We start from the raw sequence: 55,268 nt of genomic DNA, 5'->3' as shown, positions 1-55,268 counted from the left end.
CCGTACCAGCCCGCAAACCGCCCCGATCAGCGTTGTCTTGCCGGCGCCATTCGGGCCGAGCAGCGCGAAAATCTCGCCCGGCCTGATCGAAAGGCTGACATCGTCGAGCGCCTTGAGCCCGCCGGGATAAACCTTGGTCAGGCGCTCGAGTTCGAGGATCGGCGGGCTTTCCAGCTTACTTGCCCAGTTCTGCCAGATCGGCCGGATCGATGTGCTTCACATATGCCAGCAGCGCCGCCATCGCAGCCGGGTCCATCATCAGTTCCTGCATGGCGATTTCGCCCAGTCGACCGCCCGCAGCCTGCATGCCCTGCTGGTCGCGCGCCTGCATGACCACTTTCGCTTCCGCAAGGCAGTCCTTCGCCATGAGGCGCGTAAACAGATCGGCCATAAAGCGGTCCACGCGTTCCTTTTCAGCCTGGTCCACCGATACCAGCCCCTGCATCATCGGTGACGATGCCATGCTGGCCGCCATCCACCGCGCCACGAGAACGCGGTCATTGCCCGTCGTATTGCCGACGAGGCACTGGCCAAGCCTTGCTGAAGCCGGGTTCGGCGATGCGACCATGGTCTGGGCCGATGCGGGACTGGCCACGGCCAGCGATGCACAGGCAAGGCTGCCGGCAGCAGCGAGATATGCGGTGAATTTCATTGCGCCCCTCTTGAAACGACGGCTGCGATTCGCCGCCGGATAAGCCACAATACCGCCTCGGCAAGGCGCGCCAACCGCTATCAGCTTCGCTTCGGCTTTTCGGGCAGCAGAAGCGAGGAATCGCCATAGGAATAGAAGCGGTATTCATTGGCGATCGCATGGGCATAGGCGGCCATCATGCGCTCGCGCCCCATCAGCGCGCTCACCAGCATCATCAGCGTGGATTTCGGCAGGTGGAAATTGGTCATCAGGCCATCGACCGCGCGGAAGGTGTAGCCGGGCGTGATGAAGATATCCGTGTCGCCGGCAAAGGGACGGATCACACCGTCCTCGCCGGTCGCGCTTTCGAGCAGGCGCAGGCTGGTCGTGCCAACAGCGATAATTCTCCCGCCTGCCCCGCGCGCTGCATTGAGGCGTTCCGCGACCTCGGGTTCGATACGGCCCCATTCGGAATGCATGGCGTGGTCGTCGGTGTCGTCCGCCTTGACCGGCAGGAAAGTGCCCGCACCCACATGGAGGGTCAGCATCTCTCGCCCGACACCGGCGTCGTCCAGCGCGGCGACGAGACGCGGCGTGAAGTGAAGCGACGCGGTGGGCGCGGCCACTGCGCCGTCCTCTGCGGCGAACATCGTCTGGTAATCCTCGCGGTCCTGCGCGTCGGTTTCACGCTTGCCCGCGATATAGGGCGGCAGCGGCATGCGCCCTGCCCGCTCCAGCAGGACCTCGACCGGTTCTTCGCCGGCAAAGACGAGGACGAAACTGCCGTCGGGCAGGCGCTCTTCCGCGACCGCCTCGACACCGCCGCCGAATTCGACGCGGTCGCCCGGCTTAAGGCGCTTGGCATTGCGGATGAAGGCCTGCCAGCGGCGCAGGTCCACGCGCTTGTGGAGCGTCGCGCCGATGCGCGCTTCACCGCGGCGCCCCTCCAGCTGTGCGGGAATGACGCGCGTGTCGTTGAACACGAGCACGTCCCCGCGGCGCAGCAGCTTCGGCAGGTCGCGCACCCCGCAATCGCGAAAAGGTGCGGTGTCGCCTTCGACCAGCAGCATGCGCGCGGCATCGCGCGGACGTACCGGACGCAGCGCGATACGTTCGTTGGGAAGTTCGAAATCGAAGAGGTCAACTTTCATCGCCCGCGCATCTAGACGCAGGGCGATGACAGTTAAAGCGCTTAGCTGATCGGCGAGTTCAGATCGTCGGCGGTCACTTCCGCCTCGGTCATGATGCGCGGCGCGGCAGGGGTCGGCTTGTTATCGGCCGCGATCGAGGCCTGCATGATACGCGTCGGGTTCTGCGGCGGTTCGCCACGGTTGATCCGGTCCACGGCATCCATATTGGAGATCACGCGGCCGAAATTGGTGTAGCGCTTGTCGAGGCTGAAGCGCGGATAGAACACGATGAAGAACTGGCTGTTCGCGCTGTCTTCGCTCGCGGCGCGAGCCATCGAGACAGTGCCGCGCACATGCGGCATGAAATTGAATTCTTCCTCGAGATCGGGATACGTCGAACCGCCCTGACCGGTGCCGGTCGGATCGCCGGTCTGTGCCATGAAGCCGTCGATCACGCGGTGGAAGATGACGCCGTCGTAGAAACCCTCGCGGGCCAGCGTCTTGATACGCTCCACATGGTTGGGCGCCCAGCTCGGCATGAGGCGGATGGCAACGCGTTCGCCGTTCGACAGGTCGAGCAGGAGGATGTTCTCCGGATCTTCCTGCTGGCTGTAGTTGATCGGCTGGAGAACCTTGCGCGGCGCGGCGGCTTCCGCGTCCTGCGCGGTTGCAGCGACGGGAGCGATTACCGTCAGGGCTGCGGCAGCAATGGCAAGCGTGGTCTTGAACATCGTGTATCCGTCGAAATGTCTGATGTGGCGCTTGCCCTAGCGAGCGGGCGCTGTCGGTTCAATGAATAGCTTGGACAGCGTCAATAGTCGCCCAGCCGGCCCTTTTCTTCCACACGCGCGATCACGTCCTCGCAAACGGCCTTGCTTACGAAGGGCGTAATGTCGCCGCCGAAAAGGGCGATTTCCTTGACCAGCTTGGAGGCAATCGGCTGCAGCGAGACGTCGGCCATCAGGAAGACCGTCTCGATTTCGCTGTCGAGCTGCTGGTTCATCCCGGCCATCTGGTACTCGTATTCGAAGTCGGCGACGGCGCGCAGCCCGCGAATGAGGACGTTGGCGCCCATCTTCTGCGCGAATTTGACGAGCAGCGCGTTGAACCCGACCACCTCGACATTATCGAGCCCGAGCCGCTCGATCTCGCGCTCCACCATGGCGAAGCGTTCCTCGTTCGAGAACATAGGGTTCTTCGAAGGGTTGGTCGTCACCCCGATGATCAGCTTGTCGACCAGCTTGGACCCGCGGCGGATAATGTCCGCATGACCCAGCGTGATGGGATCGAAGGTTCCGGGGTAGATGCCGATACGGGTGCTCATCAATGGTCCCTCTTCACGATGAAGCGCGCCAATTCTGCCAGCAGCCTTGCGTCCGCGCCGTGGCTGGCGAGGTGCTGGCCGGCCTGCTCTACCAGCATTTCGGCCTGCGCGCGCGCCTGTTCGCGCCCCATGATCGTGACGAAGGTCTGTTTGCCCTGCCGTTCGTCCTTGCGCAGCGCCTTGCCGGCTTTTTCCTCGTCACCTTCCACGTCGAGCAGGTCGTCGGCGATCTGGAAGGCGAGGCCGATGTCGCGTGCATAGGCGCGCAAATGCGTGCGGCCTTCCGGCGGAACGCGGCCGAGAATTGCACCCATCTCCACGCTGGCAGCCAGGAGTGCCCCGGTCTTGAGTTGCTGGAGGCGGGTAATCTGCCTGAGGTCGTATTCCTGCTCTTCGGACATGATGTCCATCATCTGCCCGCCCGCCATGCCGTCGTGCCCGCTGGCCTTGGCGAGTGCCGCCACGAGTTCGGCCCTTACAAACGGATCGCTGCTGGTGTCGGGCATGGTGAGGATATCGAAGGCCAGCGCGTGAAGGCAGTCGCCCGCCAGCACGGCGGTCGCCTCGTCGAAGGCTTTGTGCAGCGTCGGCTTGCCATGCCGCAAATCGTCGTCGTCCATGCAGGGCAAGTCGTCATGGATCAGCGAGTAGGCATGGATCGCCTCGACCGCGCATCCGGCGTTGACGGCGGCCTGCCGCGAGACACCGAAAAGCTGCGCCGTTGCGCAGACGAGCAGCGGGCGGACCCGCTTGCCCCCGCCGATGACGGAATAGCGCATGGCTTCCACCAGCCTGGCGCGGGTGTCCTGCGGCACGGGCAGGAAGGCGTCGAACGCCCCGTCGACTTCGGCCTGGACCCGTTCGAAGGCTTCGGCGAGCAGGTCGGGCATGCCGGACATCGCGTTCACGCCTCAGCTTTCCGCATCGAACGGGACAGTTCCCGAAGGCGAGCCGTCGCCGCCTTGCACGATCTTTTCGATCCGCGCCTGCGCCGCGTCGAGCCGCGCCTGGCACGCCTTGCGAAGCGCTTCGCCCCGTTCGTAAAGCGCGATGCTTTCATCGAGCGGAACCTCGCCGCTTTCCAGGCTGCGCACGACCCCCTCGAGCGCGCGTAGCGCTTCCTCGAAGCTCATTTCGCCAATCGGCTTGTCTTGACCCTCTGTCATATGCGGCGGAGCATTGACGGGGCACGGGCGCGCGGTCAAGAAGATGGCAAAACAGGGGAGCAGATATGACGTGGATTGTCGCCTTCATCGCTGCGGCGCTGGCCTTTGGCGCGCTTGATGCCATCTGGCTGGGCTGGGCCGGCGACAATTTCTATCGCCCCCGCCTCGGCGACATACTGGCCGACAGCTTCCGCATGGGGCCGGCGCTGGTGTTCTACACCGCCTATATCGCTGCAATCGTCTGGTTCGCCGTGCGGCCGGGCCTTGCAGGCGGCATCGGACAGGCCGCGCTCAACGGGGCGCTGCTCGGGGCGATCTGCTATGCGACCTATGACCTCACCAATCAGGCAACGCTGCGCCAGTGGTCGACAACGGTCACGGTCGCGGACATCATCTGGGGCGCTTTCGCCACCTGCGTCGCTGCATCGGTCGCGACCTTCGCCGCCCAGCGGCTCGCCTGACCGGAACCGCAAAGACATGTTCATCGCCCACTTCGCCCCGGCCTTTGCCGCGCGCGCCATCACCGACGAGGCGCCCAAGCTGGGCACACTGTTCATCGCCGCGCAGCTGACCGACTGGGCCTTTTTCCTGTTCGCGATGGGCGGGCTGGAGCATTTGCGCCTGACGCCCGGTATCACGGCGATGAACCCGCTCGATTTCTACGATTACCCGATAACCCATTCGCTGGTCGGCACGGCGGGATTCGCGCTCGGCTTTGCGATCGTGGTCGGCGTCGTGCTGCGAAACGCCATTGCGGCGACCTGGGCGGCCATCGTCGTCATGTCGCACTGGGTGCTCGACTGGGTCTCGCACCGCCCCGACCTGACGCTTGCCGGCGGCCCCGACCGTCACGGCCTCGGCCTGTGGAACTATCCGCTGGCTGCGATGCTGGTGGAACTGGCGCTCGTGGGCCTGTGCTTCTGGTGGTACGTGCGCCGGACCAAGGGGCCGGTGGTTCCCCCGCTGATCCTGCTGGGCACCTTGCTGCTGTTCCAGGCCGTCAACTGGTTCGGGCCGGAGCCGGAAACCGTGGGCTTCCCCTTCCTCGTCACGGGCCTCGTCGCCTTCGGGATACTGACCCTCGTCGCATCATGGGTCGGCAGCACGCGCTGGCACCGCAACGAGGTCGGATTGAACCGCGCCAGCCCGCCGCTGTAGGGAAAAGCGCAGCACCGCATATTGCGCCCGCGCGCGCGTGCCCGTAAGGCGCGCGCCATGAGCGAAATCACCCCCGACATCGTCGCCCAGCACGGCCTCTCCGAAGAAGAATACGACCGCGTCCTGCACGCGCTCGGCCGCGAGCCCAATCTCGTAGAACTCGGCATCTTCTCGGTGATGTGGAGCGAGCACTGTTCCTACAAGTCCAGCCGCCTGCACCTCAAGAAGCTGCCGACCGAGGCGCCCTGGGTGATTTGCGGTCCGGGCGAGAACGCGGGCGTTATCGATATCGGCGACGGCCAGGCCGCCATCTTCAAGATGGAGAGCCACAACCACCCCTCCTACATCGAACCCTACCAGGGCGCGGCGACGGGCGTGGGCGGCATCCTGCGCGACGTGTTCACCATGGGCGCGCGTCCGGTAGCCAACGCCAATGCGCTGCGCTTCGGACGGCCCGACCACCCCAAGATGCAGCACCTCGTCAAGGGCGTGGTGTCGGGCATCGGCGGCTACGGCAATTGCGTGGGTGTCCCGACCGTGTGCGGCGAGACCAATTTCCACCCCGCCTATGACGGCAACATCCTCGTCAACGCGATGACGGTGGGCGTGGCCGATGCGGACAAGATCTTCTATTCGGCGGCGACCGGCGTCGGGAACCCGATCGTCTATGTGGGCTCCAAGACCGGGCGCGACGGTATCCACGGCGCGACCATGGCCAGCGCCGATTTCGAGGAAGACGCCGATGCCAAGCGCCCCACGGTGCAGGTCGGCGACCCCTTCACCGAAAAGCTGCTGATCGAAGCCTGCCTCGAGCTGATGGCAACCGACGCCATCGTCGCGATCCAGGACATGGGTGCAGCGGGCCTCACCTCCTCGTCGGTCGAAATGGCGACCAACGGCAAGGCGGGCATCCGCCTCGACATGAACAAGGTGCCGTGCCGCGAGGAAGGCATGACCCCTTACGAAATGATGCTGAGCGAAAGCCAGGAGCGCATGCTCATGGTGCTGAAGCCCGGCAAGGAGGCCATGGCAGAAGCGATCTTCCGCAAGTGGGAGCTCGATTTCGCGGTCATCGGCGAAGTCACCGACACGCAGCACATGGTGCTCGAATTCGACGGCGAAGTGGTCTGCGACATCCCGCTCGGCCCGCTCGCTGCCGATGCGCCCGAATACGATCGCCCGTATCTCTCCAAGGACGAATACACCGCCTGGGCGGGCATCAAGCCGATGACCGACCGTCCGGACACGCAGGACGTGGGTGCAGACCTGCTGAAGCTGCTGGCCTCCCCCAACCTGTCCTCGCGGAAGTGGATTTCGGAACAGTACGATAGCCAGGTCGGCGCCGATACGCTGCAGACCGGCGGCGATGCCGGTGTCGTGCGCGTTCACGGCACCAAGAAGGCGCTGGCGATCAGCACCGACTGTACGCCGCGCTATGTCCATGCCGACCCCTACGAAGGCGGCAAGCAGGCGATCGCGGAAGCCTATCGCAATCTCAGCGCAGTGGGCGCGCGCCCGCTGGCCGTGACCAATTGCCTCAACTTCGCCAATCCGCAGCGTCCGGAGATCATGGCGCAGTTCGTCCACGCCCTCGAAGGCATGGGCGCTGCCTGCCGTGCGCTCGATTTCCCGATCGTGTCGGGCAACGTCAGCCTCTACAACGAGAGCAAGGCGACCGGCGGCGGCTCGGCCATCCTGCCCACCCCGGCCATCGGCGGCGTCGGCCTGATCGACGACTACGATAAGATGATGACGATGCCCTTCAAGGCTGCGGGCGAGGCGATCTACCTCATCCACGCCGAGGAATGGGCTACGCCCGATCCGCAGCGTTCGCACATCGGCAAGTCGCTGTGGCTCGCGGAAATCCACGGCCGCGACGAAGGCCGCGCTCCGCCCGTCGACCTGACGCTGGAAAAGAACGCCGGCGAAGGCGTGCGCGAACTGATCGAGGCCGGCCTCGTCAGCGCGGTGCACGATGTGTCCGACGGCGGCCTTGCCGTCGCACTGGCCGAAATGGCCATGGCCAGCGGGCTCGGCGCGGAAGTGGTCGGCAATGACGACTACACGCAGGCCCAGTGGTGGTTCGGCGAGGACCAGGGCCGCTATGTGATCACCGTTCCCGATGCAGAAGCGTTCAACGCCTATCTCGCCAAGGGCACCGAAAACGAGGACACCGCGCGCGTCGGTTTCCGCCGTCTCGGTACGGTCGGCGGCGACAGCCTGTTCGGCGTCCCCGTGAGCAAGCTGCGCGAAGCGCACCAGAGCTTCTTCCACGACTGGATGGAAGCCTGAGGACTGGGCCATGGCTGGGCTGCAGTTCGTGCTGCATTATGCCGGCCACTGGCTTGCTCCCTTCCTGATCGCGCGACTGGTCTTCGCAAGGGACTGGCTGCGTGCGGGCGCGGTCATGGCCGCGGCGAACCTGATCGACCTCGACCATTTGCTGGCCGATCCGATATTCGATCCGGACAGGTGCAGTATCGGCTTCCACCCGCTGCACGGCTGGTTGGCTGCCGGGGTTTATGTGGTCCTGCTCGCAGTGCCGAAATGGTGGATGCGGGCGTTTGCACTTGGTGCGCTGTGGCACCTGGCAGTCGACCTGGGCGATTGCGGCATGCAGGGATGGAGCCGGTAATATGAATTCAGCCTATTCCGGAACGCCGCTGGCAAAGAAGCTCAACTTGCGTGACGGCCAGCGGGTCTGGTTCGACAACATGCCCGAACACGTGATCGACGAAATCGACGAATATGCGCTCGAACTGAGTTTCGCGGCTGGCCCTGAGGATAATCCCGACGCGGCGCACATTTTCGTGACCGAATGCGCGGCAATGGAAGAGAAGCTCACGGTGCTGCGCGACACTATCGCCAGCGACGGTCACATCTGGGTGAGCTGGCCCAAGAAGGCGTCCGGAGTGGCGACCGACATCACCGAGGACACCATTCGCGAGGTGTGCCTGCCGATGGGCCTCGTCGATACCAAGGTGTGCGCGGTGGACGAGACCTGGTCGGGCCTCAAATTGGTGATCCGCAAGGAACTGCGCTGAAGGTCAGGCGGCCTGCGCCTGCGGAGGCATATAGTCCTCTTCCGTGAGCCCTTCGGACCGCATGATCTCGAGACAACGGAAATAGGTTTCCGGCTTGCCGACATTGAGGCGGCGACGGGCTTCGGCAATGTCTTCGCGCATCACGCTGGCGACATCCATGTGCGCCAGCTTGGCGGCATTTCGCCCGAGTTCGCGTCCTTCGCGAATGGCGTCGAACAACGGTGCAGCCGTGCCGGTCGATTTCTTGATCTCGCGCGCGCCGGCATAGGCGATGAAGAGGATGCCGCGGTTGTGGTTCTGTTCGTAGCTGAAGCCTAGCAGCGCCGCCTCGCCCAGCGCATCGCGTCCGTATCCGGTCAGGACGTGGAACAGGTCGTGCGTGTCGCGAAGTCGGCTGAAATACCATTCCGTCAGGTCGTCGTAGCGCTTTTCGGGCGGTAGGAACTTGTGCGATTCGGCAACCAGTCCGGCGGCCGAGAGGCCTTCGCGCTTCATGAAGGCGATATAATGCGCCGCCACGGTTTCTGGGCCGCAATCGGCCCAGCGCGAATGGTCGTCCAGCATGGCAGGAATGTCGGTTTCGTCCGCGAGGAAACGCTGGCCCTCTTCCGAGGCGATGAAGTCCCACGCCTGCCGGTGGCTGCGCTTGCCCTTCAGCGATTCGATGATGTGGAACACCTGCGCAGTGTCTTCCTTGTCCGCGACCAACTTGCGGAAATGGCGCCAGGCCTTGAGCGGCCGGATGCGGCTGGTCTTGCGGTCGGGATGGACAAGCGGACGTTCGATAAGTGCCATGCGAAGCTCCATTGCAGCGCGCAACTTACAACAGTGTAAATTGTCTGTCCATGTAACGGGTTCCCTCCGCCCCGCGAATTGCCGATAGGAGGGGACATGCAAGACCACGAGAGCATCGCTTACGACCTGCCGGACCTCGCTGACGAGGACCGCATCTCCCGCGCACGGGCCATGCGGGACAGGCTGAAGGAGCGGCGAACCTGCCGCTATTTCTCCGACCGGCCGGTCCCGCGCGAAGTGATCGAGGCTGCGATCGAGACTGCAGGCACCGCGCCCAATGGCGCGAACCACCAGCCGTGGCATTTTGCCGTCGTGTCCTCGCCCGACAAGAAACGCGCCATTCGCGAAGCAGCAGAGGCGGAAGAGCGCGCATTCTACGCCGGCAAGGCCAGCGCCGAATGGCTCGATGCGCTGGCCCCGCTGGGTACCGATGCGGACAAGCCTTTCCTGGAGACCGCCCCTTGGCTCATCGTGGTATTCGCCCAGCGCAAGGGCGGTATCGCGGAAGACGGGAAGACGCAGAACTATTACGTCACCGAAAGCGTGGGCATTGCCTGCGGCATGCTGATCGCGACGCTGCACGAGGCAGGGCTCGCCACGCTGACCCACACGCCCTCGCCCATGGGGTTCCTGCGCGAAATCTGCGGCCGGCCCGAACATGAAAAGCCGCTGATGGTGGTGGTCGCCGGCCTGCCCGCAGAAGGCGCAACCGTACCGCGCCACGCACTGGACAAGAAGCCGCTGGCGCAGATCGCCAGCTGGCTGTGAGCTAGGCTGCCCGCAGCATTTCGCGCGAGTCGTGCCCCTCGCGGTGCCAGACCTCATGGCAGCGGTGATAGGCATCGGGGCGCTGGAAGCCGAAACGCTCCCGCGCTTTTTCAAGGTCCATCATCAGGACCTCGCTCACCGGGTGGGCAATCAGGCCGTCGCAATCCTTGCCGATCCTGTGTGCTTCACGAACCGCGTCGAAAACCGGGGCTGACGTCTTCACCTTGCGCCTGATCCTGAACCCGCCGCTATAGCCCAGCAGCAGGTTGGCGTGGTTGGGCGCGTGCCCATGCGTGAACAATAGCACGCAGGCTTCGCCCAGCGCATCGCGCCCATAACCGGTAAGGACATGGAGCAAATCATGCGTGTCGCGCTGACGCCAGCCGAACCATTCGAGCAAGTCGCCATAGCGTGGCCTGCCCATCCTCTTCTGTTGGTCCGCCAGACCTTGCGCCGACAGCTTCTGCCCCTGCATGAAATCGCAATAGGCATGAGCCACGCTGCCCTTGGGCAGGCGCCGCAGCGCATCATGGTCGTCGAGGATTTCTGGGAGATAGGGCTCCTTGCGGCGCAGCATCTCCCCGTGGTCGCTCAGCGTCAGCTTGCGAGCCAGCCGCTCCGTATGGCGTGACGGCAGGGCATCGAAGATATGGAAGACGTGGGAGGTCTCCTCCTTGTCCCGCAATAATTCGCGATAGTGCCTGAAAGCGCGGCGCAGGCTGCGTTTCTGCTCTGGGCGTTCGGGATGCCGGAACGGGGTTCCATCGGGCGCGTAATCGGCCATCGGCGTGATGGAAGTCATCGGTTCCTGCTGCTTCGTATTCGGCAAATGTCGAAGCAGGAGGATAGTGCAAATGGGCTATGTCCGATTGGACGTTACCGTCATTCCACGGACACTTAGCCCTGCGTCCAGTCCTCGCGGCCGATGCCGAGGAGCGACAGGATGACCGTCAGGTCCTCGCTCGAGACCCGGCCGTTTGCAGCAGCGCGGGCCTTGGGCTTGGCGCGATAGGCGAAACCGTAATCGGCCGCGCCGATCATCGGGATATCGTTCGCCCCGTCGCCCGAGGCGAGGACGCGGGCTCCATCGCCCAGGGCAGCGCGCTCCTCCTCCAGCGTCGCCAGCTTGGTCGAGGCATCGCTGACCGGACCGGCAAGACCGCCGGTCAGCCTGCCCTCGCCCACGGCGAGCCGGTTGCCGACGACCCGCTCGAAGCCGAGCTGCTCTGCAACCGGATCGGCAAAATGGTGGAAGCCGCCGGTGACGAGGACCGTGCGGCAGCCATGCGCCTTCAGCGTCTGGACGAGCGTGCGCGCACCCGGAACCGGGCGGATGCGCTCATCGAGGCACTGTTCGATGGCCGCTTCGGCCAGCCCTTCGAGCAGGCCCACGCGCTCGCGCAGCGCAGCCTCGAAATCGAGTTCGCCGCGCATTGCACGCTCGGTAATGTCGGCGACGCGGTCCTTGATCCCCGCGTAGTCAGCCAGTTCGTCGATGCATTCCTGCCCGATCATGGTCGAATCCATGTCGGAGACGAACAGGCGGGGCACGGCAATCTCGTCCCTTGCGACCAGCATGTCGCAATCTCCGAAATGCTCGCCAAGGATGTCGGCCACCTCGAGCGCATCGCCGCGCGGCATGGTCAGTTCGAGGACGTTGCCGCAGAATTCCAGCATGCCCGCCGCGGCGATCGGCGTGCCGGCGGATTCGAGTGCGGCGCCTGCGGAATCGAGGCGGGTTTCCAGTCCCTCTTCCTCTGCTATCAGCCGGGCGATGAGCACTGCGCAATCTCCTGCAACAAACGGGGCCGGACGGCCGGTCGCGCTCATTGCAGGGTCGACCGCCAGCGGCAAGAGCGATCTCGCGGTTCGACTCGCACGGCTGCTGGAAACAGGCGGGCGGCGCGGCGTGGTGATCAATGCCGACAGTGCGCAGGTCTATGCCGACCTGCGCGTCCTCTCGGCCCGGCCCGACGAGGCGGAGATGGGCGGTATCGAGCATCGCCTGTTCGGCGCTTGGGACGGCGCACAGGCCTGCTCCGCAGCCGATTGGGCTGAGGCGGCGAAGCGCGAAATCGCGGCGCTTCATGCCGAAGGTGCGGTGCCGATCCTGTGCGGCGGCACCGGCCTTTACATGCGAACCCTGCTGGAAGGGATCGCACCGATCCCGCAGATCGATCAGGCCGTGCGCGAAGAGGTGCGTGCGCTGTCGCAGGCGGATGCCCGCGCCGCTCTGGAACTCGAGGATCCCGAGGCCGCAGCCCGCCTGGCCCCGGCCGATACGGCGCGCACCGCAAGAGCGCTCGAAGTTGTCCGCTCCTCCGGATACCCGCTGAGCTATTGGCAGGAGCACAAGGAAGGCGGGATCGGCGCAGATATCGACCTGCACCCGCTCATCCTCCTGCCGGACCGCGACTGGCTGTACGAGCGCTGCGACCGCCGGTTCGAAATCATGCTGGACCAAGGGGCCATCGAGGAAGTCGAGGCGCTGCTGGCGCGCCATCTCGACCCGGCCCTGCCGGTCATGAGAGCAATCGGCGTGCGCGAAATCGCGGCCACCCTCAAAGGCGATCTATCGCTGGCTCAAGCCATCGTCGCTGGCCAGACGGCCACGCGCCAGTACGCAAAGCGGCAATATACGTGGTTCCGGCACCAACCGCCGGGGAACTGGCCGCGCAGTGATTGCAAAAATATCTCGGTTGAAGATATTTTTGTATCTTTATTGCGCAAATCGAGTTGACAGCACGCTTTTCGTTTCTCATACGGAAGGTCCAGTCGGCCCGGTGCTAAGACCCCAGCACCGGGCCGATTTGTCACTTTGAGACGGAGGAAAACGTGTCGGAAGAGCGCAGCGGTGCTGCCATATTGATCGAATGCCTGAAGCGGCAGGGTGTCGAATTCGTATTCGGCTATCCCGGCGGCGCGGTGCTACCGATCTACGACGAACTCTTCGCCGATGACGACATTCGCCATATCCTCGTCCGTCACGAAGCGGGCGCGGCCCATGCGGCGGAAGGCTATGCGCGGTCGACCGGCAAGCCCGGCGTTGTGCTCGTCACCAGCGGCCCGGGTGCGACCAATGCCGTTACCGGTATCGCCGACGCCTATCTCGATTCCATTCCCATGGTGGTCATCACGGGCCAGGTGCCGACCGCGCTGATCGGGACCGACGCGTTCCAGGAAGCCGACACGATCGGCCTGACGCGCCACTGCACGAAGCACAATTACCTCGTGAAGGACCCGGAGCGCCTGCGCGCCACGATCGACGAAGCCTTCCGCATCGCGACGACTGGGCGCCCCGGCCCCGTGGTGGTCGATATTCCCAAGGACGTGCAGATCGCGCTGGCATCCTGGGGCGATCAGGACGAGGCGCCCCTGCCCTCGCATCGCTACCAGCCGCAGATCGAAGGCTCGCAGGACGAAATCGCGCAGGCGGTCGCCATGCTGGCCGAAGCGCAGCGGCCCGTCTTCTATACCGGCGGCGGCGTGATCAATGCAGGTCCCCGCGCGACCGAGCTGCTGCGCAAGCTGCAGCGCGCGACCGGCGCGCCGGTGACCAGCACGCTTATGGGCCTCGGGGCTTTTCCCGCCGACCATCCCGACTGGCTGGGCATGCTCGGCATGCACGGCACCTATGAAGCCAACATGGCGATGAACCGGGCCGACCTTATCATCGCCGTCGGCGCGCGGTTCGACGACCGCGTCACGGGCCGCCTCGACGCCTTCGCCCCACAGGCTAAGAAGGTGCACATCGACATCGACCGGGCGCAGATCAACAAGATCGTTCGCGTCGACCTCGGCATCGTGGGCGACTGCGCTCATGTGCTCGACCAGATGCTGCAGGCATGGGGCGGCCGCAAGCCGAACGATTTGTCCGAGTGGCAGGCTCGCATCCTCGGCTGGAAGGCGCGCGACTGCCTCGCTTATCCCGATCGAAGCGACGCGATCATGCCGCAGAAGAGCATCGAGCGCCTGTTCGCCCTGACGAAGGACCGCGACCCGATCATCACCACCGAGGTCGGCCAGCACCAGATGTGGGCGGCGCAGTATTTCGGTTTCCGCGGTCCCAACAAGTGGCTCACCAGCGGCGGGCTCGGCACGATGGGTTATGGCCTGCCTGCCGCAATCGGCGCACAGCTGGGCAATCCCCACAGCCTCGTCATCGACATCGCGGGCGAGGCGAGCATCCAGATGAACATTCAGGAGCTCGGCACGGCGAGCCAGTTCCGCCTGCCCGTCAAGGTCTTCATCCTCAACAACGAATACATGGGCATGGTCCGCCAGTGGCAGGAACTGACCTATGAGAGCCGCTACTCGAACAGCTATTCTGACAGCCTTCCCGATTTCGTGAAGCTGGCCGAGGCCTATGGCTGGAAGGGTATCCGCATCGAGGATGAAGGCCAACTCGACGCGGGGATCGAGGCCATGCTCGCACATGACGGGCCGGTAATAGTCGACTGCCAGGTCGCGAAGGAAGCGAACTGCTTCCCGATGATCCCGAGCGGAGCTGCGCACACAGACATGCTGCTCTACGGCGACCAGGTGGGCGGCACGATGGACGACGAAGCGAAGGCACTTGTCTGATGGGTATGCATTCGAAAATCCCGACCGAGTTCGCCGCGCGCGCCGAACGGCGGCGCTGGTTCAATCGCGCCGATGCCGAACGGCTGCTCGACTGGCTGGAAGAGGACGGTCACCGTTTCATCGGCATGGACGTGGCGGAAAAGCACGGCGACGAGAACTGGACGCTCTTGCCCGACCAGCTCGACCTCTCGCGCCAGACCGACAATTTCGAAGCGGTGCGGCGCGGACGCGATTTCCTGCGCGAATACGACGGCGAAGGCCGCATGTTCGAGCCGGTGTGGCAGGAGCGCGCGCAGTGAAGATCGCCGAACAGGCCAGCGAACGCCACGTGCTCAACGTGATCGTCGACAACGAGGCCGGTATCCTTGCCAAGATTTCGGGCATGTTCACCGCACGCGGCTACAACATCGACAGCCTGACCGTGGCCGACATTTCCGAAGACCATGCCATCAGCCGCATCACCATCGTGACGCGCGGGCCGGAACCGGTGATCGACCAGATCCGCGCCCAGCTGGAACGGCTCGTGCCCGTGCACAAGGTCATCGACCTCACCGAACAGGGCGCGCATGTCGAACGCGAACTGGCGCTGGTGAAGGTCGCTGGCAAGGGTGACAACCGTGTTGAGGCGCTTCGCATCGCTGAGCTCTTCCGCGCCAACGTGGTCGACACCACCACCAGCAGTTTCGTCTTCGAATTGACCGGCGCGCCGGACAAGATCGACAGTTTCATCGCCCTGATGCGCGAACTCGGCCTCGTCGAGGTCGGCCGCTCGGGGATCGTGGGTATGATGCGCGGCGCAGCCGGCGCGTAAAACGAGGAATCCAATGCAAGTCTATTACGATACCGATTGCGACCAGCAGCTCATCAAGGACAAGAAGGTCGCTATCGTCGGCTATGGCAGCCAGGGCCATGCCCATGCGCAGAACCTTCGCGACAGCGGCGTCGGCGAAGTCGTCATCGCGCTGCGCGAAGGTTCGGCGACGGCGAAGAAGGCAGAAGGCGCAGGCTTCACGGTCAAGACGGTGGCCGAAGCCGCCGCATGGGCCGATGTCCTGATGATCCTCGCGCCCGACGAGCACCAGGCCTCGATCTATGCGAACGAGATCGCCGGCAAGATGCGTCCGGGCACCGCCCTCGCCTTCGCGCATGGCCTCAACATCCACTTCGGCCTGATCGACCCGCCGGCAGACGTCGACGTCATCATGATCGCACCCAAGGGCCCCGGCCACACGGTGCGGGGCGAATACCTCAAGGGCGGCGGCGTGCCCTGCCTCATCGCGGTCCACCAGGAATCGAGCCAGTCGGGCGGCAACGGTTTCGCCAAGCAGCTCGCGCTCTCCTACGCCAGCGCGGTCGGCGGCGGCCGGTCGGGCATCATCGAGACCGATTTCAAGGAAGAGTGCGAAACCGACCTCTTCGGGGAGCAGGCGGTGCTGTGCGGCGGCATCACCCACCTCATCCAGGCCGGGTTCGAAACACTGGTCGAGGCGGGATACGCACCCGAAATGGCCTATTTCGAGTGCCTCCACGAAACCAAGCTGATCGTCGACCTGCTCTATGAAGGCGGTATCGCCAACATGCGCTATTCGATCTCGAACACTGCCGAATACGGTGACATCAAGACCGGCCCGCGCATCATCACCGAAGAGACCAAGGCCGAGATGAAGCGCGTCCTCAAGGACATCCAGTCGGGCCGCTTCGTGAAGGACTTCGTGCTCGACAACCAGGCCGGCCAGCCCGAACTGAAGGCCAGCCGCAAGGCCGCGGCCGCACACCCGATCGAGCAGACCGGCGCACAGCTGCGCGCGATGATGCCCTGGATCGGCGCGAACAAGCTGGTCGACAAGGACAAGAACTGAGGGCTTGCGCATTACGGGATTAGGGGCAGGATAAGCTCATGAGCGACCTGCCCTTTTCCTGTTCCTGCGGCGCGATTGCCGGGACGCTGGTGGACGTCGGCCCGAAGGCCGGCGACCGCTATGTCTGCTATTGCAACGACTGCCGCGATTTCGCGCGCTATCTGGGCAAGGATGCGGAGGTGCTGGATGCGGCAGGCGGGTCCTCGGTCTACCAGACCCGCGTGGGTCACCTGCGCATCGAACGCGGGCTCGATCACCTTGCCTGCGTGAACATGGCTGGCAAGCAGACCCTGCGCTGGTTCTGCCGCGACTGCCGTACCCCGCTGTTCAACACGATGGACAATGGCCGCTGGCCCTTCCTCAGTATGATCACGGCAGGCTGCGACAAGGCGCAGTGCGATGCCGTGCTCGGCCCGCCGAGGGGCAGCGTCTTTGCCGAACACGCAACCGGCCAAGACCTGGTGACGCCGCCCGTCACTGCATTCGCGATGATCCGCCGCGTGATCGTGCGGCTGTTCGCCGACAAGTTCTCCGGCTCGAACAAACGATATGCCCTGTTCGATCCCGTCACGAAGGCTCCGGTTGCACAGCCGCTATCGCTTTCCGACGCTGAAAAAGCCGCCCTGGGAAGAAGCTGACCATGCGCCTGTCCGATTGCCACAATATCGAGGATTTCCGCAGGCTTGCGAAAGCTCGCCTGCCCTGGCCGGTGTTCGACTATATCGACGGAGCCGCCGACGACGAGATCACCAAGGCGCGCAACACCGCCGCCTTCGACAGCGTCGACCTGGTGCCCGACGTGCTGGCCGGCGTGGCGGACATCGACACGTCCTGCACGATCATGGGCCGCAAGAGCGCCCTGCCCCTCATGCTCAGCCCGACCGCGCTGCAGCGCGCCTTCCACCGCGACGGGGAACGCGCCGTGGCGAAGGCAGCGGAGAAATTCGGCGTGTGGTTCGGCATCTCCAGCCTTGCCACGCATTCCATCGAGGAAGTGGCTGCTCTCACCAGCGGGCCGAAGCTGTTCCAGCTCTACGTCCACAAGGACAAGGGACTGAACGCCAGCATGATCGAACGCTGCCAGGCGTCGCGGTTCGATGCGCTGGCGCTGACGGTCGACACCATCGTTTCCGGCAAGCGGGAGCGGTGCCTGCGCTCCGGTTTCACCACGCCGCCGCGCTTTTCCGCTTCCTCGCTGTGGAGCTATGCGACACGGCCGTACTGGACGCTCAATTACGTTTTCTCGCCCAAATTCCGGCTACCCAATCTCGACGGTCATGTGCAGGAAGGGACGGGCAAGGCGGTCAGCATCCAGGACTATTTCAACACCATGCTCGATACCGGCATGGACTGGGATACGGCTGCGAAAATCAGACAGGACTGGGGCGGCACCTTCTGCCTCAAAGGCGTGATGAGCGCAGCCGACGCCCGCCGCGCGGTCGAGATCGGCGCCAATGCGATCATGATTTCCAACCATGGCGGCAGGCAGCTGGACGGCAGCCGCTCACCCTTCGACCAACTGTCCGAGATCGTGGATGCGGTCGGCGGCGAAATCGAGATCATCTGCGATGGCGGGGTCAGGCGCGGCACTCATGTCCTGAAGAGCCTTTGCACGGGGGCCACTGCGGCCTCGGGCGGCAGGCTCTATCTCTATGCCCTCGCCGCCGCGGGGCAGGAGGGCGTGGAACGCGCGCTTGCCATCCTGCGCGACGAAATCGAGCGCGGAATGCGGCTGATGGGCGTCACCTCGGTGGAACAATTGACCAGCGAGTGCCTACGCTGGCGATAATTTTACGAAACTTCGGCTTGAACTCGGGGTAATATTGCGCAATGCAGCATGTCATGAACCGCATCGGACTAATTCTGCGACTTACCCGCCCTTGGGCGTGACCTAGGCGTGCCGAAAGGGTGCGCCGCGCACCCAAGGGCCGAACCGACCTTCGCAGTTACCGATACGAGTTTTCCCAATGTCCATGCTTCGCGATCCGAGCACCAAGTACAGCGCATTCCCCCAGGTGAACCTGCCCGACCGGCAATGGCCGACGCGCACGATCATCGCCCCGCCCCGCTGGCTCTCCACCGATCTTCGCGACGGGAACCAGGCGATCGTCGACCCGATGGATGCGCACAAGAAGAACCGGTTCTTCGACCTGCTGGTCGAGATTGGCGTGAAGGAGATCGAGGTCGGTTTTCCCAGCGCCGGTGCGACGGAGTTCGATTTCATCTCCGGCCTCGTCCGGTCCGGCCGCATTCCGCAGGACGTGCTGGTGCAGGTCCTCACGCAAAGCCGCGAAGACCTGATCCGCACCAGCTTTGCCAGCCTCGAAGGCGCGCACGCGGCCATCGTCCATCTCTACAACGCGGTCAGCCCCGCATGGCGCGAAGTCGTGTTCGGCATGACCCGCGACCAGGTGCGCGAGATCGCGGTCCACGGCGCCAAGGTGATGCGCGACGAGGCGGGCAAGCAGCCCGGTACCGACTGGCATTTCCAGTACAGCCCGGAAACCTTCTCCACCGCCGAACTCGATTTCAGCCTCGAGGTTTGCGAGGCGGTGATGGAGGTGCTCGCCCCCACGCCGGACCACCCGATCATCCTCAACCTGCCGGCCACGGTCGAGGCGGCGACGCCCAATATCTATGCCGACCAGGTCGAATATTTCATCCGCAACCTGCCGAACCGCGACAGCGCGGTGATCAGCCTCCACACGCACAATGACCGCGGCACCGGCGTCGCGGCGGCCGAACTGGCGCTGATGGCAGGGGCGGACCGCGTCGAGGGCTGCCTGTTCGGCAATGGCGAGCGCACGGGCAATTGCTGTCTCGTTACGATGGCGCTCAACATGTATACGCAAGGCGTCGATCCGGGGATCGATTTCTCCGACATCGACCGCGTCATCGAGACGGTAGAGTACTGCAACCAGATCCCCGTCCACCAGCGTCACCCCTATGGCGGCGAGCTGGTCTACACGGCCTTTTCCGGCAGCCACCAGGACGCCATCAAGAAGGGCTTTATGGCGCTGGAAACGCAGAACGACCCGCACTGGCGCGTGCCTTACCTGCCGATCGACCCGGCCGATCTCGGCCGCAGCTACGAGGCGGTAATCCGCGTCAATTCGCAATCCGGCAAGGGCGGCTTTGCCTGGGTGCTGGAACAGGACCAGGGCCTGAAACTGCCGAAGAAGATGCAGGCCGATTTCAGCCCCCATGTCCAGCGCATGGCGGACCAACTCGGCCGCGAACTCAACGCTGCCGACATCTGGGAGGCCTTCCGCAAGGCCTATCACGTCAAGACCACCGACAAGCATTTCCAGCTGGTCGATTACGAGGAAAGCCGTGCCAGCGACGGCACGCGCATCTTCACGGGCCGGATCGAGGTCGGTGGGACCGCGCAAAGCGTGTCGGGCCGCGGCAATGGCCTCATTTCCAGCGTGATGGGAACACTGCGCGATGCCTTCGGCGTCGAGCTGGAAGTGGTCGATTATTCGGAACATGCCTTGGGCGCAGGGACCGACGCCAACGCCGCAGCCTACCTCGAATGCCGGACACCCGACGGGCACACGATCTGGGGATGCGGGATCGACGAGGACGTCGCGACTGCCAGTGTCCGGGCAGTACTCAGCGCTGCCAACTCGGCACGACCCGCAAAGTAATTCGCACGCGGAGTGCCCCGCATCGGGACTATGGCCCTTCTATACAATCTAAGCAGGTATACTATGGTATGAGGCTGCCGAGTTTCTCCGATTATCAGGCCTTTATGGTCGCAATATGAGGGCATTCATTGGTCGAGGAGCCGTTCTACGTAGTCCGGGCTGACCAGCTACCGGCGCTCTATTACCTGGACCGCGAACACCCGCGGCCCCGTCGCGTCGAATGGATCAATCGCGGCACGGATTCCAAGCTGCGCCCCTCCACCGTCGACATGCTCTTGCGCACCCTGTTTCGCGAGCCCGGTTCGCCGAGCGTCAAGAAATTGCACCAATCCTCGGGCCTTCGCGCCGTGTTCGGCAACGAAAGCGACCGGGACCGGTTTGCCCGCGCCTTCGTGGAAGCGCGCCGCCACCTGCATTCCAGCACAGCGAATGTCGTCACAGCCGTGTTTGATAATGTGGAATCTGCTGAGAAGGCAGTCGAGCTGCTGTGCGGCAGCGACATTTCGGAGGACGCAATCTCCTTGGCCTGGCGCACCAGCCAGTATCTCGACCCCGACTACACCGCGGGCGAAGGCCACGCGATCGTCGATGTGGCCACAGTAATTGCCGGCGGCGGTATCGCCGGCGCGTTGCTGGGAACCGCGATCCTGTTCATCCCCGGCGTGGGCCCTGTTGCCGTGGCCGGGGCGCTCACCTCCTCGGCGCTTTCGTCGGTGGCGACGGTGACGGGCATCATCGGCGCTACCGGCAGCGGCATCGCCAAGATGCTTACCGACCACGATGTCGACGGCGTATCCGCCACGCTCTACGAACAGGAAATCCGCAAGGGAAAGGTTTTCCTGTCGGTGGATTGTTTGCGCGGGAAATGCGATCCCGACATGGTCCACACTTTGCTGGACAGGGCGGGTGGTAAGACGGCAGGAATGAACCCGGGAGGGTTTTCCTGACCGGCCAAAGGGGAGAGGCAAGAATGAGCGAAGCGATAATCGAACCCGAACTTCCGATCATCGATCCGCACCATCACTTGTGGGACCTGCGCCCGCTGATGGCCGCCTTCCCCGAACCGCGGCACGATTTTATCGAGGCGATTGCCGGCGCGCCCTATTACACCTTTGACGAATTGCTCGCCGACACGCAGAGCGGGCACAATGTCGTCGGCACCGTCTTCATGGAATGCGGCGCCTTCTATGACGCGTCGCGCGGCGATGCGATGAAGCCTGTCGGCGAAGTCGAATTCGTCAACGGCGTCGCTGCACAGGGGGCGAGCGGGCTCTACGGCGATTACCGTCCCTGCGCAGGCATCGTCGGCCATGTAGACCTGACGCTGGGCGACGGGGTCAAACCGGTCATCGAGGCGCTCATCGCCGCCGGCAATGGCCGTTTCCGCGGAATCCGGCACGCTTCGGCCTGGGATCCCGATCCCGAGGTGCTCGGCCCCCCTTTCCATGCACCCGAAGGGCTCTACGGCAGCGATGCCTTTCGCGCCGGGTTCGCAGCATATTCGCAATTCGGCCTGACTTTCGACGCCTGGTTGCTCGAGCCGCAGCTCGGCGATGTCCTCGAACTTGCCCGTGCGTTTCCGGACCAGCAGATCATCCTCGACCACTGCGGCACCCCGCTCAATATCGCGAGCCACAGGGGCAAGTTGCACGAGAATTTCGACCGCTGGCGCCGGTCCATCCACGCCATCGCCGAATGCCCCAACGTCGCGGTCAAGCTGGGCGGCCTCGCCATGGCATTTTGCGGCATGCCCGAGGACGGCCCCGCCAAAGGCCACGGGTCCGAACACCTCGCCGCGCTCTGGCGCCCCTATATCGAGACCTGTATCGAAAGCTTCGGCCCCGAGCGGGCCATGTTCGAAAGCAATTACCCCGTCGACCGCTGGGGCGCGAGCTACCCGGTGCTGTGGAACGCTTTCAAGCGTCTCGCCCGCAGCCATTCCGAGGACGAGAAGCGCGCGCTGTTCGCAGGGACTGCCGCCCGCATCTACGGGATCGAGCACGTCCTGCCGGCCTCCTGACGTTTACGTAACGTCACTCTCGACAAGCGCGCCTGCGCGCCATAGGCGTTCGCGCATATTCGAGAGAGGAGCCTTTCTGCATGAGCCTGCCCGCCCCCTTCGACAAGCTGCGCCTGCCGGTCATCGGATCGCCGCTCTTCATCGTCTCCGGACCGGAACTGGTGATTGCCCAGTGCAAGGCCGGCATCGTCGGCAGCTTTCCCGCGCTCAACGCCCGCCCGCAGAGCGAACTCGACGAATGGCTCCACCGGATTACCGAGGAACTGGCAGCCTATAACCGCGACAATCCCGACCGTCCGGCTGCGCCTTTCGCCGTCAACCAGATCGTCCACCGTTCGAACGACCGGATCGAGGCAGACATGGCGACCTGCGCGAAATGGCAGGTGCCGCTGGTCATCACCTCGCTCGGCGCGCGTGAGGAAATCTTCGACGCAGTGCGCGGCTGGGGCGGCATCACCATGCACGATGTCATCAACAACCGCTTCGCCCACAAGGCGATCGAAAAGGGTGCCGACGGCCTCATCCCGGTAGCGGCAGGCGCTGGCGGCCATGCCGGCACGCTCAGCCCGTTCGCGCTGATGCAGGAAATCCGCGAATGGTTCGACGGGCTGGTCGCCCTGTCCGGCTCGATCGCGCACGGAAGGTCGATCCTTGCTGCGCAGGCGCTGGGTGCCGACTTCGCCTATATCGGATCGCCCTGGATCGCGACCGAGGAAGCCAATGCGGTCGACGGTTACAAGCAGGGCATCGTCGAAGGCAGCGCGGACGGCATCGTCTATTCGAACCTGTTTACCGGCGTGCACGGCAACTACCTGCGCTCCAGCATCGAGAATGCGGGCCTCGATCCCGACAACCTGCCCGAAAGCGATCCTTCCAAGATGAATTTCGGCAGCGGCGGCAATACCAAGGCCAAGGCGTGGAAGGATATCTGGGGTTCGGGCCAGGGCATCGGCACTGTCAAGTCGGTCGGCCCGGTCGAGGACATGGTCGCCCGTTTCGAGCGCGAATATCGCGATGCGAAGGAATCGCTCGACAAGCGGACGGTCTAGGCAGCCGCGCTCCACAGCGCTTCGGCCATCGCGTCGAGATCGGAAAAGTCGAGATCCGCGGCCACCGGGTCGCGGCGGTTAAGCAGCAGCGGGCGCGCTTCGTCGAGAAGCCTTCGCCGCAGGGCCTTCTGCAGCAATTGCAGGCGGTGCAAGGCATCCCGGGCAGCGGTTTCGGGGTCGAGCCGGCGCTTCTCGGCCCATACCTTCTCCACGCAGCCGACCCGTTCGATCACCATCGCATTGTAGTCCCGGTGCGGCCCGCGGTGCAGCGGCAAAGCCGTGCGCCGCGCCGCATGCTCGCTGGCCGGAAGCAGCAGGCCGTTGATGCGGAAATCGTCGAACCCGATCCGCTTGCGCCCGAGCGCGGCGAACATAGAGCCGAAGCAGTCGCGGTTGAGCAATTGGCGCGGCAGCAAGTGATGCCGCTGCAGCGCAGGGTCGTGACCCGGCTGCCCGCGCCGGTTGACCGCGCGGAAAGGCAGGCGGGAACGCCCGCCTGAAAATGAGTTGCGACCCGTCACGCCCCCCCTCTTTCGTCTTACATCGGTGTCACTCTCACCGTCCCGTCCCCCTTGGGATCGAGCATGACCATTGCCCCGTCCTCGAACCGGGCTTCCGACTTTTCCTGAAGAGGCCCTTCCCCCACCAGCTCGTGCACGAGGCGCGCGGCCATGCGGGTTGCCCCGATGCGATCCTGCGCGATTTCCGGTGCAATGAGGATTTCCTGGCCGATGAACCAGGCGAGCCCGTCGCTCCCCAAGGCGCCGTCGCCGTCGACTGCGAAGCCGACCAGCCCGAGCGCAGGGAACGGACCGCCGTCGATCCAGGCATTGACCGTTCGGAGGAAGAAATCAGGTTCGATAGCGCTGCAGGACGGGCCCCAGGACACCGCCTTCACGCCCGGCAGATGTTCCGCCAGCCCGGCGCCCATATCCAGCATGGAGCGCACGATCGGGAGGCTGTTGGCAGCGTCGGCAAGGTGCGGGCCGGGAACCAGTGCGATGGCCTCGTTAGCACTGTCACCAAACCCGGCGGGCACGTTGAAGCGGTGAACGAAGGGCGGAACCGCGACTCCCGGTCCGGGTGCAAGCCCGAGGCAGTCGAACGTCATTCCCCATTGCAGCAGTTCGAGCCAGTCTCCGCCGCGCGTACTTTCGCGCCTTTCCGGCGCAGCAACCTCGTCATGCAGTAGAGGATCGTGGCTGACGGAAGCCTGCGGCACGGCCGCAAGCGCGTCGATCAGCGTCGAACGGTCGGGGCGCTGCCCGGGCTCGAACAGGAAATAGAGCCCGTCGGGGCATCGACGTGCCTCATCCGGCTTTCCCGATCCCCGCTGCATTTCCGATGCGTCCCCCGTCCCTTCGCCATAAAGCCCTAAGCGCCCTGAAAAATTACGTCGAGGCCATTAAGGTAGATTCTGTCCGTTTCGGAGATAGTTGGCCTAAAAGATGCCGCTGCAAAGTCCTTCAGCCATCGCCGCGCCAAGTTGGCGGGCGTCTTCCAGAATATCGTGCGACAACGACTTTCGGGCCATTATCTGTTCGGGAGTCTGTGCGGACGTGTTGACGATCACTGGCTCGGCCACGCGGCGCAGGCGCCAGCCGGTGGCAATCCGGTCGATCTGCCGCTGCGCGCCTTCCCCGTCGGAGCCGGCGGCGATCATCGTCGCATAGGCGCGGCCCTCGATCCGCCCCAGCACCGGGTAATAGCAGCGGTCGAACATCTCCTTCATCTCCCCGCTCATCGTGGCGAGGTTTTCGGGGCAGACGAACAGATAGCCGCCTGCTGCAAGAAAGTGCTCCGGCGTAACCGCGTTCGCCCCCAGCAAGAGGGCCGCATCGCCTGCACCCTCGGAAGCAGCCTGGGCCAGCGCCTCGCTTGCGCCGGTGCGGCTGTGCCAGGCGATCAGGAGTTGTGTGGACGTCATGACGCCGCCGAGCATCGCGCAGCCTTGTCGATTGTCAATGCCGCCGCGCTTGCTGCGATGGGGTTCGCCGCGATAGGAGGGAGGCATGGCAACTTCGGCCCTCCCCCATGTTTTCGGCGTTTCGCAATCCCTGACCGGCAAGGCCTGGCGCTGGCGCGGCGGGAACATGGACCTCGGCCAGGGCAATTTCGCAGCCGGCGACGATATCGTGCGCCAGATCCTGCTCGCGCGCGGGGTGGCCCCGGACGATCTCGACCGGCACCTCACCCCAACCCTGCGCGATTTCCTGCCCGACCCGTCGGAGTTCAACGACATGGACGCGGCAGCGGACCGGCTCGCCCAGGCCGTGCTCGGGGGCGAGAAAATCACTGTCTACGGCGATTACGACGTGGATGGCGCGACCAGCTCGGCGCTCCTCATCCGCCTGCTGCGCGATCTTGGCGTGGAGGCGGACTATTACATCCCCGACCGCCTGCTCGAAGGCTATGGCCCGTCCGGCGAGGCGTTGGTCCAGCTTGGCGAAAGCGGTTCCAGCCTGATCGTCACCGTCGACTGCGGGGCCATGGCGCACGAGGCGCTGGCCATGGCGAGCGATGCGGGCATCGACGTGATCGTGGTCGACCACCACAAGTGCGCGCCCGAATTGCCGCGAGCAGCCGCGCTGGTGAACCCCAACCGGCTCGACGAGAACGACCTCGCCGCAGCGCATGGACACCTTGCTGCGGTTGGCGTGGCCTTCCTGCTTGCGATTGCGCTGGTCCGCACGCTGCGCGCCAGCGGCTATTTCGAGAGCCGCAAGGAGCCTGACCTCTTCTCCCTGCTCGACCTCGTCGCACTGGGCACGGTAGCCGACGTCGCTGCCTTGCACGGCCTCAATCGCGCCTTCGTCGCACAAGGCCTGAAGGTGATGGGCAAGCGGGCCAATACCGGGATGGCGGCTCTCATCGATGCGAGCCGCCTGAAGCGGGCCCCGGCCTGCTCCGACCTCGGCTTCGCGCTGGGGCCGCGGATCAACGCAGGCGGCCGGGTGGGCGAATCCACCCTCGGCGTGCGCCTGCTGACGACCGAGGATCCCGAAGAGGCCGCGCGGATCGCAGCGCAGCTTTCCGCGCTAAACGAGGAACGCCGCGCGATCGAGGCCGAAGTCCAGCAGGCGGCCGAGGACCAGCTGGCCGGACAGCACAACCGCGCGGTGCACGTGCTCGCCGGCGATGGCTGGCACCCCGGCGTCATCGGCATCGTGGCCGGGCGCATCAAGGAAAAGACGGGCAAGCCCTCGCTCGTGGTGGCGCTCGACAGCGCAGCCGGAGAAGGCAAGGGTTCGGGGCGCTCGATCCCCGGCGTCGACCTTGGCGCGGCGATCATCCGGGCGCGCGAGGAAGGCCTGCTGGTCAAGGGCGGCGGCCATGCCATGGCGGCGGGCCTGACAGTTGCCAGCGACAGGCTCGACGCCTTCGCCGAATGGCTCGACGCGCATCTCGAAAGCGTGGTCGCCCGCGCAAGCGAGAACCGCGAGATGCTGCTCGATATCGCGGTCGCGCCGGGCGGGTTGACGCCGGCACTGGTCGAATCGCTCGAGTGCGGCGGGCCCTACGGCGTCGGCTGGCCCGGCCCGAGAATCGCGGTCGGTCCGGTCCGGCTGGTGAAATGCGATATCGTCGGTACGGATCACGTGCGCCTGATTGCCAGCGGAGACGACGGACGCAGCTTCAAGGGCATCGCCTTCCGCGCTGCCGACAGCGAGATGGGACAGGCGCTGCTGCACGGCTCGCGCGGGCGCCGCCTGTGGCTGGCAGGCCGGGCGAAAATCGACGATTGGGGAAGCCGCCCGCAGGCCGAATTGCACCTCGAGGACGCAGCTTTCGCTGACTGATCCGCAGCTTGCGCATTTGGAGGGTTGACGCCCCGAGCGCCCCCGCCTAAGTGCGCCGCCACGCCACCGACCCGGCAACGGGTGTGGCCCGTTCGTCTAGCGGTTAGGACGCGGCCCTTTCACGGCTGAAACACGGGTTCGATTCCCGTACGGGTCACCACGGTGGCGTTATTGCATCTGCAATCCGCGCAAAGCGCCACACATGTGGCCCGTTCGTCTAGCGGTTAGGACGCGGCCCTTTCACGGCTGAAACACGGGTTCGATTCCCGTACGGGTCACCATCTCCCACAGGCTTGCGGACATTGGCTCTGGCGCTGGCCAGCAGGCCTCGCTAAGCGCGCCTGCATGAGCGAGCGCTCCTTTCCCTGGTCCGCCTTCGCCCTCGCCGCGGCGACCGCCATCGCACTTCTCGTGCTGGGTGACGACCTGCTTACCGTTGCACTCGTGCTGCTGGTCTGGGCCGGTTCGCTTTGGCTCGTCGGCGCAACCCCGCCGCCTGCGGTCGAGCAGAACAGCAATGGCGCGATCTCGCGCGATTCGATGGGCGACCTGTTCGAGCATTCGGAAACACCGGTACTCCTGACCGACCGCGGACGCGTGATCGTCGCCAATCTCGCCGCACGCCGCCTGCTCGGCGCGCACGTGCTGGGTCAGGATGTCAGGATGGCGCTGCGCCAGCCGGAAGCCGTCAGCCTGCTCGACAGCGACCAGGACGGCGCAGCCATCGTGCGCGGCCTTGCGCGGCGGAGCGATATCTGGCGGGTGAACCGCAAGCTGCTCGACACCAACCTCTCGGTTATCGAACTGGTCAACAAGACCGCCGAGGCCGACATCAGCCGCGCCCACACCGATTTCGTCGCCAACGCCAGCCACGAGCTGCGCACTCCGCTCGCCTCAATCCTCGGCTATGTCGAGACACTGCGCGAGGAAGACCGGCCCGAGCCGGAAATGGCGGACAAGTTCCTCGCCACGATCCAGCGGGAAGCCAGGCGCCTGCAGGACCTCGTCAGCGATCTCATGTCACTCTCGCGCATCGAAGCCGAAAAGCACGACCTTCCTGCAAATACCGTCTCCCTTGCCGCCGTCGCCAAGCGCGCGGCGCAGGACGGGGCCGGCGCAGAGCGCATGGAGCGGCTCGATTTCGAGGCGCATGGCGATTTCATCGTGCGCGGGGACGAACAGCAGCTCGAACAGCTGGTGCGCAACCTCGTCGATAACGCGATGAAGTACGGCGCGCCCGACAGCATGGTGACGGTTCGCCTTTCGCCGCAGGGCGAGACGCGCGTGCTGCTGACCGTGACCGATCGCGGCGACGGCATCGCGCCCGAACATATCCCGCACCTCACGCGCCGTTTCTACCGCACCGATCCGGGCCGCAGCCGTGCCTCAGGCGGGACAGGCCTTGGCCTCGCCATCGTGAAGCACATTGTCGAGCGGCACCGCGGAAAGCTGTCCATCGACAGCAAGCTGGGCGAAGGGACGCGGGTCAAGGTCTCGCTCCCGCTAGCGGACTAAGCCGCGATTTCGGCACAGTCGGGCGCTTTTCACAGCTTTTCCACAGCCATTCCACAGGGTGCGCAAGCCCGCGTGGAATGTGTCACATGGCTGTAATCATCGGGTCATAGAGGCGACGCCGGATCGTAACCTTGTAAAGGATTCGTCATAATGAAACCGGCATTCCGGCTCTCCGTGATTGCGGCGGCACTGAGCTGCACCATCGCCACTCCCGTCGGCGCGCAGGATGCGGCTGCACCCACTGCAGAGCAGAGCCTCGCCGAAATGCGCGCGCAGCTCGCTGCCCTGGCCGCCCGTATCGACCAGCTCGAAGGCGAACTGGCGCAGGAAAAGGCTGCCAACGCTGCTCAGGATGCATCGATCGCCGCCAACACCGAAGCGGTCGCCAAACCAACACCCGCACCGACGCCCGCCGTGGCTCAGCTCGAAAAGAAGGATGGCTGGAGCTTCAAGCCCCGCGGCCGCCTGATGTACGATGCAGGCTTCACCAGCGTGCCCGAATCGACCGGCCGTGAAGACGGCTTCGCCAGCGAAGTTCGCCGTGCGCGCCTCGGCGCCTCGGGCGGCCTTGGCGGCGGCTTCGAATACAAGTTCGAGCTCGATTTCGCCGGTAACGAGGTCGAGGCTGCCGATGCCTACCTCAGCTATGGCAACGGCCCGCTCGAAGTGATCGTCGGCCACCACAACAACTTCCAGTCGCTTGAAGAGCTGACCAGCTCGCTGCACACCAGCTTCATCGAACGCGCCGCCTTTACCGATGCCTTCGGTTTCGAGCGCCGCATCGGTGCCTCGGTCAGCTATTCGCAGGGTATCGTGCTGGCTCAGGCCGGTGTGTTTACCGACAATTTCGACGATACCGGCACCAACAACCGCGGCATCGACGGACGCCTCGTCGTCATGCCGAAGATGGGCGACACCCAGCTCCACTTCGGCGGTTCGCTGCACTTCAACGAACTGGGCGAAGACGCCGGCAGCGTGCGCTATCGCCAGCGCCCGCTGGTTCACTTCACCTCCGAACGCTTCGTCAACACCGGCAATCTTGCTGCCGACAGCGAATTCGGCGCAGGCCTCGAAGCAGCCATGATTTCCGGCCCGTTCCACGCGGCTGTCGAAGGTTTCTGGCAGAACGTGGACATGCCCGCCATGCCGGACAGCCCGACCTTCTTTGGTGGCTATGCCGAGGTCGGCTACTTCCTCACCAAGGGTGACACGCGTGGTTACAAGGACGGCAAGTTCGACCGCACCAAGCCGGCCAGCGCGGTGGGCGAAGGCGGGATCGGCTCGATCCAGCTGAACCTGCGTTACGACTACCTCGACCTGAACGATGCCGGGATCATCGGCGGCGTGCAGAACGGCTACCTCGCCTCGCTGGTGTGGAAGCCGACCGACTACACGCTCTTCAGCCTGAACTACGGCAAGATGGACTATGACGATGCCGCCTATGCGACGGCAACCGGCGACACGTCCTACACCGTCGATGCCTTCGGTGTACGCGCACAGGTCGATTTCTGATCCAGATAGCGCTAGGGGCTGCGACAACGATTCGGCACCCCCTAGCGGAAGTCACACTTTTGTCGTCAGCATGTAACAAATCCGCGCTCTTGCGCGGCTAGTTGGACAACATAGGGGTTCCCAATGACCAAGACTTTCAAATTCGCTCTCGCCGCCGCTTCGGCCCTGGCCCTGACCGCTTGCGGTGACAATTCGGGTGGCGGTGCGACCCGCGACCAGATCAAGGCCGTCGGCTCGTCGACCGTCTTCCCGTTCGCCAAGGCCGTTTCGGAAGCGTTCGCACGCGACACGCAGTTCGCTTCGCCGATCATCGAATCGACCGGTACCGGCGGCGGCATGAAGCTGTTCTGCGCCGGCGTCGGCGCCCAGACGCCCGACATCGCGCACGCATCGCGCCGCATGAAGGCCGGTGAGTTTGCCGACTGCCAGGCCAATGGCGTGACCGACATCATTGAAGTCCAGGTCGGCCTCGACGGAATCGCCCTCGCCTCGTCGAAGGGCGGTATCATGATGAACCTGACGCCGAAGATGGTCTACGAAGCGCTCGCCGCCTCGCCCTACGGCAAGGAACAGACCGCCAAGAACTGGTCGGACATCGATCCCTCGCTGCCGAACCAGCCGATCCTCGTCTACGGTCCGCCGAGCACCTCGGGCACGCGCGACGCGCTCAAGGAACTTATCCTCGAAGCAGGCTGCAAGACCGACGCTGCAACCGCAGCGCTCAAGGAAACCGACGAAGACCGTTACGACCAGGTCTGCACCGAAGTCCGCAGCGACGGCGCCTATGTCGACCAGGGCGAGCAGGACAACCTCATCGTCCAGAAGATCGAAGGCAACCCGAACGCAGTGGGTATCTTCGGCTACTCCTACCTTGAAGAGAATCTCGACAAGGTGCAGGGCCTGCCCATGAACGGCGTCGATCCGACCTACGAGAACATCGCCAGCTTCGCCTATCCGGGCGCGCGCCCCCTCTTCATGTACGTGAAGAAGGCGCACCTCGACGCGATCCCGGGCCTGAAGGAATTCCTCACCCAGTGGTCGACCATGTGGGCCAAGGACGGGGCGCTCGCCAAGATCGGTCTCGTATCCAATCCGGATGATGCGATGGCCAAGGCCACCGCAGCCGTCACCGAATACACCACGCTCGACGGTTCCGAGCTGAAGTAAGGGTATCAACGCACGCAATGTCGCCGACCATTCTGCTCCTCCTGGCCCTCGGGCTCGGGCTCGCCGGATGGTTGGCGGCTCGTGCGCGTGCGTGGACCTTCCGCAAGGCGAGCCCTGACGGGCGGCTCGCCAGCCTGCCCAGCTACCACGCATGGTACGTGGCGCTGTGGATCATCCTGCCCGTCCTGGTTTTCGTCGGGGTCTGGAGCGCGATCGCGCCCGGCCTCGTCACCCAGTCGGTGCTGGCATCGCCTGCCGCCGACCAGCTTCCTGCCTTCGGCTTCCAGCGCCAGACGATCCTGAACGAAGCGCGCGCAGTCGCGACCGGCGCATCGCAGGCGGTGTTCAACCCGCTGGCTAAGGAATTCGTCGAGCCGTACCGGCAGGCCCTGTCGTTCTACAACTGGATCGGCATCGCCGCGACGCTGGTCATCGCCTTCCTCGGCGGCGCGTGGTCGTTCCTGCGCCTGAAGCCCGATTTCGCCGCCCGCACACGGGTGGAGCGGATCGTCATGGCGATCCTGCTGGGTGCCTCGCTGGTCGCGATCCTGACGACCATCGGCATCTTCGTCAGCCTCATTTTCGAGACCATGCGCTTCTTCGGCATGGTCAACCCGCTCGACTTCCTATTCGGCACCCACTGGGGCCCGGACCCGATGAGCAATCCGGACAATCCCGACAGCAGCCGCTACGGCGCGATCCCGCTGTTCTGGGGCACGCTGTTCATCGGTGCGATCATCGCCATGATCGTGGCGATCCCGCTCGGCCTGATGAGTGCGGTATACCTGACGCAGTATGCGAACCCGCGCCTGCGCGCATGGATCAAGCCGACGCTCGAAATCCTCGCCGGTGTGCCGACCGTGGTCTACGGCTACTTCGCCGCGCTGACGATCGCGCCCGCCATCCGCGATTTCGCGATCAGCCTCGGCGCGTCCAATCCGTCGAGCGAAAGCGCGCTGGCAGCCGGCCTCGTCATGGGCGTGATGATCATTCCGTTCGTGTCCTCGATGGCCGACGATTCCATCGCCGCGGTACCGCAGGCCATGCGTGACGGCAGCCTGGCGATGGGCGCGACCACCAACGAGACAATCCGCCGCGTGCTGGTGCCCGCTGCCCTGCCCGGTATCGTGGCCGGCGTGATGCTCGCCATCAGCCGCGCGATCGGCGAGACGATGATCGTCGTCATGGCCGCATCGACCGCCGCCAATCTTAGCGCCAATCCGCTCGATTCCATGACCACGGTGACGGTCCAGATCGTCGCCATGCTGACCGGCGAAGGCAGTTTCGACCATCCCGCGACGCTCAGCGCCTTCGCGCTCGGCTTCGTGCTGTTCATGGTGACGCTGGGGCTGAACTTCATCGCCCTGCGCGTCGTCAAGAGGTTCCGCGAAGCTTATGAGTGAGCATATCGCCCCCACGCGCACGCCCGAATTCGAGGCGCGCCTGAAGAAGCGCTACGCGGCAGAGCGCCGGTTCCGCAGGCTCGGCCTGGCCGCGATCGTGTTCTCGGTCGCCGTCCTGGTCTACCTGCTCGGCACGATGACGCTGAACGGTATCGGCGGCTTCCAGCGCGCCGAACTCGAAGTGCCGATCGACTTCACGCAGGCCGGCATTTCCGCCGATCCCGCCACCATGGCGAGCGACGGAGCCGTGCAATCCCTCCAGGGTCAGGGTCTGCCCGAAGTCGTGCAATTCTTCGCCGAGCAATCGCTGGGCGACGAGGCGGCCGAACAGCTCGGTGCGCAGGCATGGCGCGATGTCGCCGACGCGATTGCCGCCGATCCCTCCATCCTCGACCGGCAGGAAACCTTCTGGCTTCCTGCCAGCGCCAGCCTCGCCAGCGGCTATGCCGGCGAAGGTTCGGAGCAGATGCAGGCGCTCGCGCAGCAACTCGATGAAGCGGGCAAGATCGACAAGAACTTCGACACCGGCTTCTTCGCCCGGTCGGATGCTACCAATCCGCAGCAGGCTGGTATCTGGGGCGCGCTCAAGGGCTCGTTCCTGACGATGATCGTCACCCTGCTGCTGGCCTTCCCCATCGGGGTGCTAGCCGCGCTCTACCTTGAGGAATACGCGCCCAAGAACCGCTGGACCGACCTCATCGAGCTGTCGATCAACAACCTTGCGGCAGTTCCGTCGATCATCTTCGGCCTGCTGGGCCTTGCGGTGTTCCTGACGCTGTTCCCGAACCTGCGATCCGCCCCCGTGATCGGCGGCATGACGCTGGCGCTGATGACGATGCCGGTCATCGTCATTGCCGGGCGCAACGCGATCAAGGCCGTCCCGCCGAGCATCCGTGACGGCGCGCTCGCCATCGGGGCCTCGCCGGTCCAGGTGGTTTTCCACCACGTCCTGCCGCTTGCCCTGCCCGGCATCCTTACAGGCACGATTATCGGCATGGCCCGCGCGCTGGGTGAAACCGCCCCGCTGCTGATGATCGGCATGCGCGCTTTCGTGGCGAGCCCGCCCGACAGCTTTACCTCGCCCGCCACGGTCCTGCCGATGCAGATCTTCCTCTGGTCCGACGAAATCGACCGCGGTTTCGTGGAACGGACCAGTGCGGCTATCATAGTCCTGTTGCTGTTCCTCCTGCTGATGAACGGCCTCGCCATCTACCTGCGCAACAAATTCGAGAAAAAGTGGTGACCGTAGTCCATCAAAACCTGGAAGATACCGACGCCAAGATGAGCGCGCGGAACGTCTCCGTTTTCTACGGCGACAAAAAGGCGATCGACGAGGTTTCGATCGACATTCCCACGCGCTACGTCACGGCCTTCATCGGCCCGTCGGGCTGCGGCAAGTCGACCTTCCTGCGCACGCTCAACCGCATGAACGACACGATCCCTTCGGCGCGCGTCGAAGGCGACATCATGCTGGACGGCGAAGACATCTACAAATCGGGCATGGACGTGGTGCAGCTGCGCGCCCGCGTCGGCATGGTCTTCCAGAAGCCCAACCCCTTCCCCAAGTCGATCTACGAGAACATCGCCTACGGTCCGAAGATCCACGGCCTTGCAGAAGGCAAGGACGAGCTGGATGCGGTGGTCGAGAAATCGCTACGCCGCGCGGGCCTGTGGGAAGAGGTCAAGGACCGCCTGCAGGACAGCGGCACCGCCCTGTCCGGCGGCCAGCAGCAGCGCCTGTGCATCGCGCGCGCCATCGCCGTCGATCCCGAAGTCATCCTGATGGACGAACCGTGTTCGGCGCTCGACCCGATCGCCACTGCCAAGATCGAGGAACTGATCGACGAACTGAATGGCCGATATGCCATCGTGATCGTTACTCACTCGATGCAGCAGGCCGCGCGCGTCAGCCAGCGGACGGCTTTTTTCCACCTCGGAAAGATGGTGGAATATGGTCGTACTTCTGACATATTCACCAATCCGCTCGAACAGCGGACCCAGGATTACATCACGGGCCGCTACGGATAAGGCTAGGTAAGAACATGCAAGAACATACCGTAAAAGCCTTCGACGAAGACATCACCCGCCTCCGCGGCCTGATCGCGGAAATGGGCGGTCTGGCCGAAGTCGCGATCCAGCAGGCGCTCGATGCGTTGGTGCGCGGTGACGACGACCTCGCCAAGAAGGTCGTCAAGGGCGACAAGAAAATCGACGCGCTCGAAAGCGAGATCGACAAGCTGGCCGTGCGCATCATCGCGCTGCGTGCGCCGATGGCGGACGATTTGCGCGAAGTCATCGCCGCGCTGAAGATCGCCGGCGTGGTCGAGCGTATCGGCGACTATTCCAAGAACATCGCCAAGGCGAGCCGCGAGATCGGCGACAACCGCAAGAAGTTCGAACCGCTCACCCTGCTTCCCGCCATGGCCGAAGTCGCCAGCGAGATGGTCCACGACGTGCTGACCGCCTACGCCGCCCGCGACCCGGAACTGGCGAAGGAAGTCATCCTTGCGGACGAGAAGGTCGATGCCTTCTACAACTCGATCTTCCGCAACCTCGTCAGCCACATGGTCGAAAACCCCTCGATGATCTCCAGCGCGGCGCAGCTCCTGTTCGTCGCCCGCAACCTGGAGCGCATCGGCGACCATGCGACGAACGTGGCCGAAATGGTCCATTTCGCCGCCACCGGACAATATCCGGTCGACGAGGATAACTGACATATTCCTGTAGCCTGAAGGTCATAGAGCCATGTCGAACGAGAAAAACCGCTCGCATGGAGACGCGAAGGTGCAGGCTGCAAAACTCCTGCTCGTAGAGGACGATCCCGCCCTTTCCGAGCTGCTCGAATACCGCTTTTCAAACGAAGGCTACGACGTCCGCACCACGCCGGACGGCGACGAGGCCATCCTCCTCGCCAGCGAGCAAACGCCCGACCTCGTCATCCTCGACTGGATGATCGAAGGGACCAGCGGCATCGAAGTGTGCCGCCGGCTGCGCCGCGACAAGGCGACCGCGCACGTGCCGATCATTATGCTGACTGCGCGCGAGGCGGAAGACGACCGTGTCCGCGGGCTGGAAACGGGCGCGGACGATTACCTGACCAAGCCCTTCTCGCCGCGCGAGCTGCTAGCCCGCGTGGCGGCCGTCATGCGCCGTATCCGGCCCGTTCTGGCCGGTGAAAGCATCGATGCAGGCGATCTGACGCTCGATCCCGTGGCGCACAAGGTCACGCGCCGGGGCAAGCAGCTCAAGCTCGGCCCGACCGAGTACCGGATGCTCAAGTTCTTCATCGAAAGCCCGGGGCGCGTGTTCAGCCGCAACCAGCTGCTCGACGGAGTCTGGGGCACCGAAAGCGACATCGAACTGCGCACCGTCGACGTGCACATCCGCCGCCTGCGCAAGGCGCTGGAAGTTGAAGGCGCCAAGGACCCGATCCGCACCGTGCGCAGCGCTGGATATTCCTTCGAACCCGTCTAAAGTTGCGGCATGGAGTTCGTCGGCTACGCGTTCATAGCAATATTCATCGGCGCACTCTTGCTGGGCCGGCATTTCAAGGCCACGCGCGAGGCACGGGAAGCCGCAGAACTGGCGAAAGTGCCATCGAGGGCAGTGGAACTGCGGGTCAGCGGCTGGACGGCCAGCGAACTGCGCGATGTCTTCCGCCGCTTTTCCGAACTTTACGGCCTGCCGGAGCCGCGAGTGTCCGAAACTGCGAACGGCGTGTTTTCGGTCAAATGGACCGACGGCCTTGCCCCCTCGCACATCCTCTTCGCGGTGAATTACGCCCACTATCCCGAAGGCCATAACCTCGACGGGCGGCGCATCTGCGCGGCGGCGAAGGTATCGGCCGGCCATTTCGACGGCATCCCGGCCGGTCGCCCAGTGACGATCTACGTGCCCGAGGACGATGACCGTTTCGACTGCGTCCATGCCGTGGATGATCGCGACACGGCCTATCTCGGCGATTTCGGGCAGTCCGGTTTCGTACAGACCGACCGGGCGCGCATGCGACCCTGCGTGCAGGCGCTGTTCGGCTAGGTCAGCGGCACAGCCCACCGCGCCGTGCACCCATGTCGAGGTGCAGATGGTCGGCATGGGCAGCATTGTAATCGGGCGACAGGACGATGCCGAAAGCCTCGCAGGCGCCGTCGCGAACCTCGCGCAAAAAGCGGGCCTTGTCGCCTTCGCCCTGCCAGTCCCCCAGCACGCTGATCCTCGTTCCGTCGGTGAGGACGAAACCTGCGATATCGATCGCGTTGCCGGTCGCGTGCTGGCTCCACGGACCGTCCTCGCGCCCGTAAAGGCGGCGGCATGAATAGGCGCCCAGATGCTTGATCCGCGCGATGCCGGTGCCGAATATCGCCTGTGCGGCAGGCTCGATTGTGTCGCGCTGCCACAGCTCCATCGCGATCGCGACCGGGCAGGTCGTGGGCGGCGTGTCGGGGCTGAGCGGATAGTCTGCAAGCTGCGTGCGATCCTCGCGGCGGCACGCTCCCTCGCCTTCCGGCGGCAGGGCGGTGAAGTCGACCCCGCTCCGCTCGAGCACGGCGCGGCATTGCGGCACATCACCGGCAAGGGCGCGCAGCTTGGCCTCCGTCGCCCAGCCCACCGGATCATTGAGGTCGAGCGGGGCCCAGGGATCGTGCTGGGGATGCGCGGCGAGCCAGCTGCGTCCCGCCACGAACAGCGCTGCGGCGACCAGCAGCAGGATAACCCGCCGGTCACCGATAAACTTGCCGATGTGCCTCGAAATGGTGAGTTTCAAACCTGCGTACCCATCAGATCGACCAGGATCAGCCCTGCGATCAGGATGAATACGGTTCCGATGCCCCGATCGATCCAGACACGGGCCGCGGCGCGTTCCATGAAGCGCGCCATGCGCTTGCCCGCCGCGATGTAGAGCCAGCCGATCACGAGGTCGGCGACCAACGCGACCAGCGCCAGCACCACGATCTGCAGCGGCACGCTCTTAGCCGGATCCACGAAGGGCGGGATGATCGCGACCATGTAGACAAGCGATTTGGGGTTGCCGATGGCGACCGCGATCCCGTCGCGAAAGGCGTGGCCGGATACCTGGCGGACCGGTTCTACCCCATCCTCCCCGGCATGGAAGGAATGGCGGATCGCCTTCACGCCGAGCCACGCGAGATAAAGCACGCCCGCGATCGCCAGCAGTCGGAAGGCCAGCGGATAGGCAGCGGCCAGCGCGCCGAGGCCCAGCGCAGCAAAGGCCCACCACACGAAATAGCCGATCTGCATCCCCATCAGCGCGGCCCAGCCCGAACGCGGGCCCCGCCAGATGGCCTGGCTCATCACGAAAATCATGGACGGCCCCGGCACGATGCTGGTCGTGGCGGTTACGAGGAGGAATGCGAGGAGCGTTTCGAGACCCATTACGCCCGCGCCCCTAGCCGCAGCCTCAGTGGAAGTCGCGCGATTTCGGAATGATCCGCCCGTCGCGCGGATGTCCCTGATGCCAGCCGCATTCGCGGTTGCCCGGCGGCGGTTCCTGCCACGGTTCGACCGGCTGGTAGGGATCGTCCCTGCCCTCGCGCAGATTGTCGCGCGGGTTGAACTTGTCCGGCAGGGGCGAGGAGACATGGTCGGCCCGGGCGAGCGGCGCGTTGAGCATGTCGTCGGACAGCCTGTGCAACTGGTCAGTCGCATCGGTCATGTGATGCGCGATCACGTGGATTACCTCGTCGTCGTATTCGACGCGCCCGCGCACCTCCATCAGGCGTGCGCCCATGACCACCCGGCGCTGCTTTTCCTTCAGGTCCGGCCAGACGACGAGATTGACGACGCCGGTCTCGTCCTCCAGCGTGATGAAGCACACGCCCTTGGCAGAGCCCGGCCGCTGGCGGATCAGCACCACGCCCGCGACGTGGACCATGGAGCGGAACTTGCGCGCCCTCAGATCGCAGGCACGCACGAAGCCGCGTTCGGCAAGGCTGGCGCGCAGGAACGCCATCGGATGCGCCTTCAGGCTGAGACGGGTGGTCTGGTAATCGGCCACCACTTCCTCCGACAGAGGCATCTGCGGCAGCGTGGTGCGACGTACCTCCGCCCCCTCGTCGCGCGTGGCGGCGGCGGCGAACAGCGGCAGGTCCGCCCCGCCGACAAGGCTGCGCGCGTCCCACAGGGCCTGCCTGCGCGACAGGCGCATCGAACCGAAGGCATCCGCGCTGGCGAGCCGTTCCACATGGGCGGGACCGATCCGCGCACGATCGCGCAGCGCGCGCACGTCCTCATAGGCGCCGTTCTCCTCGCGCTCGGCGACGAGTTGCGCGGCCACCGCTTCGGGCAGGCCGTCCACCTGCCTCAGGCCCAGCCGCAAGGCGACGTGCCGGTCGAGCCGCCCGCTGTCGCCCTGCCTGCCGCTCGCCGCACCGACTTCCTCCAGCGTGCAGTCCCACTGCGACAGGTTCACATCCACCGGCAGCACGCGCACGCCGTGTTCCGCCGCATCGCGCACGATCTGCGCGGGTGCATAGAAGCCCATGGGCTGCGAATTCAGCAGCGCGCAGGCAAAGGCGGCGGGGAAATGGCATTTCAGCCAGCTCGACACGTAGACGAGATGCGCGAAGCTGGCCGCATGGCTTTCGGGAAAGCCGTATTCGCCGAAACCGCGGATCTGGTTGAAGCAGCGCTGGGCGAAATCGCGGTCGTAGCCACGCGCGACCATGCGTTCGACCATCATGTCCTGCAATTCGTCCACCATGCCGCGGCTGCGGAAGGTCGCCATGGCCTTCCGCAGCCGGTTCGCCTCTTTCGAGGAGAACTTGGCCGCATCGAGCGCGATCTTCATCGCCTGTTCCTGGAAGATCGGCACGCCCAGCGTACGCTCTAGAATGCTGGAAAGCTCGTCCGGCGGGCCGTGCTGCGGCGACGGCGCGGGGATCACCACCTGTTCCGCTCCGCGCCTGCGCTTCAGATAGGGGTGGACCATGTCGCCCTGGATGGGACCCGGGCGCACGATGGCGACCTGGATGACGAGGTCGTAGAATTCGCGCGGGCGCAGTCTCGGCAGCATGTTCATCTGTGCCCGGCTTTCCACCTGGAAGACGCCGAGCGAATCTCCGGCGCGCAGCATGGCATAGGTTTCCGGATCCTCGCGCGGGACCGAGGCGAGCGTCAGCGTGCGGCCGTGATGATCGTCGAGCAGGTCGAGGCACTTGCGGATGCAGGTCAGCATGCCCAGCGCCAGCACGTCGACCTTGAGGATGCCCAGCGCCTCGATATCGTCCTTGTCCCATTCGATGAAACTGCGATCGGGCATGGCGCCATTGCCGACCGGCACCGTTTCGGTCAGCGCGCCTTCGGTGAGAATGAACCCGCCGACATGCTGCGACAAATGGCGCGGCATTCCAATCATTTGCTCGGTCAGTTTGAGAACGCGCCTGAGGTGCGAATCGGTCACGTCCATGCCCGTTTCGGCAGCGTGCTTCTCGCTGATCTCGCGGCCCCAGCCGCCCCATACCGTTTTGGCGAGCGCGGCGGTCACGTCCTCGCTCAGCCCCATCGCCTTGCCCACTTCGCGGATCGCCATGCGCGGGCGGTAATGAATGACCGTGGCGCACAGCCCGGCGCGGTGGCGGCCGTACTTGCGGTAGAGATACTGGATCACTTCCTCGCGCCGCTCGTGCTCGAAATCGACGTCGATATCGGGCGGTTCCTTGCGGTCTTCGGAGATGAAGCGGTCGAACAGCAGCTGGTGCTGCGCCGGATCGACGCTGGTGATGCCGAGGCAATAGCAGACGGCCGAATTGGCCGCGCTGCCGCGCCCCTGGCACAGGATCGGCGGATCGACCTTCTCGCGCGCGAAATCGACGATGTCCTTGATGGTCAGGAAATAGCGCGCCAGCTCCATCTTGCCGATCAGCGCCAGCTCCTTGTGCAAGGTTTCCGCCACGCTTTCGGGAATCCCTGCGGGATAGCGCCATTCGGCCCCCTTCCACGTCTCGGAGACGAGATAGTCCTGCGGCTCCACCCCGCCGGGATAGAGCTCTTCGGGATATTCGTATTTCAGCTCGTCGAGGCTGAAATTGCAGGCATCGGCCACTTCGCGCGCTGCGGTGATGGCATGCGGCCAGCGTTCGAACAGGCGGACCATGGTCGCAGGCGGCTTGAGGTAACGCTCCGCATTGCCGTGGAGCAGGTGGCCGGCGGCAGCGACCGTGGTCTTGTGCCGGATCGCGGTCATCACGTCTTGCAACGGGCGCCTCTCCGGCCCCGCGTAATGCACGTCGTTCGTGGCGAGGATCGACAGGCCGTTCGTCTTCGCCAGCGTGTCGAGCTGCTCGATCCGTGCGATATCGCTGTCGGTATAGAGATAGGCCGCCGCGATATGACGCAGGCCGGGCAGACCGGCGGCAAGCTGCGGCACGATATCGGCAAAGGGCGCGGCAAGGTGTTCCTGCAGCTTCTCTCCTGCCAGCCCCACCACGTTTCCGGCCCATGCAGGCACGGTGTATTCCTGCGCCAGATCGCGCGGGGGCACGAGGATCAGCTGCACGCCCTCCGCATGGCGGGCGAGCATGGAGAGCGAGATGTGGCACTCCCCCTTCTCCTGCCATTCGCCGTCCAGCGTGCGCATCCGGCCCGCCGAGATCAGGCGGCAGAGCCGGCCATAGGCCGCGCGGTTCTTCGGATAGGCGAGGAAGGCCAGCCCTTCGAGCGTTTCGATCCGGCAGCCGATGCAGGGTTTCACCTTGAGCGTTGCCGCCTCGGTATGGACGCGCACCACACCGGCCATGGTGTTGGCATCGGCAATCCCGATCGCGTCGTATCCCAGCGCGCGCGCCTTGAGCACGAGGTCCACCGCATCCGATGCCCCGCGCAGGAAGCTGAAACATGACACGATGCCGAGTTCGACGAAGGCGCTGCGCGGCGGCGCGTCTACCGAGGCAGGATCGATCTCGATCGTGCGCTTGGGAATCTGGAGGTCGCTTTCGGGCATGGGCTCACCCCGCCAGCTCCGCCAGGCGCGCCTTCACCGCGGCAAGGTCGGCATCGAACAGCCGCGCCTGTTCCTCGCGCGCCGGGCCTTCGAGGCGCAGGAGATAGGACGGGTGCGCGGTGACCCACAGTTCGCTGCCGTCTTCCAGCGGGATCGGCGTGCCGCGCACCTTGGAGATGCTGACCGTCTTGCCCAGCAGGCCGCGCGCCGCGCTGGCGCCCATGGCGAGCACCAGCTTGGGCTGCACGATCGCGCGCTCGCTCTCGATCCACCAGCGGCAGATGTCGATTTCCTTCGCGCCCGGGTTCTGGTGCAGCCGCCGCTTGCCGCGCTGCACGTATTTGAAATGCTTCACCGCATTGGTGAGATAGGCCGCGCGCCGGTCGATCCCGGCCTTCTCCAGATGCACGTCGAGCAATTGCCCGGCCGGGCCCACGAAGGGGCGGCCAGCCAAGTCCTCGTTATCGCCAGGCTGTTCGCCGACGATCATCAGGGCGGCATCCTGCGGCCCCTCCCCCATGACGGCGGTATTGTCGAGCGCGCCGATGGGGCACTTGCGGCAGGCATGGATCGCCTTGTCGATCGCGGCCAGCGTGTCGGGCCGCTCCTCGAATTCCCCAGAGAACACAGACTTGCCCTTTTCCACCATGCTGGCCTCGCGCCCCTGTGCGCCTGCGATCAGGTCCGGGATGAGCGATGCCTCGGGCATGTTCTTCCAGTACTTCTTGGGCATTTCCTTCAGCATGGCCCCGATCTTTAGCCGCGCGGGGTTGAAGATGGAGGCGTAGTAGGTGCGCCACAGATCCTCCATCGGATCGCCGCCGGGGGCATCGTGGCGCTCGGCAGGCGGGCCTTCCGCCATCGTCTCGCCGTCCCAGTGGAGGCTGCCGCGAGGGGTCAGGATCGACCAGCGCATGTTCGAAAAGCGGCGCATGAAGAAGCCCGCATTGGCGCGCAGGATGTGATGCTCCGGCTCGAACCAGGCGACGTAGTGTTCGCCCGCCTCTTCCCCCCCTGAGTCATTTGGGCTTTCCACCAGCCGGAAGCGGACGAAGGCGTGCATCTTGTGGCTGTCGCGCCGCACGTTCTTGTCGAGTTCCTCCACCCGCCGTACGTCGAGGTCGGCCTTGTCCTCCATCATCCGCGGATTGGACTGGAGCCGCCACAGCAGGCGGTAGAGCAGCGCGAAACGCTCGGGATCGGAATGGAGGATGGCGTTCTTCGCGAGGCTGACGAAGCGGCGGTTGGCGCGCACCGGCCTTGCATCCATCGGCGGCACGGGCATGCGCCGCTCTCCATGAGCGAACAGGTCCCCACTCCCGCTCGGTTCGACCCAAGCGATCCGGTCGGGCGGCACATCGCACTGGACGAGCGAGCGCGCCCGTTCGCGCCAGAAGTCGAAATCGTCCGGCTCGGGCAGATGCACCACGTAATAGGTGCCGAGTTTGACATGCTGAAGCGCGGTCATGCCGCAAACAGCTCCAGCTGCTCTGCCTTTGGCGCGAGCAGGCTCCTGAGGTCGGCCCGGTCGGTCAGCATGACCGGGCGCCAGTCCACCGTGCAGATGAAGGGCCGCACCTTGGTGATCGACTGGGTGAGCAGCGCCACATCGTCCAGCCGCAGCGCGCGGTGGCGGCGACTGGCGAGGATCTTGCCCACCGCCTTCACGCCGAGGCCGGGCACGCGGAGCAATTGCTCCTTGGTGGACCGGTTCACGTCGACCGGGAATTGCTCTCGGAATTTCAGCGCCCAAGCGAGCTTGGGATCAATGTCCAGCGGCAGGTTCCCGTCCGCCTCGGTCGCCTGCATCACCTCGGCCGGTTTGTAGCCGTAGAACCGCATCAGCCAGTCGGACTGGTAGAGCCGGTGTTCGCGGATCAGCGGCGGACGCTTCAGTGGCAGCACCGCACTGGCATCGGGAATGGGCGAGAAGGCGCTGTAGTAGACCCGGCGCAGGCGGAAATTGTCGTACAGCCTGCTGGCCTTGCCCACGATGTCGGCATCGGTCGCGGCATCGGCGCCGACGATCATCTGGGTCGACTGGCCGGCGGGTGCGAAGCGCGGTGCGTGCTTGAACCTTTTGTGCGCGTCTTTCGCCTCTGCAAGATCGGCCTTCACCTTGCCCATCGCACCTTCGATCTGCCGCGCGTCCTTGTCCGGCGCGAGGCGGGTGAGGCCGCTGTCGGTCGGCAGTTCGACATTGATCGAGACACGGTCGGCATAGAGCCCGGCCTGGTGGACGATCTCCGCATCCGCTTCGGGAATGGTCTTGAGGTGGATGTAGCCGCGGAAATCATGCTCTTCGCGCAGGATGCGCGCGACCTCGACGATCTGTTCCATCGTGTGGTTCGAGTTCTTCACGATGCCCGAGGAGAGGAACAGACCCTCGATATAATTGCGGCGGTAGAAGGCCAGCGTCAGGTCGACCACTTCCTGCGGGGTGAAACGCGCCCGCGCCACGTTCGAGCTCTTGCGATTGACGCAGTAATGGCAGTCGAACACGCAGTGATTGGTCAGCAATATCTTGAGCAAGCTGATACAGCGGCCGTCGGGCGCGTAGGCATGGCAGATGCCCATTCCTTCGGTCGAACCGATCCCCTTTCCGCCCAGGCTGTTCTTCTTCGCCGTGCCGGACGACGCGCAAGAGGCATCGTATTTCGCCGCATCGGCGAGGATTTCCAGCTTCTGGAGGATCGTCTGCTGCGCCATTTGTTCTTTATGTGTTCCAGCACTGGATTCGCCAATGTCAAAAGATGCACGAAGTTGGATTTTTTCGGGAACTCCTCGCGCACACGCGCGCAGCGGGGGTACGGACCGCGCCCCTCTGGCGAGTGCAGCAGCATTCGTGATGTCGGACGTATCGCAACGCGAATTGCGCAGACGGGCCTGACACGACGTTGCTCCCGTGTGTGCACAGGGAGAATGTAATGATTTCCAGAAGAACGATGTTATCTCCCACCGGCGCCGCCGGAGCCGCCGCCATTGTGGGTGGGGGTGCAAGTGCCAGCGCACAGGCACCAAGCTTACTCAAGCCCGCCCCTCCGGCTTCGGAGCTGACCCCCGACACGGCACTACAACTGCTGCGCGAGGGTAACGAAGCCTTCCTCAGGGGAGAGCAGACCAGCGTCCTGACCAGCGCCCAGCGGCGTCTCGACATCGCCAAGGGACAAACCCCCTTTGCAGCTTACGTGACGTGCTCCGACAGCCGTGTTCCGCCGGAACTTCTTTTCGGTCGCAGACTCGGCGAGCTTTTTATCATCCGTAACGCCGGGAATACGGTCGATACCGTGGCGCTCGGATCCATCGAATATGCCGTGGCAGAACTCAAGGTGCCGCTGGTGGTGGTGATGGGTCACGAGAGCTGTGGTGCCGTGAAGGCAGCGACTCAGGTCGTCACCGACAACGCAGAATTCCCCGGCTCCATCGGCCCAATGATCGAACCGATCGTCCCTGCCGTCCTGGCAGCCCGCCGCGAAGAAGGCGACCTGCTCGACAACTCGGTCCGGGCCAATGTCCGCCGCGTGGTCAAGCAACTACGCCAGCACACCGATCCGATCCTGCTCGAACCGCAGCGGAGCGGCGCACTCAAGGTGGTCGGCGCCTATTACGACCTCGACCAGGGCAAGGTCGACTTCTTCGATCTGCCTTGATCTCAATGAGGGGACGGGTGTGGGCTTAATTTGCCTGCCACCGGTTCCCTAATGGCCCGGTAAGCATGAGCGGAAGGGCCGGATTCACCCTTCTTGCGGCAATAGGATCCTTCAAGGGGAGAAATGGCGCGTGGGGCTTTTCCGCAGGAACCAGGTCGCAAAACCGCAGGACCGGCGCGTTGCGACGCGATACAGCGTCGATTGCGCGGCAACGCTCAAGATGCTGGGCGGCGACCGTCACGGCCGGCTTTCGGATCTGTCCGAGGCAGGTGCGCGCCTCGATACCCCCACCCCCCCTAGCGAAGGCGTTTCGGGACTGCTTTCGTGGAACGGCCACGAGCATTTCGGCAAGGTGGTCTGGGCCAACGAGCGCAGCTGCGGCCTTGTGTTCGAGCGCCCCCTTCCCCAATCGGTCATCGACCAGACCGTCGACACGGTAGAGGTCCCGTCGGGTCCGGTCGCGAATTTCGGTAACATCCCTCTCGGGCAGCGGCGTTCGCGTCGTGCGAGCCTTGTTTCGGAAGGCTGAGGGTTCAGGCACCCGCAATCTCGCCTGCGCGATAGGCACAGGGATTGGAGATTGCCCATGCGCGCCGCATACCTGATGACTGCCCTTGCCCTTTCGGCAACCCCTGCTCTGGCGCAGGAAGAGGAAGCACAGGCCGACGCGCCTAGCGAAGTTCCTGCAAAATGCGTCGCGCCGCAAACGGTCGTTCCGCCTTTCAACAACACACCCGAGGCGATGGAGCAGTCGCGCGTCGCAGCCACGATCGTGGCCGGCGACAGTGTGTGCAAGGGCAGTGCGCTGATGCCCGAACTCTCCGAAATCCAGCACGGACCCGAAGAGCCGGTCGTGCCGGAAGAAGGCGCGCAAGAACCGTCCGAGCCAGCCTAGGCGCACAGGCCCTGCAAGTACCAGTCGGGCGCCCCGCCACGGCCGTCGCCCACGATGCCGAGGCGATAGATCCAGTAACGGCGTCCGCGATCGTCCTCGATCCGGTAGTAGTCCCGCAGCCTCGTACCCCCGCGCTCGCGCCACCATTCGGGAGCTATGCGTTCCGGGCCTTCGACCCGCGCCACCTCGTGCACTTCCCCCCGCCAGCGAAAGCGCCGCGGGTACCCGTCAGGGGTCGCATAGAGCACTGCAATCTTTTCCGGATTGTCTAGCAATTTCAAAGGCCTATTGTGAAAAGCCAATTCGCCTTGTGAAGTCGGTTCCGGCTCGAGCGGGGGCTGCCAGCGTTGCGCGCGCTCGGGGATGTGGCTGGCAAACGGAACCGGCCGCGTAACCGCATCCCTGCCGAGGCGTACCGTCAGCCGGTCGATACAGGCCGCCAGCGAAGTGCCGTGCGTTTCTGCCGCTGCCTCGATATCGCCCTGCTCCAGCGCCAGCGGCTCTGCCCAGCTGGCGCGCAGGCGCAGCATCTCGATACCGAACCCTGCATCCACATCGTCGAGCCGCGCCGCGAAGAGCCGGCAGATATGCGCCGCCTCGCGGGTGGCGGCAGCCATTTCGAGACGGCGCACCACCACCTCCCCGTCGACCCGCCACATTCCCAGCTCCAGCCTGCGCGCGCCTTCGCCCCGCGCTTCCAGTTCGCGCGCCATGTCACCTGCGAGGTCGCCCACCACCTGGTCCAGCAACTGGCGATGGCGGATCGGCTCCATCAGGCGCCGCTGGACCAGCGGCATGTGCTGCGGAACCACCGGCAGCAGCGGTTCAGGCACCCTGCCGAGGATCTGGTCGAGCCGGATGAGCGGGTTGGCGGCAGGCGACTTGCGGTTGCGGAACCGCCGCTGGATCGCATCGCGGCCGATCGTGACCAGCTCTCCGAGCCGCTTAAGGCCGAGGCGGCGCAGCACGGTAAGTACATCGTCGTCGAGGCGGAGCGCGGCGACAGGCAGGTCGGCAAGCCTCGCTTCGGCATCGTCCTGCGCAGCCAGGATCGCGCCGGGGGGGCCGTAATGCGACAGCGCCCATGCCGCCCCCGCCGTCGGCGCGATCGCGCAGCGCAGCGTCAGTTCGCGGCGCGCGAAGGCTTCTGCCACATCGGCCAGCAGCCTGCCTTCCCCGCCGAACAGGTGCGGCACTGCCGTCACGTCGACCAGCAGGCCGTCGGGCGCGTCCATCGCCGACCACGGGCCCCAGCGCTGCGCCCAGATCGCCAGCTTTTCGAGAAAGGCGAGATCGCCCGCCGGATCGCTCGGCGCGGTAGCGATGTCAGGGCACAGCGTGCGCGCATCGGCCAGCATCATGCCCCGGCGCGCGCCTGCCGCCATGCCCGGCCGGTTGGCCGCCTCGATCCGCGGCCCGTGGGCGGTATCGGCGATGAGCACGAGCGGCCTGTTGTCGAGCGCGCGGCGCTCGCCGGAACCGCCCAGCCGCCAGCGATCCATCGCCATGGCAGGCATCCAGATGGATAGGATGCGGCGCGGGCGCGCGGCATCCGGCAGGAGCGCGCTCATGCCCGCCGGGGCGCGCGGCGATGTTGCAACCCGGCCGCCCAGTTCGCGACCGCGCGGTCGGTTTCTGCGCCGGCCCTGCCTGCCCTGAGGGCCTTGCCGTCCTCTCCCAGCAGCCATTCGCCGGGCGCATGGCTGCGCGCCCGGAAGAGTTCGGCACGCCACGCCGGATCGCCCGGGGCCTGCGCGTTCCAGCGCGGCGGGGCGGACGGCGCGCTGGTGGCTTCCCAGCGCATCCGCGCCGAAGACAGGTCGCGCGCAGCATCGAGCCGGACAAGGAACAGCGGCACACCGTGCCTCTCGCTCACCAGGGTCAGCCGGCGCGAGGCGGTGAAATCCAGCGCCTTCGCATTGCCCGGGATTTCACCGATCACGAAGGCGAGATCGCGGCAGCGCAGCCCCTCTTCCAGCGCGAAGAGGGCATCCTCCACCTTCTCCGCCAGCACGTGGATCACGCGGCCCTGCAGGTCCGCCGGGAGCCCTGCGCGACAGGGCCTGCCGCCAAGGCGCGCCGCCTCGCGCGTCTGGACCCACAGCACGCCGCGCCGGTCCTCCGCCTCGCAGCCGCATTCACGCGGGACATGCCGCCAGTCGTCGAGCGCCAGGGCAAGCGCCACCCCCGCCCCTGCGGCTTCGCGCGAAAGGGCAAAAACCTCGTTGTGGAGCGCCGGCCCCTGCACTGCCGCCAGTCCCGGACGCCAGCGCGCGCTGCGACGCGCGGACAGCGCGGCAACGTCTTCGAAGGCCGTGATCGGCAGGGAGGAAAGGGCGGCATCGGACATGGGGAATCGACTCGTTTGTTCGCATTATGTTCTATGCGGCAGAGATTCGCAATTCGTCTGTGCACTGCCCCGCTCCGGCGCAGTCGCTGGAACACGCAAGCAGCTCCAAGCGTAGGAAAACCAAACGCAATCACCAAAAGGGCAAGATCATGAAATATTCGAAAGGCAACCCCGACGCGCTCAAGGAGAAGTTCTGGCACGCCATGGCGGATTCGCCGTTCCTCTTCCTCGAACTCGACGGCCAGTCCGACACTTCGGTGCCGATGACCGCCCAGCTCGACAAGGATGCCAACAGCTCGATCTGGTTCTTCACGCAGAAGAACAGCACCTTCGCGAAGCTGGGGAAGGTCAAGGCAAGTTACGCCGGCAAGGACCACGACATGTTCGCGCGCTTCGACGGCACGCTGGCGATCGAGACCAGCCAGGAGCGTTTCGACCAGTTCTGGAACAACTTCGTCGAAGCTTGGTACGACGGCGGCAAGGACGATCCGGATATCCTGTTCCTGCGCATGGACCTGGGCCAGGCGGAAATCTGGAGCGGCGACCTCGGCCTGCTCAACACTGCCAAGATGGCACTCGGCATGACCGTCCACGACGAAGCGGAAGAACGCCACGTGGAGAGCGTCGACCTCTAGGCGGATCGACTGCGCAAAGAAAAAGGGCCGCTCCAGTGGGGCGGCCCTTTCTTTTTGCCTTAGTCCCGCGGCTTGTCGGGATGGATGGGGATCATCGTCTCCTCGCCCGCTACATCGTCGACGACTTCGACGATCCCGCGTCCGAGATGGCTGTTCCCGCGGCTGTAGACGAAATAGATGACCAGGCCGATCGCGGTCCAGATCGGCAGCACCAGCATCGCTTCGAACGGCAGGTTCAGGAACAGGAAGGCGCAACCGAGGATGGTCGCCGGCCCAACCAGCCACAGCGCCGGCGTACGGAAATCACGCTTACGATCCGGGTCGGTCTTGCGCAGCAGCATGACCGCGACCGCCACCATCAGGAAGGCGTAGAGCGTTCCTGCGTTGGCGATGTCGGCCAGCTGACCCACCGGGAAGAAGGCGGCGGCAACCGCCACGATAACGCCGGTGATGGCAGTGACGACATAGGGAGTCTTCCATTTCGGGTGCACCTTGGACAGGCCTTCAGGCAAAAGACCGTCGCGGCTCATCACGAAGAAGATGCGCGTCTGCGCGAAAAGCAGCACCAGAATGACCGAGGGCAGCGCGAGGAAAGCCGCGATGCCCAGCATGTTGCCGATGCCCGAGAAGCCGATCTGGCGCAGCACGTGGGCCAGCGCTTCGTCCGAGCACACGAGAGCGCTCGAATAGGCAGGCAGGGCGCACTGGCGCGCCAGTTCTTCCGACCCTGCAGGGAACGGAATGCCGTTCGGCCCCATGATCGGCTGGCCGCCGATCGTACCGATCGCACCTGCCGCCACGAGGATGTAGAACACTGTGCAGAACAGCAGCGAACCGACGAGGCCGATGGGCACATTGCGCTGCGGGTTCTTGGTTTCCTCGGCCGCGGTGGAAACCGCGTCGAAGCCGACATAGGCGAAGAAGATGGTCGCCGCGGCACCGACCGCACCCACACCCGTCCCGAAGCCGCCGAACACGCCGGCCGGCAGGAAGGGATTGAACTGGTCTGGATCGAAATAGGCGCTGGTCAGCGTCAGCCCGATGAAGGCGGTCAGAGCCGTTACCTTGATAGCGACAAGCACGGCATTGACCTTGGCGCTTTCGCTCGTGCCGATCATCAGCAGCCAGGTCACCAGCAGGGCGATGACGAGCGCGGGCAGGTTGATGAAACCGCCTTCTGCCCCGCCCAGCGCCAGCGGCCCGGCCGACAGCCATTGAGGCAGGTATATGCCCATGAATTCGTTGAGGATGGTCCCCGTGAAATAGCCCGACCAACCGACGGAGACGGCCGATGCGGCGATGGCATATTCGAGGATCAGCGCCCAGCCGACGGTCCAGGCGAGGAATTCACCCATCGTGGCATAGCTGTAGGTATAGGCAGAACCCGCGACCGGGATCATGGCGGCGATTTCGGCATAGCAGAGCGCAGCGACGATACAGACGGCGCCCGCGATCACGAAGGCGAGCATCAGGCCCGGACCTGCCTTCTGCGCGCCGGCGGCCGTCAGTACGAAAATACCGGTGCCGATGATGCAGCCGATACCGAACAGCATGAGTTGGATGGCACCGAGCGAGCGGTGCAGCGATTTCTTTTGCGCCGTCGCCAGAATGGCGTCGAGCGGCTTTACTCTATCGAGGATCATTTCAGGCGAAGGCCTCCACGGGCCCGCCTCGGGACCCTCCCGCTCCGCCAGCCCGAAGCGCGCTAATTACGCGCGAACTTCAGACTGGAAAAGCGGCAAATATGTCAGGCCCCCAGAATCGAGGGGAAAAGCCCCGTCACGAGGATGATCGTGACTGCCAGCGGGCACAGCCAGGCAATCAGGAAACGCCACAGGCCGAACATTGCAGGCGACAGGCCGGTCGTCGTGCGCAGCAGGTTGGCATCCGCCTTCCACCCGACGAAGAGCGAGGTGAACAGCGCGCCGAGCGGCAGCATGACCTTGCCCGTGAACCCGTCGACCGTGTCGAGGATGTCGGTGTTCTCGAACAGCGACCAGAAGCCCAGCGGGCGCACATCGGCCCAGACATTGTAGCCTAGCAGGCAGGCGATCCCGATGAGGAAGGCCCCGCCGCCGAAGATCGCCGACGACTTCGGACGGCTCCAGCCGCGCTCCCCTATGCCCCATGCGGTGGGCACTTCGAGCAGCGAGATCGAGCTGGTGACTGCCGCCACGAGGATGAGGATGAAGAAGAGGAACCCGAACAATGCGCCGCCCGGCATGGTCTGGAATGCGAAGGGCAGCGTCTGGAATACCAGCGTCGGACCGGCGGCCGGATCCAGTCCGACAGCGAAAACGATCGGGAAGATCATCAGGCCGGCAAGGATAGCCACGCCGGTGTCGGCAAATGCGATCATGGCGGACGTCGCGCCCAGGCCGCTGTTTTCCTTGATGTAGGAACCGTAGGTGATCAGCCCTGCAACGCCGAGCGAGAGCGAGAAAAGCGCCTGCCCCAGCGCCGAATTCATGACCTGCGGGGTCAGCTTCGACCAGTCGGGCGTAAACAGGAATGCCACTGCATCTCCGATGTCGCCCTCGATCGCTCCGTAGATCACCAGGCCAAGCAGGAGCACGAAGAACGCCGGCATCAGGTAGGTCGCGGCCTTCTCGATCCCCGAACTGACGCCGCGCGCCACGATGTAGAAGGTAAGGCCCATGAATGCGAAATGCATGGCAAGCAGCAGGCCGGGACTGGCGAACATGTCGCCGAGCCGCTGCTGGATCTGTTCCCGGCTCTCCCCGGCAAGGGCGCCGCGGAACGGATCGCCGGACAGGATCGCCTGGAGGAAGTCCCAGCCCATCACGCCCGCATAATAGAGCACCCAGCCAGCCACGACCGAGTAGAACGACACGATCAGGAATGCCGCGATCGCCCCGATCCCGCCGAAAATGGACCAGCTCGGCGAGGCACCCGACTGCACGGCTACCTTGCGGATCGAACCGACGGCATCGGTCTGGCCGACACGGCCGACGAAAATCTCGGACAGCACCAGCGGCAGACCCAACAGGAACACGCAGCCGATGTAGAAAATGACGAAGGCGCCGCCGCCGCTTTCACCGGCCAGAGTCGGAAAGCGCCAGATGTTGCCGAGCCCGACTGCCGCGCCGACCGCGGCAAGAATGAATGCGCTACGCGAGGACCAGCCCTCGCCCGTGGTTTGAGAAGTCGCGACCATTTGTCGTCCTAATCCCTTGTTTCCCGCAGCGCTCCCGGTCGCCGCTCCTCGGGGCGGGCTTTAAGCATGGATAAAGGGCGGTGTCCAAGCGTTGCTTTGCCTTCTCCCCTGCACTTGCTAGGGCACGCCAATGTCGACCACATTCCAGCTCGATACGAGCACGAGCCGCGCCAACCCCACGCCCCAGCCGATGAAACGGCTGACGGTGCCGAAGATTCGTGCCCACAAGGCAGACGGCGAAACGAAGGAACCGCTGGTCATGCTGACCGCCTATACGGCGCGTCAGGCGCAGATCCTCGATGCGCATTGCGACATCTTGCTCGTCGGGGATTCGCTGGGGCAGGTAATCTACGGATTGCCATCGACCATTCCTGTTACGCTGGAGATGATGGCGAACCACGCTGCCGCCGTGGTGCGGGGTAGCTATCACTCGGTCGTGGTAGTCGACATGCCCTTCGGTTCCTACGAAGCGTCGAAGGAACAGGCGTTCGAAAACGCTGCCTATCTGCTTAAGCAGTCGGGCGCCGCCGCAGTGAAGCTGGAAGGCGGCGAGCAGATGGCCGAAACCGTCGCTTTCCTCAACCAGCGCGGCATCCCCGTTATGGGCCATGTCGGCCTGACCCCGCAGGCGGTAAACGTGCTCGGAGGGTACATGGCGCGTGGGCGCAGCGATGCGGAGGCGGACAAGATCGTCGGCGATGCAAAGGCGCTCGACGAAGCAGGTGCATTCGCGATCGTGATCGAAGGCGTAGTGGAACCCATCGCGATCGAAGCGACCAAGGCAGTGTCCTGCCCTACCATCGGCATTGGAGCCTCTGCGCAGTGCGACGGTCAGGTCCTCGTGACGGAAGACATGCTGGGCATGTTCGAGCGCGTCCCGCGCTTCGTGAAGAAATACGAAAACATTGCAGAGGTCATCGACCGCACGGTTGCAACATATGCCGAAGAAGTGCGTTCACGCAGTTTCCCGTCGCAAGAACAGACCTACCAGCCCAAGAGCTGAGACCCGGACCTAGAACATGCTCGCAACTCTCTGGCGTTTCTACGCCTTTTCCCTTTTCTTCACCCTTGTCTGCCTTGGCCTTGGCGCCTGGTACGGCTGGAGCGCGACCGGTACGATCACCGGGACGCTGTCGCTATTGTGGATCATCGTGGTCCTCTCGGTCCTTGAAATCTCGCTCAGCTTCGACAATGCCGTGGTCAACGCCTCGGTACTGAAGGAAATGGACGAGGTCTGGCAGCGCCGCTTCCTGACCTGGGGCATCGCCTTTGCGGTCTTCGGCATGCGCGTGGTCTTCCCGCTCGCCATCGTGGCCATCGCCGCGGGTCTCGGGCCGCTGGAGACAATCAACCTCTCGCTCAACCAGCCGGACGAATACGAGCGCATCGTATCGAGCGCGCATGTCGGCATTGCCGGTTTCGGCGGCGCATTCCTCGCGATGGTCGGCCTGAAGTTCTTTTTCGACCTCGACAAGGAAGTGCACTGGATCGCCGTGATCGAGCGCAACCTCGCCAAGTTCGCCGCCCTGCCCGCCGCCGAAATCGCTTTGCTGCTTTTGGTCATGTGGGGCATTTCGAACCTGCTCGAACCCGACGAAGCGCTGACTTTCCTCGTCGCCGGCATCCTTGGCCTCGTGACCTTCATTGCAGTCGAAGGGATCAACACGATCCTCGAGATGAAGGAGGAGGCGCACAGACTGCAGGGTGTCGTGGTGCGCAGCGGCCTCGGCGGCTTCCTCTACCTCAACGTACTCGACGCAAGTTTCAGCTTCGACGGGGTAATCGGGGCATTCGCATTGTCGAACAACATGGTCGTCATCGCGCTGGGCCTGTCGATCGGCGCGATGTTCGTACGTTCGATGACCATCCACTTGGTTCGCAAGGGTACGCTCGCGGCCTACCGATTCCTCGAACACGGCGCTTTCTGGGCGATCATCGTGCTCGGCGCGATCATGCTGGTGTCGGCCAAGTTCCACATTCCGGAGACGATTACCGGACTGATCGGTGCGATCCTGATCGGCCTCAGCTTCTGGTGGTCGGTGCGGTACAACCGCCGCCACCCGGTCGAGGCTGACGGGCCAGCCGCGTAGACAGGGGCGCGGCCAGCACCAACTGGAACAGGTGGTAAAGCAGCAGCGGCACCACGATGAACCCGGCCACGGCGGGCGGGAACAGGATCGTCGCAAGCGGCGCTCCTACCGCTGCGCTCTTCTGCGCTCCGGCGAACAGGAAGGCGATGCGGTCTTCGCGTCGCAGGCCCAGCATCCCGCCAGCGGCCCAGGCACCGAAGTGTCCCACGGCGAGGAACAGGCCGACCAGCGCAAGGACGATTGTCCAGCCCGACCAGTCCATGCGTGACCACAACCCCTGCTCTACGGCACCGGAAAAAGCCACGTAGACTGCGACCGCGATCACAAACCTGTCGATCCAGACGATGCGCTGCCTGTTGCCTGCCGTGAACCGGGCAGCGCGCTTCTGGAACACCTGCCCTATGGCAAAAGGCAAGACGAGGATCGTGAGGATCTTGACTATGACCTCGCTCCCCACCGCGCCCTCGCCGCTTCCGCCAAGCGCAAGGAAGATCGGCACGGTTACGAAAACACCGAGGATGTTGAGCAGTGCCGCGCTGACGACCGAGAGCGCGACCGTGCCGCCGGAAAGCGACGTGTAAGACGTCGCCGATTGCACCGTAGAAGGCAGCGCACCGAGGTAGAGGAAACCGAGTGCAACAACTGCGGGGAGCGAGCTCTTTGCAGCCAGTGACAGCCCCAGACCGGCAATCGCCATCGCGCCAAACACCCACAGGACCAGCGGCAAGAGGAACCTCCAGTTCGCGATACCGGCAAGGATATCCTGGCGGTCGATCCGCAGGCCATTGAGCAGGAAGAGCAGGAAAATCGCTGCATTGGCGATTTGCTGTGCAATCTCCCGCGCGGCCCCGGTCGCTGGCAGGAAGGCTGCTGCCGCAATGGCAATTGCCAGAAAGCGGATCATCGGGTCCCGGGCGATGGATGCAAGTGCCATGAGGG

General features: G+C 64.7%; 56 protein-coding genes and 2 tRNA genes (1 of these 58 only partly in view). 35 read left to right on the top strand and 23 right to left on the bottom strand.

Annotation, left to right across the window (positions count from 1 at the left end; translation table 11 throughout):
• The 7 genes from GRI42_RS02845 to GRI42_RS02815 all read right to left on the bottom strand — a co-directional run.
• Window positions 1-174: the beginning of an ABC transporter ATP-binding protein gene (locus GRI42_RS02845; protein WP_160609044.1), read on the bottom strand. 774 nt of this gene lie to the left of the window's left edge; the window shows 174 of its 948 coding nt (coding positions 1-174); it begins with the start codon at window positions 172-174; its stop codon lies off the left edge, out of view.
• A 1-nt stretch (window position 175) separates the two neighbouring features.
• The gene (locus tag GRI42_RS02840) at window positions 176-652 is read right to left on the bottom strand and encodes a hypothetical protein (RefSeq protein ID WP_160606736.1); all 477 of its coding nucleotides are present in this window, start codon (window positions 650-652) and stop codon (window positions 176-178) included.
• 80 nt (window positions 653-732) lie between these two features.
• Window positions 733-1,782: a tRNA preQ1(34) S-adenosylmethionine ribosyltransferase-isomerase QueA gene (gene queA, locus GRI42_RS02835; RefSeq protein ID WP_160606734.1), complete on the bottom strand. Its 1,050-nt coding sequence runs from the start codon at window positions 1,780-1,782 to the stop codon at window positions 733-735.
• Window positions 1,783-1,823: 41 nt separating this feature from the next.
• Complete coding sequence (locus tag GRI42_RS02830) at window positions 1,824-2,492, bottom strand: peptidylprolyl isomerase (protein ID WP_160606732.1); 669 nt, start codon at window positions 2,490-2,492, stop codon at window positions 1,824-1,826.
• 80 nt (window positions 2,493-2,572) lie between these two features.
• Complete coding sequence (gene coaD, locus GRI42_RS02825; protein ID WP_160606730.1) at window positions 2,573-3,085, bottom strand: pantetheine-phosphate adenylyltransferase; 513 nt, start codon at window positions 3,083-3,085, stop codon at window positions 2,573-2,575.
• Entirely contained in the window at window positions 3,085-3,984 is a 900-nt protein-coding gene (locus tag GRI42_RS02820; protein WP_170290025.1) for a polyprenyl synthetase family protein, read from the bottom strand. The genes coaD and GRI42_RS02820 overlap by 1 nt, the downstream gene beginning before the upstream one ends.
• A gap of 12 nt (window positions 3,985-3,996) precedes the next feature.
• Window positions 3,997-4,251 (bottom strand): exodeoxyribonuclease VII small subunit, encoded by a 255-nt coding sequence (locus tag GRI42_RS02815; RefSeq protein ID WP_160606728.1) that lies wholly within the window; start codon window positions 4,249-4,251, stop codon window positions 3,997-3,999.
• Window positions 4,252-4,316: 65 nt separating this feature from the next.
• Between GRI42_RS02815 and GRI42_RS02810 the strand changes: the two genes are divergently transcribed.
• The 5 genes from GRI42_RS02810 to GRI42_RS02790 are packed head-to-tail and all read left to right on the top strand — an operon-like array spanning window position 4,317 to window position 8,453.
• A complete protein-coding gene (locus tag GRI42_RS02810; protein ID WP_160606726.1) occupies window positions 4,317-4,712 on the top strand; it encodes a DUF2177 family protein in 396 nt (131 codons plus the stop codon).
• 16 nt (window positions 4,713-4,728) lie between these two features.
• Window positions 4,729-5,409, top strand: coding sequence for a hypothetical protein (locus GRI42_RS02805; RefSeq protein ID WP_160606724.1), 681 nt, complete (start codon window positions 4,729-4,731; stop codon window positions 5,407-5,409).
• Window positions 5,410-5,466: 57 nt separating this feature from the next.
• The gene (purL, locus tag GRI42_RS02800; protein WP_160606722.1) at window positions 5,467-7,701 is read left to right on the top strand and encodes a phosphoribosylformylglycinamidine synthase subunit PurL; all 2,235 of its coding nucleotides are present in this window, start codon (window positions 5,467-5,469) and stop codon (window positions 7,699-7,701) included.
• A 10-nt stretch (window positions 7,702-7,711) separates the two neighbouring features.
• Window positions 7,712-8,044 carry a DUF6122 family protein gene (locus tag GRI42_RS02795; RefSeq protein WP_160606720.1) on the top strand — a complete coding sequence of 111 codons (333 nt, stop codon included), beginning with the start codon at window positions 7,712-7,714 and terminating at the stop codon, window positions 8,042-8,044.
• 1 nt (window position 8,045) lies between these two features.
• The gene (locus GRI42_RS02790; protein ID WP_160606718.1) at window positions 8,046-8,453 is read left to right on the top strand and encodes a DUF3052 family protein; all 408 of its coding nucleotides are present in this window, start codon (window positions 8,046-8,048) and stop codon (window positions 8,451-8,453) included.
• A gap of 3 nt (window positions 8,454-8,456) precedes the next feature.
• Here GRI42_RS02790 and GRI42_RS02785 read toward each other — a convergent pair whose 3' ends face one another.
• On the bottom strand, window positions 8,457-9,248 hold the full coding sequence (locus tag GRI42_RS02785) for a Coq4 family protein (RefSeq protein WP_160606716.1): 792 nt from the start codon (window positions 9,246-9,248) through the stop codon (window positions 8,457-8,459).
• A gap of 96 nt (window positions 9,249-9,344) precedes the next feature.
• Between GRI42_RS02785 and GRI42_RS02780 the strand changes: the two genes are divergently transcribed.
• The gene (locus GRI42_RS02780; RefSeq protein ID WP_160606714.1) at window positions 9,345-10,016 is read left to right on the top strand and encodes a nitroreductase family protein; all 672 of its coding nucleotides are present in this window, start codon (window positions 9,345-9,347) and stop codon (window positions 10,014-10,016) included.
• Window position 10,017: 1 nt separating this feature from the next.
• Here the strand turns inward: GRI42_RS02780 and GRI42_RS02775 are convergent, their stop codons facing one another.
• A complete protein-coding gene (locus tag GRI42_RS02775) occupies window positions 10,018-10,818 on the bottom strand; it encodes a ubiquinone biosynthesis protein COQ4 (RefSeq protein ID WP_234033802.1) in 801 nt (266 codons plus the stop codon).
• A 95-nt stretch (window positions 10,819-10,913) separates the two neighbouring features.
• Window positions 10,914-11,798, bottom strand: coding sequence for a phosphoserine phosphatase SerB (gene serB, locus GRI42_RS02770; RefSeq protein WP_160606712.1), 885 nt, complete (start codon window positions 11,796-11,798; stop codon window positions 10,914-10,916).
• Between serB and miaA the strand changes: the two genes are divergently transcribed.
• From miaA to GRI42_RS02715, 11 genes are all read left to right on the top strand, one after another.
• Window positions 11,791-12,756: a tRNA (adenosine(37)-N6)-dimethylallyltransferase MiaA gene (gene miaA, locus GRI42_RS02765; protein WP_160606710.1), complete on the top strand. Its 966-nt coding sequence runs from the start codon at window positions 11,791-11,793 to the stop codon at window positions 12,754-12,756. The two genes, serB and miaA, sit on opposite strands and share 8 nt — an antisense overlap.
• 95 nt (window positions 12,757-12,851) lie before the next feature.
• Complete coding sequence (ilvB, locus tag GRI42_RS02760) at window positions 12,852-14,600, top strand: biosynthetic-type acetolactate synthase large subunit (protein ID WP_160606708.1); 1,749 nt, start codon at window positions 12,852-12,854, stop codon at window positions 14,598-14,600.
• On the top strand, window positions 14,600-14,899 hold the full coding sequence (locus tag GRI42_RS02755) for a hypothetical protein (RefSeq protein ID WP_160606706.1): 300 nt from the start codon (window positions 14,600-14,602) through the stop codon (window positions 14,897-14,899). The genes ilvB and GRI42_RS02755 overlap by 1 nt, the downstream gene beginning before the upstream one ends.
• Window positions 14,896-15,411 carry an acetolactate synthase small subunit gene (gene ilvN, locus GRI42_RS02750; protein ID WP_160606704.1) on the top strand — a complete coding sequence of 172 codons (516 nt, stop codon included), beginning with the start codon at window positions 14,896-14,898 and terminating at the stop codon, window positions 15,409-15,411. The genes GRI42_RS02755 and ilvN overlap by 4 nt, the downstream gene beginning before the upstream one ends.
• A 13-nt stretch (window positions 15,412-15,424) precedes the next feature.
• Window positions 15,425-16,459, top strand: coding sequence for a ketol-acid reductoisomerase (gene ilvC / locus GRI42_RS02745; RefSeq protein WP_160606702.1), 1,035 nt, complete (start codon window positions 15,425-15,427; stop codon window positions 16,457-16,459).
• Between the two features lie 38 nt (window positions 16,460-16,497).
• Window positions 16,498-17,097 (top strand): DUF6151 family protein, encoded by a 600-nt coding sequence (locus tag GRI42_RS02740; protein WP_160606700.1) that lies wholly within the window; start codon window positions 16,498-16,500, stop codon window positions 17,095-17,097.
• 2 nt (window positions 17,098-17,099) lie between these two features.
• Window positions 17,100-18,248, top strand: a complete 1,149-nt coding sequence (locus GRI42_RS02735) for an alpha-hydroxy acid oxidase (RefSeq protein ID WP_160606698.1) — start codon at window positions 17,100-17,102, stop codon at window positions 18,246-18,248.
• A gap of 178 nt (window positions 18,249-18,426) precedes the next feature.
• Window positions 18,427-20,109, top strand: a complete 1,683-nt coding sequence (gene leuA / locus GRI42_RS02730) for a 2-isopropylmalate synthase (protein ID WP_160606696.1) — start codon at window positions 18,427-18,429, stop codon at window positions 20,107-20,109.
• Window positions 20,110-20,237: 128 nt separating this feature from the next.
• Entirely contained in the window at window positions 20,238-21,056 is an 819-nt protein-coding gene (locus GRI42_RS02725; protein WP_160606694.1) for a hypothetical protein, read from the top strand.
• 23 nt (window positions 21,057-21,079) lie between these two features.
• The gene (locus GRI42_RS02720; protein ID WP_160606692.1) at window positions 21,080-22,129 is read left to right on the top strand and encodes an amidohydrolase family protein; all 1,050 of its coding nucleotides are present in this window, start codon (window positions 21,080-21,082) and stop codon (window positions 22,127-22,129) included.
• Between the two features lie 80 nt (window positions 22,130-22,209).
• Window positions 22,210-23,178, top strand: coding sequence for an NAD(P)H-dependent flavin oxidoreductase (locus GRI42_RS02715; RefSeq protein ID WP_160606690.1), 969 nt, complete (start codon window positions 22,210-22,212; stop codon window positions 23,176-23,178).
• Here the strand turns inward: GRI42_RS02715 and GRI42_RS02710 are convergent.
• From GRI42_RS02710 to GRI42_RS02700, 3 genes are all read right to left on the bottom strand, one after another.
• On the bottom strand, window positions 23,175-23,699 hold the full coding sequence (locus GRI42_RS02710) for an AHH domain-containing protein (RefSeq protein ID WP_325065290.1): 525 nt from the start codon (window positions 23,697-23,699) through the stop codon (window positions 23,175-23,177). The two genes, GRI42_RS02715 and GRI42_RS02710, sit on opposite strands and share 4 nt — an antisense overlap.
• A gap of 17 nt (window positions 23,700-23,716) precedes the next feature.
• Entirely contained in the window at window positions 23,717-24,517 is an 801-nt protein-coding gene (locus GRI42_RS02705) for a hypothetical protein (RefSeq protein WP_160606688.1), read from the bottom strand.
• Window positions 24,518-24,619: 102 nt separating this feature from the next.
• The gene (locus GRI42_RS02700) at window positions 24,620-25,105 is read right to left on the bottom strand and encodes a flavodoxin family protein (RefSeq protein ID WP_160606685.1); all 486 of its coding nucleotides are present in this window, start codon (window positions 25,103-25,105) and stop codon (window positions 24,620-24,622) included.
• A gap of 85 nt (window positions 25,106-25,190) precedes the next feature.
• On the opposite strand from GRI42_RS02700, the gene recJ reads away from it, so the two are divergent.
• From recJ to GRI42_RS02640, 12 genes are all read left to right on the top strand, one after another.
• Entirely contained in the window at window positions 25,191-26,978 is a 1,788-nt protein-coding gene (gene recJ / locus GRI42_RS02695) for a single-stranded-DNA-specific exonuclease RecJ (RefSeq protein ID WP_160606683.1), read from the top strand.
• 85 nt (window positions 26,979-27,063) lie between these two features.
• Window positions 27,064-27,138, top strand: a tRNA-Glu gene (locus GRI42_RS02690).
• Window positions 27,139-27,184: 46 nt separating this feature from the next.
• A tRNA-Glu gene (locus GRI42_RS02685) sits at window positions 27,185-27,259 on the top strand.
• A gap of 64 nt (window positions 27,260-27,323) precedes the next feature.
• On the top strand, window positions 27,324-28,493 hold the full coding sequence (locus GRI42_RS02680; RefSeq protein WP_160606681.1) for a sensor histidine kinase: 1,170 nt from the start codon (window positions 27,324-27,326) through the stop codon (window positions 28,491-28,493).
• Window positions 28,494-28,643: 150 nt separating this feature from the next.
• Window positions 28,644-30,005 carry an OprO/OprP family phosphate-selective porin gene (locus GRI42_RS02675; RefSeq protein WP_160606679.1) on the top strand — a complete coding sequence of 454 codons (1,362 nt, stop codon included), beginning with the start codon at window positions 28,644-28,646 and terminating at the stop codon, window positions 30,003-30,005.
• A gap of 123 nt (window positions 30,006-30,128) precedes the next feature.
• The gene (locus GRI42_RS02670; protein ID WP_160606677.1) at window positions 30,129-31,172 is read left to right on the top strand and encodes a substrate-binding domain-containing protein; all 1,044 of its coding nucleotides are present in this window, start codon (window positions 30,129-30,131) and stop codon (window positions 31,170-31,172) included.
• Between the two features lie 17 nt (window positions 31,173-31,189).
• Window positions 31,190-32,575 carry a phosphate ABC transporter permease subunit PstC gene (gene pstC / locus GRI42_RS02665; protein ID WP_160606675.1) on the top strand — a complete coding sequence of 462 codons (1,386 nt, stop codon included), beginning with the start codon at window positions 31,190-31,192 and terminating at the stop codon, window positions 32,573-32,575.
• Window positions 32,568-33,818, top strand: coding sequence for a phosphate ABC transporter permease PstA (gene pstA / locus GRI42_RS02660; RefSeq protein ID WP_160606673.1), 1,251 nt, complete (start codon window positions 32,568-32,570; stop codon window positions 33,816-33,818). Before pstC ends, pstA begins: the two co-directional genes overlap by 8 nt.
• Before the next feature lie 38 nt (window positions 33,819-33,856).
• Window positions 33,857-34,603: a phosphate ABC transporter ATP-binding protein PstB gene (pstB, locus tag GRI42_RS02655; RefSeq protein ID WP_222553703.1), complete on the top strand. Its 747-nt coding sequence runs from the start codon at window positions 33,857-33,859 to the stop codon at window positions 34,601-34,603.
• A gap of 14 nt (window positions 34,604-34,617) precedes the next feature.
• Window positions 34,618-35,289 (top strand): phosphate signaling complex protein PhoU, encoded by a 672-nt coding sequence (phoU, locus tag GRI42_RS02650; RefSeq protein WP_160606669.1) that lies wholly within the window; start codon window positions 34,618-34,620, stop codon window positions 35,287-35,289.
• A gap of 70 nt (window positions 35,290-35,359) precedes the next feature.
• The gene (gene phoB, locus GRI42_RS02645) at window positions 35,360-36,049 is read left to right on the top strand and encodes a phosphate regulon transcriptional regulator PhoB (protein ID WP_160609040.1); all 690 of its coding nucleotides are present in this window, start codon (window positions 35,360-35,362) and stop codon (window positions 36,047-36,049) included.
• Window positions 36,050-36,058: 9 nt separating this feature from the next.
• Window positions 36,059-36,610, top strand: coding sequence for a hypothetical protein (locus GRI42_RS02640; protein WP_160606667.1), 552 nt, complete (start codon window positions 36,059-36,061; stop codon window positions 36,608-36,610).
• Between the two features lies 1 nt (window position 36,611).
• Here the strand turns inward: GRI42_RS02640 and GRI42_RS02635 are convergent, their stop codons facing one another.
• From GRI42_RS02635 to GRI42_RS02615, 5 genes are read right to left on the bottom strand one after another with little or no spacing between them, the layout of a single operon-like run.
• A complete protein-coding gene (locus GRI42_RS02635; protein ID WP_160606665.1) occupies window positions 36,612-37,337 on the bottom strand; it encodes an extensin-like domain-containing protein in 726 nt (241 codons plus the stop codon).
• A complete protein-coding gene (locus GRI42_RS02630) occupies window positions 37,334-37,966 on the bottom strand; it encodes a LysE family translocator (RefSeq protein WP_160606663.1) in 633 nt (210 codons plus the stop codon). The genes GRI42_RS02635 and GRI42_RS02630 overlap by 4 nt, the downstream gene beginning before the upstream one ends.
• Before the next feature lie 25 nt (window positions 37,967-37,991).
• A complete protein-coding gene (locus tag GRI42_RS02625) occupies window positions 37,992-41,531 on the bottom strand; it encodes an error-prone DNA polymerase (protein ID WP_160606661.1) in 3,540 nt (1,179 codons plus the stop codon).
• Between the two features lie 4 nt (window positions 41,532-41,535).
• On the bottom strand, window positions 41,536-42,999 hold the full coding sequence (locus GRI42_RS02620) for a UdgX family uracil-DNA binding protein (protein ID WP_160606659.1): 1,464 nt from the start codon (window positions 42,997-42,999) through the stop codon (window positions 41,536-41,538).
• Window positions 42,996-44,240: a putative DNA modification/repair radical SAM protein gene (locus GRI42_RS02615; protein WP_160606657.1), complete on the bottom strand. Its 1,245-nt coding sequence runs from the start codon at window positions 44,238-44,240 to the stop codon at window positions 42,996-42,998. Before GRI42_RS02615 ends, GRI42_RS02620 begins: the two co-directional genes overlap by 4 nt.
• Window positions 44,241-44,476: 236 nt before the next feature.
• Between GRI42_RS02615 and GRI42_RS02610 the strand changes: the two genes are divergently transcribed.
• From GRI42_RS02610 to GRI42_RS02600, 3 genes are all read left to right on the top strand, one after another.
• Window positions 44,477-45,181, top strand: coding sequence for a carbonic anhydrase (locus tag GRI42_RS02610; protein WP_160606654.1), 705 nt, complete (start codon window positions 44,477-44,479; stop codon window positions 45,179-45,181).
• 130 nt (window positions 45,182-45,311) lie between these two features.
• Window positions 45,312-45,710, top strand: coding sequence for a PilZ domain-containing protein (locus GRI42_RS02605; protein WP_160606652.1), 399 nt, complete (start codon window positions 45,312-45,314; stop codon window positions 45,708-45,710).
• A 57-nt stretch (window positions 45,711-45,767) separates the two neighbouring features.
• Window positions 45,768-46,076 (top strand): hypothetical protein, encoded by a 309-nt coding sequence (locus tag GRI42_RS02600; protein WP_160606649.1) that lies wholly within the window; start codon window positions 45,768-45,770, stop codon window positions 46,074-46,076.
• On the opposite strand, the gene GRI42_RS02595 is transcribed toward GRI42_RS02600, so the two are convergent.
• Window positions 46,073-47,647, bottom strand: coding sequence for a DUF6504 family protein (locus GRI42_RS02595; RefSeq protein WP_160606647.1), 1,575 nt, complete (start codon window positions 47,645-47,647; stop codon window positions 46,073-46,075). The two genes, GRI42_RS02600 and GRI42_RS02595, sit on opposite strands and share 4 nt — an antisense overlap.
• Window positions 47,644-48,426: a hypothetical protein gene (locus GRI42_RS02590; RefSeq protein WP_160606646.1), complete on the bottom strand. Its 783-nt coding sequence runs from the start codon at window positions 48,424-48,426 to the stop codon at window positions 47,644-47,646. Before GRI42_RS02590 ends, GRI42_RS02595 begins: the two co-directional genes overlap by 4 nt.
• A 149-nt stretch (window positions 48,427-48,575) precedes the next feature.
• Here GRI42_RS02590 and GRI42_RS02585 point away from each other — a divergent pair, with 149 nt between their 5' ends.
• Window positions 48,576-49,061: a pyridoxamine 5'-phosphate oxidase family protein gene (locus tag GRI42_RS02585; RefSeq protein ID WP_160606644.1), complete on the top strand. Its 486-nt coding sequence runs from the start codon at window positions 48,576-48,578 to the stop codon at window positions 49,059-49,061.
• A 59-nt stretch (window positions 49,062-49,120) separates the two neighbouring features.
• On the opposite strand, the gene GRI42_RS02580 is transcribed toward GRI42_RS02585, so the two are convergent.
• A complete protein-coding gene (locus tag GRI42_RS02580) occupies window positions 49,121-50,704 on the bottom strand; it encodes an amino acid permease (protein WP_160606642.1) in 1,584 nt (527 codons plus the stop codon).
• Window positions 50,705-50,808: 104 nt separating this feature from the next.
• Entirely contained in the window at window positions 50,809-52,239 is a 1,431-nt protein-coding gene (locus GRI42_RS02575) for a sodium-dependent transporter (RefSeq protein ID WP_160606640.1), read from the bottom strand.
• Window positions 52,240-52,369: 130 nt separating this feature from the next.
• On the opposite strand from GRI42_RS02575, the gene panB reads away from it, so the two are divergent.
• Both panB and GRI42_RS02565 read left to right on the top strand, forming a co-directional pair.
• Window positions 52,370-53,242: a 3-methyl-2-oxobutanoate hydroxymethyltransferase gene (panB, locus tag GRI42_RS02570; protein WP_160606638.1), complete on the top strand. Its 873-nt coding sequence runs from the start codon at window positions 52,370-52,372 to the stop codon at window positions 53,240-53,242.
• 16 nt (window positions 53,243-53,258) lie between these two features.
• The gene (locus tag GRI42_RS02565; RefSeq protein WP_160606636.1) at window positions 53,259-54,329 is read left to right on the top strand and encodes a DUF475 domain-containing protein; all 1,071 of its coding nucleotides are present in this window, start codon (window positions 53,259-53,261) and stop codon (window positions 54,327-54,329) included.
• Here GRI42_RS02565 and GRI42_RS02560 read toward each other — a convergent pair.
• The gene (locus GRI42_RS02560; RefSeq protein WP_160606634.1) at window positions 54,262-55,263 is read right to left on the bottom strand and encodes a bile acid:sodium symporter family protein; all 1,002 of its coding nucleotides are present in this window, start codon (window positions 55,261-55,263) and stop codon (window positions 54,262-54,264) included. The two genes, GRI42_RS02565 and GRI42_RS02560, sit on opposite strands and share 68 nt — an antisense overlap.
• Window positions 55,264-55,268: the final 5 nt, after the last annotated feature.

It is taken from the genome of Qipengyuania gaetbuli (assembly GCF_009827315.1).
Lineage (GTDB): Bacteria > Pseudomonadota > Alphaproteobacteria > Sphingomonadales > Sphingomonadaceae > Qipengyuania > Qipengyuania gaetbuli.
The sequence above is the reverse complement of the archived record's forward strand: the minus strand, read 5'-3'. Positions and strand labels throughout refer to the sequence as shown.

What these genes read in the sequence shown, in the direction of transcription:
- GRI42_RS02590 (WP_160606646.1), bottom strand. Translation starts at nt 48,426, where the DNA reads ATGTCCGATGCCGCCCTTTCCTCCCTGCCGATCACGGCCTTCGAAGAC.
- pstB (WP_222553703.1), top strand. Translation starts at nt 33,857, where the DNA reads ATGAGCGCGCGGAACGTCTCCGTTTTCTACGGCGACAAAAAGGCGATC.
- GRI42_RS02830 (WP_160606732.1), bottom strand. Translation starts at nt 2,492, where the DNA reads ATGTTCAAGACCACGCTTGCCATTGCTGCCGCAGCCCTGACGGTAATC.
- GRI42_RS02585 (WP_160606644.1), top strand. Translation starts at nt 48,576, where the DNA reads ATGAAATATTCGAAAGGCAACCCCGACGCGCTCAAGGAGAAGTTCTGG.
- GRI42_RS02815 (WP_160606728.1), bottom strand. Translation starts at nt 4,251, where the DNA reads ATGACAGAGGGTCAAGACAAGCCGATTGGCGAAATGAGCTTCGAGGAA.
- GRI42_RS02610 (WP_160606654.1), top strand. Translation starts at nt 44,477, where the DNA reads ATGTTATCTCCCACCGGCGCCGCCGGAGCCGCCGCCATTGTGGGTGGG.
- GRI42_RS02805 (WP_160606724.1), top strand. Translation starts at nt 4,729, where the DNA reads ATGTTCATCGCCCACTTCGCCCCGGCCTTTGCCGCGCGCGCCATCACC.
- GRI42_RS02715 (WP_160606690.1), top strand. Translation starts at nt 22,210, where the DNA reads ATGAGCCTGCCCGCCCCCTTCGACAAGCTGCGCCTGCCGGTCATCGGA.
- GRI42_RS02700 (WP_160606685.1), bottom strand. Translation starts at nt 25,105, where the DNA reads ATGACGTCCACACAACTCCTGATCGCCTGGCACAGCCGCACCGGCGCA.
- GRI42_RS02615 (WP_160606657.1), bottom strand. Translation starts at nt 44,240, where the DNA reads ATGGCGCAGCAGACGATCCTCCAGAAGCTGGAAATCCTCGCCGATGCG.
- GRI42_RS02755 (WP_160606706.1), top strand. Translation starts at nt 14,600, where the DNA reads ATGGGTATGCATTCGAAAATCCCGACCGAGTTCGCCGCGCGCGCCGAA.
- recJ (WP_160606683.1), top strand. Translation starts at nt 25,191, where the DNA reads ATGGCAACTTCGGCCCTCCCCCATGTTTTCGGCGTTTCGCAATCCCTG.
- GRI42_RS02735 (WP_160606698.1), top strand. Translation starts at nt 17,100, where the DNA reads ATGCGCCTGTCCGATTGCCACAATATCGAGGATTTCCGCAGGCTTGCG.
- leuA (WP_160606696.1), top strand. Translation starts at nt 18,427, where the DNA reads ATGTCCATGCTTCGCGATCCGAGCACCAAGTACAGCGCATTCCCCCAG.
- ilvC (WP_160606702.1), top strand. Translation starts at nt 15,425, where the DNA reads ATGCAAGTCTATTACGATACCGATTGCGACCAGCAGCTCATCAAGGAC.
- miaA (WP_160606710.1), top strand. Translation starts at nt 11,791, where the DNA reads ATGAGCACTGCGCAATCTCCTGCAACAAACGGGGCCGGACGGCCGGTC.
- purL (WP_160606722.1), top strand. Translation starts at nt 5,467, where the DNA reads ATGAGCGAAATCACCCCCGACATCGTCGCCCAGCACGGCCTCTCCGAA.
- GRI42_RS02820 (WP_170290025.1), bottom strand. Translation starts at nt 3,984, where the DNA reads ATGTCCGGCATGCCCGACCTGCTCGCCGAAGCCTTCGAACGGGTCCAG.
- GRI42_RS02775 (WP_234033802.1), bottom strand. Translation starts at nt 10,818, where the DNA reads ATGACTTCCATCACGCCGATGGCCGATTACGCGCCCGATGGAACCCCG.
- GRI42_RS02630 (WP_160606663.1), bottom strand. Translation starts at nt 37,966, where the DNA reads ATGGGTCTCGAAACGCTCCTCGCATTCCTCCTCGTAACCGCCACGACC.
- GRI42_RS02740 (WP_160606700.1), top strand. Translation starts at nt 16,498, where the DNA reads ATGAGCGACCTGCCCTTTTCCTGTTCCTGCGGCGCGATTGCCGGGACG.
- GRI42_RS02670 (WP_160606677.1), top strand. Translation starts at nt 30,129, where the DNA reads ATGACCAAGACTTTCAAATTCGCTCTCGCCGCCGCTTCGGCCCTGGCC.
- GRI42_RS02680 (WP_160606681.1), top strand. Translation starts at nt 27,324, where the DNA reads ATGAGCGAGCGCTCCTTTCCCTGGTCCGCCTTCGCCCTCGCCGCGGCG.
- GRI42_RS02575 (WP_160606640.1), bottom strand. Translation starts at nt 52,239, where the DNA reads ATGGTCGCGACTTCTCAAACCACGGGCGAGGGCTGGTCCTCGCGTAGC.
- GRI42_RS02780 (WP_160606714.1), top strand. Translation starts at nt 9,345, where the DNA reads ATGCAAGACCACGAGAGCATCGCTTACGACCTGCCGGACCTCGCTGAC.
- GRI42_RS02565 (WP_160606636.1), top strand. Translation starts at nt 53,259, where the DNA reads ATGCTCGCAACTCTCTGGCGTTTCTACGCCTTTTCCCTTTTCTTCACC.
- phoU (WP_160606669.1), top strand. Translation starts at nt 34,618, where the DNA reads ATGCAAGAACATACCGTAAAAGCCTTCGACGAAGACATCACCCGCCTC.
- pstA (WP_160606673.1), top strand. Translation starts at nt 32,568, where the DNA reads ATGAGTGAGCATATCGCCCCCACGCGCACGCCCGAATTCGAGGCGCGC.
- GRI42_RS02600 (WP_160606649.1), top strand. Translation starts at nt 45,768, where the DNA reads ATGCGCGCCGCATACCTGATGACTGCCCTTGCCCTTTCGGCAACCCCT.
- GRI42_RS02785 (WP_160606716.1), bottom strand. Translation starts at nt 9,248, where the DNA reads ATGGCACTTATCGAACGTCCGCTTGTCCATCCCGACCGCAAGACCAGC.
- coaD (WP_160606730.1), bottom strand. Translation starts at nt 3,085, where the DNA reads ATGAGCACCCGTATCGGCATCTACCCCGGAACCTTCGATCCCATCACG.
- GRI42_RS02790 (WP_160606718.1), top strand. Translation starts at nt 8,046, where the DNA reads ATGAATTCAGCCTATTCCGGAACGCCGCTGGCAAAGAAGCTCAACTTG.
- panB (WP_160606638.1), top strand. Translation starts at nt 52,370, where the DNA reads ATGTCGACCACATTCCAGCTCGATACGAGCACGAGCCGCGCCAACCCC.
- GRI42_RS02620 (WP_160606659.1), bottom strand. Translation starts at nt 42,999, where the DNA reads ATGACCGCGCTTCAGCATGTCAAACTCGGCACCTATTACGTGGTGCAT.
- GRI42_RS02560 (WP_160606634.1), bottom strand. Translation starts at nt 55,263, where the DNA reads ATGGCACTTGCATCCATCGCCCGGGACCCGATGATCCGCTTTCTGGCA.
- GRI42_RS02810 (WP_160606726.1), top strand. Translation starts at nt 4,317, where the DNA reads ATGACGTGGATTGTCGCCTTCATCGCTGCGGCGCTGGCCTTTGGCGCG.
- GRI42_RS02840 (WP_160606736.1), bottom strand. Translation starts at nt 652, where the DNA reads ATGAAATTCACCGCATATCTCGCTGCTGCCGGCAGCCTTGCCTGTGCA.
- GRI42_RS02625 (WP_160606661.1), bottom strand. Translation starts at nt 41,531, where the DNA reads ATGCCCGAAAGCGACCTCCAGATTCCCAAGCGCACGATCGAGATCGAT.
- GRI42_RS02640 (WP_160606667.1), top strand. Translation starts at nt 36,059, where the DNA reads ATGGAGTTCGTCGGCTACGCGTTCATAGCAATATTCATCGGCGCACTC.
- GRI42_RS02675 (WP_160606679.1), top strand. Translation starts at nt 28,644, where the DNA reads ATGAAACCGGCATTCCGGCTCTCCGTGATTGCGGCGGCACTGAGCTGC.
- GRI42_RS02595 (WP_160606647.1), bottom strand. Translation starts at nt 47,647, where the DNA reads ATGAGCGCGCTCCTGCCGGATGCCGCGCGCCCGCGCCGCATCCTATCC.
- GRI42_RS02705 (WP_160606688.1), bottom strand. Translation starts at nt 24,517, where the DNA reads ATGCAGCGGGGATCGGGAAAGCCGGATGAGGCACGTCGATGCCCCGAC.
- pstC (WP_160606675.1), top strand. Translation starts at nt 31,190, where the DNA reads ATGTCGCCGACCATTCTGCTCCTCCTGGCCCTCGGGCTCGGGCTCGCC.
- GRI42_RS02720 (WP_160606692.1), top strand. Translation starts at nt 21,080, where the DNA reads ATGAGCGAAGCGATAATCGAACCCGAACTTCCGATCATCGATCCGCAC.
- GRI42_RS02795 (WP_160606720.1), top strand. Translation starts at nt 7,712, where the DNA reads ATGGCTGGGCTGCAGTTCGTGCTGCATTATGCCGGCCACTGGCTTGCT.
- GRI42_RS02580 (WP_160606642.1), bottom strand. Translation starts at nt 50,704, where the DNA reads ATGATCCTCGATAGAGTAAAGCCGCTCGACGCCATTCTGGCGACGGCG.
- queA (WP_160606734.1), bottom strand. Translation starts at nt 1,782, where the DNA reads ATGAAAGTTGACCTCTTCGATTTCGAACTTCCCAACGAACGTATCGCG.